Source organism: Alphaproteobacteria bacterium, from assembly GCA_019746225.1.
GTDB lineage: Bacteria > Pseudomonadota > Alphaproteobacteria > Paracaedibacterales > VGCI01 > VGCI01.
The window spans coordinates 1-57,671 of the sequence record JAIESE010000043.1 but is presented as its reverse complement, the minus strand read 5'-3'; the positions used below and the strand labels follow the sequence as shown (position 1 = coordinate 57,671).

General features: G+C 45.1%; 47 protein-coding genes, 1 tRNA gene and 1 riboswitch. Of the genes, 18 read left to right on the top strand and 30 right to left on the bottom strand.

Annotated features, from left to right (window positions below):
• Nucleotides 1-198: 198 nt before the first annotated feature.
• Entirely contained in the window at nucleotides 199-744 is a 546-nt protein-coding gene (locus tag K2Y18_08130; protein MBX9805703.1) for a hypothetical protein, read from the top strand.
• Nucleotides 745-760: 16 nt separating this feature from the next.
• On the opposite strand, the gene K2Y18_08125 is transcribed toward K2Y18_08130, so the two are convergent.
• A complete protein-coding gene (locus tag K2Y18_08125; GenBank protein MBX9805702.1) occupies nucleotides 761-1,852 on the bottom strand; it encodes a SagB/ThcOx family dehydrogenase in 1,092 nt (363 codons plus the stop codon).
• Between the two features lie 113 nt (nucleotides 1,853-1,965).
• Nucleotides 1,966-2,075, top strand: a riboswitch (TPP riboswitch).
• On the opposite strand from K2Y18_08125, the gene K2Y18_08120 reads away from it, so the two are divergent.
• Entirely contained in the window at nucleotides 2,064-3,350 is a 1,287-nt protein-coding gene (locus K2Y18_08120; GenBank protein MBX9805701.1) for an MFS transporter, read from the top strand. It overlaps the preceding riboswitch by 12 nt.
• A 22-nt stretch (nucleotides 3,351-3,372) precedes the next feature.
• Here K2Y18_08120 and mutY read toward each other — a convergent pair whose 3' ends face one another.
• The 6 genes from mutY to K2Y18_08090 all read right to left on the bottom strand — a co-directional run bounded on the left by mutY (nucleotide 3,373) and on the right by K2Y18_08090 (nucleotide 8,693).
• Complete coding sequence (gene mutY, locus K2Y18_08115) at nucleotides 3,373-4,434, bottom strand: A/G-specific adenine glycosylase (GenBank protein MBX9805700.1); 1,062 nt, start codon at nucleotides 4,432-4,434, stop codon at nucleotides 3,373-3,375.
• Between the two features lie 107 nt (nucleotides 4,435-4,541).
• Complete coding sequence (locus tag K2Y18_08110) at nucleotides 4,542-5,186, bottom strand: heme-binding protein (GenBank protein ID MBX9805699.1); 645 nt, start codon at nucleotides 5,184-5,186, stop codon at nucleotides 4,542-4,544.
• Nucleotides 5,187-5,312: 126 nt separating this feature from the next.
• Nucleotides 5,313-6,011, bottom strand: coding sequence for a M48 family metallopeptidase (locus K2Y18_08105; GenBank protein MBX9805698.1), 699 nt, complete (start codon nucleotides 6,009-6,011; stop codon nucleotides 5,313-5,315).
• A gap of 2 nt (nucleotides 6,012-6,013) precedes the next feature.
• A complete protein-coding gene (locus K2Y18_08100) occupies nucleotides 6,014-6,475 on the bottom strand; it encodes a helix-turn-helix domain-containing protein (protein MBX9805697.1) in 462 nt (153 codons plus the stop codon).
• Nucleotides 6,476-6,491: 16 nt separating this feature from the next.
• Complete coding sequence (gene lnt, locus K2Y18_08095) at nucleotides 6,492-8,024, bottom strand: apolipoprotein N-acyltransferase (protein MBX9805696.1); 1,533 nt, start codon at nucleotides 8,022-8,024, stop codon at nucleotides 6,492-6,494.
• 81 nt (nucleotides 8,025-8,105) lie between these two features.
• The gene (locus tag K2Y18_08090) at nucleotides 8,106-8,693 is read right to left on the bottom strand and encodes a malonic semialdehyde reductase (protein ID MBX9805695.1); all 588 of its coding nucleotides are present in this window, start codon (nucleotides 8,691-8,693) and stop codon (nucleotides 8,106-8,108) included.
• 187 nt (nucleotides 8,694-8,880) lie between these two features.
• On the opposite strand from K2Y18_08090, the gene K2Y18_08085 reads away from it, so the two are divergent.
• Nucleotides 8,881-10,815, top strand: a complete 1,935-nt coding sequence (locus tag K2Y18_08085) for a hypothetical protein (protein ID MBX9805694.1) — start codon at nucleotides 8,881-8,883, stop codon at nucleotides 10,813-10,815.
• 18 nt (nucleotides 10,816-10,833) lie between these two features.
• Complete coding sequence (locus tag K2Y18_08080) at nucleotides 10,834-11,460, top strand: outer membrane lipoprotein carrier protein LolA (protein MBX9805693.1); 627 nt, start codon at nucleotides 10,834-10,836, stop codon at nucleotides 11,458-11,460.
• Between the two features lie 12 nt (nucleotides 11,461-11,472).
• Here K2Y18_08080 and nusB read toward each other — a convergent pair whose 3' ends face one another.
• Nucleotides 11,473-11,943, bottom strand: a complete 471-nt coding sequence (gene nusB / locus K2Y18_08075) for a transcription antitermination factor NusB (protein ID MBX9805692.1) — start codon at nucleotides 11,941-11,943, stop codon at nucleotides 11,473-11,475.
• 296 nt (nucleotides 11,944-12,239) lie between these two features.
• Between nusB and K2Y18_08070 the strand changes: the two genes are divergently transcribed.
• A complete protein-coding gene (locus K2Y18_08070) occupies nucleotides 12,240-14,282 on the top strand; it encodes a hypothetical protein (protein MBX9805691.1) in 2,043 nt (680 codons plus the stop codon).
• A 49-nt stretch (nucleotides 14,283-14,331) separates the two neighbouring features.
• On the opposite strand, the gene K2Y18_08065 is transcribed toward K2Y18_08070, so the two are convergent.
• From K2Y18_08065 to K2Y18_08045, 5 genes are all read right to left on the bottom strand, one after another.
• Complete coding sequence (locus K2Y18_08065; GenBank protein ID MBX9805690.1) at nucleotides 14,332-15,513, bottom strand: multidrug effflux MFS transporter; 1,182 nt, start codon at nucleotides 15,511-15,513, stop codon at nucleotides 14,332-14,334.
• Nucleotides 15,514-15,694: 181 nt separating this feature from the next.
• Nucleotides 15,695-16,438, bottom strand: a complete 744-nt coding sequence (locus tag K2Y18_08060; GenBank protein MBX9805689.1) for a class I SAM-dependent methyltransferase — start codon at nucleotides 16,436-16,438, stop codon at nucleotides 15,695-15,697.
• 9 nt (nucleotides 16,439-16,447) lie between these two features.
• Nucleotides 16,448-17,383 carry a LysR family transcriptional regulator gene (locus K2Y18_08055; protein ID MBX9805688.1) on the bottom strand — a complete coding sequence of 312 codons (936 nt, stop codon included), beginning with the start codon at nucleotides 17,381-17,383 and terminating at the stop codon, nucleotides 16,448-16,450.
• Nucleotides 17,384-17,581: 198 nt separating this feature from the next.
• Entirely contained in the window at nucleotides 17,582-18,919 is a 1,338-nt protein-coding gene (locus K2Y18_08050; protein ID MBX9805687.1) for an MFS transporter, read from the bottom strand.
• Nucleotides 18,920-19,021: 102 nt separating this feature from the next.
• The gene (locus tag K2Y18_08045; GenBank protein ID MBX9805686.1) at nucleotides 19,022-20,314 is read right to left on the bottom strand and encodes a terminase family protein; all 1,293 of its coding nucleotides are present in this window, start codon (nucleotides 20,312-20,314) and stop codon (nucleotides 19,022-19,024) included.
• A 384-nt stretch (nucleotides 20,315-20,698) separates the two neighbouring features.
• On the opposite strand from K2Y18_08045, the gene K2Y18_08040 reads away from it, so the two are divergent.
• Nucleotides 20,699-22,225, top strand: a complete 1,527-nt coding sequence (locus K2Y18_08040; GenBank protein MBX9805685.1) for a class I SAM-dependent methyltransferase — start codon at nucleotides 20,699-20,701, stop codon at nucleotides 22,223-22,225.
• A 144-nt stretch (nucleotides 22,226-22,369) separates the two neighbouring features.
• Here K2Y18_08040 and K2Y18_08035 read toward each other — a convergent pair whose 3' ends face one another.
• Nucleotides 22,370-23,425, bottom strand: a complete 1,056-nt coding sequence (locus K2Y18_08035; protein ID MBX9805684.1) for a hypothetical protein — start codon at nucleotides 23,423-23,425, stop codon at nucleotides 22,370-22,372.
• A gap of 259 nt (nucleotides 23,426-23,684) precedes the next feature.
• Here K2Y18_08035 and mutS point away from each other — a divergent pair, with 259 nt between their 5' ends.
• The 3 genes from mutS (at nucleotide 23,685) to K2Y18_08020 (ending at nucleotide 29,177) form a co-directional block, all read left to right on the top strand.
• Nucleotides 23,685-26,351, top strand: coding sequence for a DNA mismatch repair protein MutS (gene mutS, locus K2Y18_08030; protein MBX9805683.1), 2,667 nt, complete (start codon nucleotides 23,685-23,687; stop codon nucleotides 26,349-26,351).
• A gap of 65 nt (nucleotides 26,352-26,416) precedes the next feature.
• On the top strand, nucleotides 26,417-27,109 hold the full coding sequence (locus K2Y18_08025; GenBank protein MBX9805682.1) for a hypothetical protein: 693 nt from the start codon (nucleotides 26,417-26,419) through the stop codon (nucleotides 27,107-27,109).
• Nucleotides 27,110-27,146: 37 nt separating this feature from the next.
• Nucleotides 27,147-29,177: a hypothetical protein gene (locus K2Y18_08020; protein MBX9805681.1), complete on the top strand. Its 2,031-nt coding sequence runs from the start codon at nucleotides 27,147-27,149 to the stop codon at nucleotides 29,175-29,177.
• Nucleotides 29,178-29,526: 349 nt separating this feature from the next.
• Here K2Y18_08020 and K2Y18_08015 read toward each other — a convergent pair whose 3' ends face one another.
• From K2Y18_08015 to ruvA, 3 genes are all read right to left on the bottom strand, one after another.
• Nucleotides 29,527-30,093 (bottom strand): hypothetical protein, encoded by a 567-nt coding sequence (locus tag K2Y18_08015; GenBank protein ID MBX9805680.1) that lies wholly within the window; start codon nucleotides 30,091-30,093, stop codon nucleotides 29,527-29,529.
• A 457-nt stretch (nucleotides 30,094-30,550) separates the two neighbouring features.
• Entirely contained in the window at nucleotides 30,551-31,564 is a 1,014-nt protein-coding gene (ruvB, locus tag K2Y18_08010) for a Holliday junction branch migration DNA helicase RuvB (protein MBX9805679.1), read from the bottom strand.
• Entirely contained in the window at nucleotides 31,557-32,195 is a 639-nt protein-coding gene (ruvA, locus tag K2Y18_08005; protein MBX9805678.1) for a Holliday junction branch migration protein RuvA, read from the bottom strand. Before ruvA ends, ruvB begins: the two co-directional genes overlap by 8 nt.
• A gap of 145 nt (nucleotides 32,196-32,340) precedes the next feature.
• Here ruvA and vgrG point away from each other — a divergent pair, with 145 nt between their 5' ends.
• A complete protein-coding gene (gene vgrG / locus K2Y18_08000; GenBank protein ID MBX9805677.1) occupies nucleotides 32,341-34,386 on the top strand; it encodes a type VI secretion system tip protein VgrG in 2,046 nt (681 codons plus the stop codon).
• Between the two features lie 608 nt (nucleotides 34,387-34,994).
• Nucleotides 34,995-35,390: a DUF4280 domain-containing protein gene (locus tag K2Y18_07995; protein ID MBX9805676.1), complete on the top strand. Its 396-nt coding sequence runs from the start codon at nucleotides 34,995-34,997 to the stop codon at nucleotides 35,388-35,390.
• A 68-nt stretch (nucleotides 35,391-35,458) separates the two neighbouring features.
• On the opposite strand, the gene K2Y18_07990 is transcribed toward K2Y18_07995, so the two are convergent.
• Complete coding sequence (locus tag K2Y18_07990; GenBank protein MBX9805675.1) at nucleotides 35,459-36,181, bottom strand: Bax inhibitor-1/YccA family protein; 723 nt, start codon at nucleotides 36,179-36,181, stop codon at nucleotides 35,459-35,461.
• 267 nt (nucleotides 36,182-36,448) lie between these two features.
• Here K2Y18_07990 and K2Y18_07985 point away from each other — a divergent pair, with 267 nt between their 5' ends.
• Complete coding sequence (locus tag K2Y18_07985; GenBank protein ID MBX9805674.1) at nucleotides 36,449-37,279, top strand: hypothetical protein; 831 nt, start codon at nucleotides 36,449-36,451, stop codon at nucleotides 37,277-37,279.
• A gap of 30 nt (nucleotides 37,280-37,309) precedes the next feature.
• Here the strand turns inward: K2Y18_07985 and K2Y18_07980 are convergent, their stop codons facing one another.
• Nucleotides 37,310-38,707 (bottom strand): hypothetical protein, encoded by a 1,398-nt coding sequence (locus tag K2Y18_07980; GenBank protein MBX9805673.1) that lies wholly within the window; start codon nucleotides 38,705-38,707, stop codon nucleotides 37,310-37,312.
• A 257-nt stretch (nucleotides 38,708-38,964) separates the two neighbouring features.
• Here K2Y18_07980 and K2Y18_07975 point away from each other — a divergent pair, with 257 nt between their 5' ends.
• From K2Y18_07975 to uvrA, 3 genes are all read left to right on the top strand, one after another.
• On the top strand, nucleotides 38,965-39,756 hold the full coding sequence (locus tag K2Y18_07975; protein ID MBX9805672.1) for a hypothetical protein: 792 nt from the start codon (nucleotides 38,965-38,967) through the stop codon (nucleotides 39,754-39,756).
• A gap of 433 nt (nucleotides 39,757-40,189) precedes the next feature.
• Nucleotides 40,190-41,173, top strand: a complete 984-nt coding sequence (locus K2Y18_07970; protein MBX9805671.1) for a threonylcarbamoyl-AMP synthase — start codon at nucleotides 40,190-40,192, stop codon at nucleotides 41,171-41,173.
• On the top strand, nucleotides 41,170-44,022 hold the full coding sequence (uvrA, locus tag K2Y18_07965) for an excinuclease ABC subunit UvrA (protein MBX9805670.1): 2,853 nt from the start codon (nucleotides 41,170-41,172) through the stop codon (nucleotides 44,020-44,022). The genes K2Y18_07970 and uvrA overlap by 4 nt, the downstream gene beginning before the upstream one ends.
• Nucleotides 44,023-44,044: 22 nt before the next feature.
• Here uvrA and K2Y18_07960 read toward each other — a convergent pair whose 3' ends face one another.
• From K2Y18_07960 to K2Y18_07950, 3 genes are all read right to left on the bottom strand, one after another.
• Nucleotides 44,045-45,427, bottom strand: coding sequence for a phosphomannomutase/phosphoglucomutase (locus tag K2Y18_07960; protein MBX9805669.1), 1,383 nt, complete (start codon nucleotides 45,425-45,427; stop codon nucleotides 44,045-44,047).
• 25 nt (nucleotides 45,428-45,452) lie between these two features.
• The gene (locus tag K2Y18_07955; GenBank protein MBX9805668.1) at nucleotides 45,453-46,832 is read right to left on the bottom strand and encodes a UDP-glucose/GDP-mannose dehydrogenase family protein; all 1,380 of its coding nucleotides are present in this window, start codon (nucleotides 46,830-46,832) and stop codon (nucleotides 45,453-45,455) included.
• A 118-nt stretch (nucleotides 46,833-46,950) separates the two neighbouring features.
• Entirely contained in the window at nucleotides 46,951-47,991 is a 1,041-nt protein-coding gene (locus K2Y18_07950) for a hypothetical protein (GenBank protein MBX9805667.1), read from the bottom strand.
• Nucleotides 47,992-48,379: 388 nt separating this feature from the next.
• Between K2Y18_07950 and K2Y18_07945 the strand changes: the two genes are divergently transcribed.
• Both K2Y18_07945 and K2Y18_07940 read left to right on the top strand, forming a co-directional pair.
• Nucleotides 48,380-48,643, top strand: a complete 264-nt coding sequence (locus tag K2Y18_07945) for a helix-turn-helix domain-containing protein (protein MBX9805666.1) — start codon at nucleotides 48,380-48,382, stop codon at nucleotides 48,641-48,643.
• Between the two features lie 40 nt (nucleotides 48,644-48,683).
• Nucleotides 48,684-50,003, top strand: a complete 1,320-nt coding sequence (locus K2Y18_07940; protein MBX9805665.1) for an MFS transporter — start codon at nucleotides 48,684-48,686, stop codon at nucleotides 50,001-50,003.
• 19 nt (nucleotides 50,004-50,022) lie between these two features.
• Here the strand turns inward: K2Y18_07940 and galU are convergent, their stop codons facing one another.
• From galU to K2Y18_07900, 8 genes are all read right to left on the bottom strand, one after another.
• Nucleotides 50,023-50,898 carry a UTP--glucose-1-phosphate uridylyltransferase GalU gene (gene galU, locus K2Y18_07935; GenBank protein MBX9805664.1) on the bottom strand — a complete coding sequence of 292 codons (876 nt, stop codon included), beginning with the start codon at nucleotides 50,896-50,898 and terminating at the stop codon, nucleotides 50,023-50,025.
• A 283-nt stretch (nucleotides 50,899-51,181) separates the two neighbouring features.
• A complete protein-coding gene (locus K2Y18_07930) occupies nucleotides 51,182-51,637 on the bottom strand; it encodes an OmpA family protein (protein ID MBX9805663.1) in 456 nt (151 codons plus the stop codon).
• Between the two features lie 153 nt (nucleotides 51,638-51,790).
• The gene (tolB, locus tag K2Y18_07925) at nucleotides 51,791-53,107 is read right to left on the bottom strand and encodes a Tol-Pal system beta propeller repeat protein TolB (protein MBX9805662.1); all 1,317 of its coding nucleotides are present in this window, start codon (nucleotides 53,105-53,107) and stop codon (nucleotides 51,791-51,793) included.
• Nucleotides 53,108-53,154: 47 nt separating this feature from the next.
• Nucleotides 53,155-54,048 (bottom strand): TonB C-terminal domain-containing protein, encoded by an 894-nt coding sequence (locus K2Y18_07920; protein MBX9805661.1) that lies wholly within the window; start codon nucleotides 54,046-54,048, stop codon nucleotides 53,155-53,157.
• Nucleotides 54,049-54,053: 5 nt separating this feature from the next.
• Complete coding sequence (gene tolR, locus K2Y18_07915; GenBank protein MBX9805660.1) at nucleotides 54,054-54,779, bottom strand: protein TolR; 726 nt, start codon at nucleotides 54,777-54,779, stop codon at nucleotides 54,054-54,056.
• 3 nt (nucleotides 54,780-54,782) lie between these two features.
• Nucleotides 54,783-55,529 carry a protein TolQ gene (gene tolQ / locus K2Y18_07910; GenBank protein ID MBX9805659.1) on the bottom strand — a complete coding sequence of 249 codons (747 nt, stop codon included), beginning with the start codon at nucleotides 55,527-55,529 and terminating at the stop codon, nucleotides 54,783-54,785.
• A gap of 117 nt (nucleotides 55,530-55,646) precedes the next feature.
• On the bottom strand, nucleotides 55,647-56,507 hold the full coding sequence (gene miaA, locus K2Y18_07905; GenBank protein ID MBX9805658.1) for a tRNA (adenosine(37)-N6)-dimethylallyltransferase MiaA: 861 nt from the start codon (nucleotides 56,505-56,507) through the stop codon (nucleotides 55,647-55,649).
• Nucleotides 56,508-56,813: 306 nt separating this feature from the next.
• Nucleotides 56,814-57,299 carry a hypothetical protein gene (locus K2Y18_07900; protein MBX9805657.1) on the bottom strand — a complete coding sequence of 162 codons (486 nt, stop codon included), beginning with the start codon at nucleotides 57,297-57,299 and terminating at the stop codon, nucleotides 56,814-56,816.
• 284 nt (nucleotides 57,300-57,583) lie between these two features.
• On the opposite strand from K2Y18_07900, the gene K2Y18_07895 reads away from it, so the two are divergent.
• Nucleotides 57,584-57,668, top strand: a tRNA-Leu gene (locus K2Y18_07895).
• The last annotated feature ends 3 nt before the right edge of the window (nucleotides 57,669-57,671 follow it).

The following is a 57,671-nucleotide window of genomic DNA, read 5'->3' as shown; positions in this document are numbered from 1 at the left end:
TCTATTGGGTAACTGACGTAAAATTTAACATCACTTCATAAGAAATATTGTGATGTTCCTTTTTTTATTCTCCTTTCGATGAACTATTTTGAAAAATAGAAAATGCAGTATCTAATTAAATTTCTAAATAATTTCACTAAATATTAAATATCAACAATTTAATATAAAAGGACTGAAATCTAAAGAAAAGAAAGTTAAATGGAAGATAAATCCATTTTTAATATTATTTTATTGTTTTGTATCGCCGTGGTTGTGCAATGTAATATGGTATTGCCGGCAGGAGCCCTTGATGCTTTTGGTGGGGACTTTCTCGGTGGTCTCGGGGAAAGCGGTGAGGAAACCGAAGAAGAGGAAAGTCCCGAAAAGACTAAGGAAGAAAAAAAGGCTGAAAAGAAAGAAAAGAAGAAAGCTGAAAAAGAAGAAAAAAAGAAGGCTAAGAAGGAAGAAAAGAAAAAGGAAAAGAAGGAAGCTAAGGCTAAGAAGACTGAAGAAAAAAAGGCAAAGAAGAAGGAAAAGAAAGAGAAAGCTAAAGCTGAAAAAAAGACAGAGGATGGCAAAAGCGACAAACAAAAGAGCAATGAACATAAAGAAAAGAAGAAGGAAAAAAAGGAAAAAGCGAAGGCAAAGAAAAAGGAAAAGGAAGAAAAAAAAGCCCGTAAGAGTTCAGAAAAGAAAAAATCTGCGAAAGCGCGTACAAAGAAGAAGAGGGAGAAAAGAAATAGACGTAAAGGGAAGGGCGGTTAAAGGGGCGTGATCAGCTTCAGCTCCCCTTAGTATCTTTAAAATGCTGAATCACCCCTTCATAAACCGCAGACTTTTTCCCATAACCACCCCCTAAGAAATGTAATGGAGCCTGATGAACACCCTCCAATTTTAACAGACTGGAGACGTCCAAATCATGGATATTTGCGGTCATCCAGGTCAGGATTCCAAGGGATGTCGCCACCAATTGGAAAGTCTGAGATAGGTGGCCTGCGTCCATTAAGACCACTCTGTAGGCGCGAGAATGCTCATACTTCCACCAAGCTTTGTTTAAGTAGGCGACGAGAAAGACGCCAAAGGCTATCCCATTTCCAAAGGGTTGGCCCATGCACAAAGCGGCCACTTGATCATCCGAGACCGCTGCATTTACGCGCACAAGTCCGTGGCGTTCCACATCATAATGATACATCCCTGGCTCAATGCCAGGCACATTGAGAATGGTTACATACGCCTCATTCGGGTGGAGGCCACCGCCAGAAGCGCTGGTTTTTCGCAACCCCATTTCCTGAAGACCTGCATCGGTTAAATCCTGCCAGGGGCCATGGAATAGACCAAATGTTACAAAAAGGAGCGTGCTCAAATTCTCCACAGACACAGGCTTCCCATCAAAGGTTCGAACCGTTAGGCGTTGCTTCAAAATTTCACTGAAAAGCAATTGATTTAAGCTTTCCAAATTTGGGGCCGGTAAGGGGACTAAAGCGCCTTCTCGTCTAATGAATAATTCTTGTGGTTTTCGATCCACAGCTTCTTCGCATCCCTGGACATAATCGGCTACCCAGTCTTGAACAGAAGTGTGGGTATCTGCCACGATATTGCGCGTTCCCAGGTGATATATATAAGACAATTTATCCCACTTCCAGAGGGGTTCTAGAGGGGCTTCATTTAGTAATATACCTTCTTTAAAAAGATGTTGGTCAATGTCGATAAGAGGTTGTGAGTTATCCTTGATATCTCCGCGAGAGTGAGCGACGAGTCGCTCAAAATAAGGGGGGGTTAAAGAAAATTGCTGACGATTCTTATAGTCCCACAGAATGATATCCTTATCCTTTAACATAAAAAAGATGTCGGGATTTAGGTGGAGCTTTGGCATGGTGATTCTTTCATTATTCTTATTTTAAGGGAATATACTTGGTTTAGAGACAAATGTCAGCATCTTCTGATGCTCCCCCCCTTGACACCATTCAGCGTCCTCGATAGGATCCCCTCATTAGCCAGGGGTGCTGAGTCTAAGCTCAGCTGAGAAAGCGGTGGTCGCTTAACCCTATAACCTGATCTGGTTCGTACCAGCGGAGGGAGTGCACATGACCAATATTGCAACAAACATCAAAACATCACCGCTCGAAAATTTTGAGCAACCCGTTCTTGAAAAAGCTTCACCTGTTAAAGTGCCTATATTTTTCATATCCGTTCTCGGGACCGTTCTCGAATATTTTGAATATGCCATTTATGGATTTTTGGCGCCCATCCTAGCCATTCACTTCTTTCCAAGCGACGATCCAACGACCTCCCTCATCAAGGCATTCGGAGTTTTTGCGGTTGGGTCCTTATCAAAACCCTTTGGGGCCCTTATTTTTGGATATTTAGGAGATACCCAAGGGCGCCGCATTTCCTTGCGGTACAGCATGATCGGCATTTCGTTCCCCACATTCATCGTAGGCATCTTGCCGGGCTATGAAGCTTGGGGGTGGGGCGCCGCCATCGCCCTTGTGGTGTGCCGCATGCTTCAGGGGATTTTTATCGCGGGCGAGTCAGATGGGGTGCACATCTATGTCTTTGAGCATTTTGCTAAGAAAAATCCATGTCTCATTACGTGCCTTGTGGGGTGCGGGGCTTACCTCGGGATTGCGCTCGCCTCCCTTGTTGCGGCACACGTTCCGGCTGTTGGTGAAAGCTGGCGCTTCGTCTTTTTGGGGTGCAGCATTTTTGGTTTCATCGTCTTTATCTTGCGGCGATATCTCATTGAAACACCACCCTTTCTTGCATACTTGCAACAGCATCTCACCCCTGCGCCATTGAAAGAGGTGGCCAAAACCCACTGGGCGCCTATATTGCGAACCATTATGATTTGTGGAGCCGGTGGGGGGGCGTATCACTTCTACCTCGTCTTTCAAGGGACGTATCTGTCGAAGATTTTAGGGATGGCCCCTGCCGCGGACGCATCTCTCTACAGCTTTTACTTAACAAGCCTATACGTTCTTTTCTTGCCCGTGGCCGGTTGGGCTGCGGATGTTTGGGGGCTGGCGCGCATCGGCAAGATCGGGGGGTTCTTCACGATGAGTCTCGTTGCGTTGAATGCGGTTCTAATCAGCGACGGGATTGTTTCTTTTCCTCTCATGATCTTAACGACCCTCTCCATGGTATTCTTCTTCGCGCCGGGTTATCTCTTTTTAATTCAGCAATATGAAGTGGGGGTAAGATTCCGGTGTATGAGCCTCGGCCATACGATCGGCTCAATGTTATTTTCAGGCACAACGCCCGTGGTGTGCTTGTTCCTGTGGCAATTCACGTCTTTATCTTACGCGCCCTTCTTGTATTTTCTATTTCTGGTGGTGATGGGCCTGGCGGCGTTCATTTGGGGAGATGAGTAAGGAGAGGTGCCTTATTGGCATCTTATCCCTCTCCAGCGACAGCGCGGATCACTTTCTTCATGACCGTTGGTAATGCGTGGGATTTGAGGTCATCAAGAGAACACCAAAAGCCTGTCTCTGGGGTGTCGCTTTTTCCTTTGGCGATGGTGAGTTCCAAATGAAAATGAGTGAAGGTGTGGCGGACAATTTCTGGCAGATATTCTAACGAGCCAAACTCTTTGGGGTTGCTGATCAGAGATTTATTAGCATTTAAAGGAGAGTGCTGCCAAATTGTTGTTGGTACCCCAACCAGTCCTGCCAAAAGGCCCTTATCAGGGCGTTTTTCTAAGAGAATTTCACCGTGCTGATTTTCAATCCAATAGGCAATCCCATAGCGGCGCGGCTTAATGGCTTTCACGGCAGGACGCGGGAGTTGGTCGGTAATCCCCAAATGATGGCTGAGGCACTTTGTCTGTAAGGGACAGACCTCGCAGGAAGGATTGCGCGGGCGACAGACGGTTGCTCCTAAATCCATGAGACTTTGGGCAAAATCCCCGCTTCGGTGTGACGGGATCATCTCTTTCGCAAGAGCCTCCACCTCAATTTTTAAGGCCGGCAAAGGGGTTTCAAGGGCAAAAAGTCGAGAAAAGACGCGCACCACATTGCCATCAACCGGAACGATGGGGTGATCATAGGCGATCGCGGTAATGGCCGCCGCGGTATAGGGGCCGATTCCTGGAAGCTTTAGAAGTTGTTCGACGTTTCGGGGAAGGACGCCCTGAAAGTTGCGGACCAGGGTTTGTGCACAAGTATGTAAGTTACGGGCGCGGCTATAGTATCCAAGACCTTGCCAATTGTGAAACACCTCATCCAGGGTTGCCTCAGCCAGCGCCTCAACGACCGGCCAGCGGGTGATAAATCGGATGAAATAATCCTTCACAGTTGCAACGGTTGTTTGCTGCAACATGATTTCACTGAGCCAAACATGATAAGGATTAGGGGAATGCCCCGGCACCGCCCGCCAAGGCAAGGTCCGTTGGTGGGTGTCATACCAGGCGAGAAGCTTGCCCTCTAGTTCTTGGATTGTTATAGCTTTTGTCAATATTTCGCCTTGTGCAAATCGAATAAAAATAATCTCATTTGGTGCGCAATAGCCAGGATTCTTTGGTATATCCCAATAGGGATATCACAAGTCTAAATTATCCGGCAACATTACTTATTAAGTTCGATCATAATCTCGTTGCGACGTAAAAAAGGAAGTGTCCAAGGGGGATTATAGAAGGCGAAGATTGGTTCGCCTTTGGCTTTAAGGTCTTTGGAAACTAGGAATTTTTGAAGTTCGTCAAGGTAGTTTTGCAAGTTTTCTGCTCCTGCCAAGCCTGAAAATCGGATAACCGCATACTGTTTAGCGGGAACGGACAAGAGTGCCACGCGATTATCATGCGGTTTTGGGAGTGTTTCCAACTTATAGTGAGCAGGCATAACGAATTTCACCTTCCATTGACCCTCCTCGGATTTTTGTTGAGTTACCGGCGCTGCCATGGAAATTTTCTCTCCCTTTTGCTGAATGACAGGGGCGGTCATGCCTATTTTTTGGTGTGCCTCATTGTTGCCAAAAATATAATCAGCGAGCATTCTAAATCCTGCGGAAATCGCTTGTTTTCGGTCTCCTTCAACCAGAACTTGGGCAACGATAACGGGGTCATATTCCCGTATCTCAATATTGCTTTGAGACTCAAGAACAGTAAATTTTGGTTCATCTACCTGACTCATGATTGTTCCACTCAAGGCTAAAAGAATAATGCAAAGACTTATGAGGGCATATAAAATGTACATTTTTTTGGATTTTAATCTCATGACAGCGATCTGCATTATTCAGTTCATTTATAAAGCGATAATTTCACAATTACTTGAGCGGCGCAACAGGTCGAATTACAGGAGTGCCTTGAGGAATTAGGTCGAACCGTATTTAGTATATTTAAATTAAGCTCCATATTTGAACAAGCTTTTCCCATTTTGACGAAGCCATTGGCGCAAAGTCCTATAATCAGGGCAAAATTCTTCCACAATTTTCCAAAATTCAGGGCTGTGATTCATATGTTCCAGATGCGCGACTTCATGGGCACACACGTAATCTGCCACTTGTTCAGGGGCAAAAATCAACCGCCAGGAATAGGAAATATTGCCGTTGTGGCTGCAGCTTCCCCAACGGCTTCGGGTGTCTCGAAGGGTGATGCGATTGAGGGATTTGTCCAGTCGGCTGGCGTAGTTGCTTGATCTTTCTGTAAGGAAGGTTTTCGCAACCTGATGGAGAGATTTTTGAACATGGGTACCGAATTTTTCAGGCGGGGCGTGGATGAGAAGGTGATCCTCCCCCCACCAAGCACGAAAGGATTGGGAGGGTTTGTGGCGCAGTTCAATGGATTTGCCGAAGATGGGAAGGACCATGCCGTCAATATAAGCGAGCTTTGAAAAGCTCTTGGCCATCTGTTTTTCAATCCAGGGTTTTGACTTTTCGATAAACCCAAGCACTTGTCTTTTTGAGTGGTGCAAGGGAATGGTGAGGATTATTTCGCCCCCTGTCTCGGGGCGAAAACGAAGCGTTAACCGCTTAGCTTTGGGGTTTTCCCTTACGACCAAAGGCACACTTTTACCTTCAATCAAAAGGGAAGTTGGCAGCACGCTCAACGAGGCCCCTTGGATTTGCCTGCTCGATCTTTATCCGTGCTCTTTCTTTGAGAATCTTCGGCCAGCGCTTGGACCAGCTTTAAGACTTTCTTTCTCTCTTTGGGATCAAGGATTTGGTGATAAGCTCGCATCAATTCGAGGGCTTCTCGTTTCATGACGGGATCAGCTTGATAGGTAGCACCGCCCTCTTCGGCAAGTCCTTGTTCTCCATAGTTCTCAAAGAAAAAGGAGATAGGTGTATGGAGGACTTTGCTCATTTCATACAGTCGGCTTGCACCAATGCGGTTTGCACCGCGTTCATATTTTTGTACCTGTTGAAAGGAAAGGCCAATTGCCGCACCCAACTGATCCTGACTCAATCCAAGAGCAGATCGCCGAAGTCTTACCCGACTTCCAACGTGGATGTCCACATCATGAGGTTTTCCTTTTTTAGAAGGTGAAATTTCTTGATTTAACATATCCAATTTCTTTCTTTTATATTTTTAGTTTTTTTGTTTTTTCATGAGGACGATAGGTAGCTACTAAACTAAGCAATACGAACACTATTCCAAGGAATAGAAGGTCTCCATACCGTTGATATAACGTAACAGATTCTAAACGTTTTGGCAAAGAAAAGTCGATAAAACCAATTTCATCTAATTCAAGTCTATATAATATTCGACCCCAAGCATCCACAACAGCGGAAATGCCATTATTGGCAGCGCGAACCAGAGGAATCCCCTCTTCGATGGCCCGAACACGAACGATCTGTAGATGTTGATATGGCCCTGACGTGTGACCATACCACGCATCGTTGGTCATATTGAGCATCCAGTAAGGGCGATTCTTTCCATCGATAACCTCATGAGGAAAAATAGCCTCGTAACAAATGAGCGGGCTGACACTTGGCAGACCGGGAAGAGATATGGTTTGTACCCCTGGTCCAGGCGTGTAGTCTTGATCTCCATAGGTGAGCTTCTTGATGGTGAGGATCGACCGCAAGGGCATATATTCTCCGAATGGCACCAGGTGAGACTTGTCATACACCCCAACCCGTTTTCCTTCATTATCAAGGGCCATCATACTGGTTCGTAAATGGCCATCAATCTCGCGCGGTGCCCCGAAAAGGAGGAGTCCGCCTTGAGGTCCAGCTTCCCCCAAGATTTTTAGAAGAGGAGGGTAATTTTCAACCATTGTGGTGACGCTGGCTTCCGGCCAAATGACTGCTTCTAAAGGCTTTTCTGCAGGAAGATGGGACAAGGCGATGTATCGATCCAAGTTTTGTTGAAAATTTTCTGCCAACCACTTGGTGTTTTGGGGAATGCTGGCTTGGACGATTCTCAAATTGAGTGTTCCATGTTCTTGTTGTGAAAAGGGAAGTGCCTGGGTGAGCCGATAATCCCCCCACAGCCATAAAGCCCCAAAACTCAAGACCATGCCTGAAATCCAGCCTTTGTGGCGGCTCGCAAAGACACATGCAGCTAAAGTCGTGAGGGTGGAAAGTCCATAGATTCCGATGATTGACGTGATTTGAAGCACAGATGTGCCCCAGGTGTAGCCCAGTAAATTCCAAGGCAGCCCCGTGAGTATATGGCCCCGCAAGTACTCAAAAATCGACCAGATGGCCGCAAAGGCAAAAACACGGGTCAACGGGCCTTTTGAGACTCGAAAGGTAAGCAGGGAAACAAATGCGGGGAAGAAAGCTAAGCATAAGGGGAGACCAACTGCGGCAAAAGGTACCGCAAGCATCATTCCAACAGTTCGTGGCCCGTTACCAAGCCAATAAAGCCCTCCTAAAAAATAGCCAAACCCAAAAACCCATCCTAACCAGAATGCGGTCTTTGCGGTCTTAGTGTTCTCAAGAAGAATTAGAAATCCAGAAAAAGCAACGGGAAGCAAGATCCAGACCTGAATGGGCGGCATCGCTAGGGCCGCCAAACCACCAAGAACCCAGCTTAACCAGAAAGGGCTGAAGCCTGATAAGGATAAAGTCCAAGTAGAAAGCCGTGCACAGGTTGCTTGAATCATTTTCGCTGCAATCCTTGAAGGAACCGAAAGGCAGGAAGCGCTTTTTCGCATACCCACCTTACCCTATTTTATTTTTCCACCTTATCGGATTTTACAAACCTCGTCAAACGTAAGACGCGGAGAACGAGGATATAGCTTAGTTGAATCCCCATGCCCGAGATTACATAAAAAGTTAGATCGTAAGGAAGTGTTGTGGAAAAATGCTTCATCAACAAGAGCATTATCAAACCCGGACATCGGCCCGCAGTCTAACCCACAAGCGCGCGCCGCAAGCATAAAATATGCTCCCTGCAAGGAGCTGTTTCGAAAAGCAGAAGTCTCAATGAAGGGCGCATTCCCTACAAACCAACTTCTGGCATCGGTGTGAGGAAAAAGCTTTGGAAGCTTCTCATAAAACTCAAGATCATACGCGATGATGGCCGTGACAGGCGCCGTCATCGTTTTCTCCACATTCTCTTGTATAAGACATGGTTTCAGTTTAGCTTTTGCTTTTTCAGATTTCACAAACACAATGCGCATGGGACAGCTGTTTGCACTGGTGGGTCCCAGCTTTGCAAGGTCATACACCTCCTGTAATAAGTCGTCCTCAACGGGTTTATCCAACCATTTGTAGTGGGTACGTCCTTTTATAAAAATGAGCTCAAGTAAATTCTCAGATTTCACGGTCATTGTCCCTTCCGCTAGTGTTCATAATATAAGGATAAGTCAAAATCAGGGGCCAGGCTAGGGGGGTAGAATGCAAGGGATTACAATACCCTAAACAAATTGTTCTTGCTCTGGACTGCCCGTAAAAGCTATAAATTCAACAGGAAAACGACAATATTTTCAAAGCATAATGTGCAAGAGGAAGTGAATCTTGACCCTAAAAATCGAAACTTTTGATAATCACTCTGGCGGGAATGCTCTTTATAAAGCATTGGCGCATCCTATCACTTATCAAAAAATGCGGGATCTATTAGACAACTTGCGTCACCAGAAAGTGGCCCTTTATGATCCGCTTGGATTGTTGGAGGCCTTTCAAGAATTCTACGCTTCTGCTTTGAGTCATCTCACGATTTCGAATATTTATGCCCAAGATTTTGGCCATATTGGGAAGACCTACGCTTCTTTGAAAGGTCTTACCTCAGAGCCCCTGACAGCCTTGCCAAAGTGTGCTGCAAACGCACTTCTCATTCTTGCTTTTGATGCGGATCGGTTGCTTCCCGCCATTCGTCAGTACATTCCAGAGGGGGTGACCATAAATTCTCTTGATGATGTGCGTTTAGAATCTCTGGGGGGGACTGTTATTGGCCCTGCCAGTGGAGGGTCATCTGGGGCTTACCTCACGCCCCTCAATTTTGCCACAAACTTTGCATTTTTTAGAGAACAGGAGGGGTTCCATACGCGCCTGACGACGGCAAATTACTGGCACCGTTACGGGGGAAAAGATTTATCCCTTTCCTGCATTTTGTTTGGGGAAGATGGCAAAATTTTGGCCCAGTGGGTAGAACCCCTGAAGCCTTCGGACCACACAATTGTATTTGATAGCCAAACAATTAAAAGTCGGTTTAAGTTAGCTCCTTTTGTCGGCCAGTTGTTCTTTCATGTGATAGGGGCCAAAGGCCACGATGTGGTTAAGTATGCTCTTGATACCTACAATGATGATTATAGTCATATTTCCTGTACCCATGATGCGAATTCCTGGCCGTCGGATTCTTTTGCGGGTCTACCTGCCCCACAAGAGAATGAGGTTGTGTATTTATGGATACAGAACAGCCATCCCGTTCCGATTCCGGCCAATACGATTGGGTTGAATGTCATGGGGACTAAAGAGATGCGCTGGCTTGACAAAGAAATTGGGCCATTTGCCAGTTACAAGCTGAATGTTGCGGATCTTTTGCCAAATGCAAAGTGGCCCCAACAAATCGAGATGCAAACCGGAAAATATCTTGTGCGCCCCCGCTATGAAGTGGTTTGCAAAACAACCAAGAATCAAAGGATTGCCCACGTCAACGTGCAACGGAATGATCTAAAACAAACCATCTCTGTGGCTTCATTGAAGCCTTTGTTTGGTAAAAACTATATTCTCCCGGCACCCATCCTCCCGCAATCCACGTTCCAGTCCATGGCTTTGCCAACACCTATGGGAACCACGCAAACGCACCTTCCCGTTAAAATGTTCGTGTATGATGCCTCAGGCAAGGCAATCGCGGAACAATCCCTTGGGGTTTTGCCACGGGACCATGCAACGGTTGTGGATTGCCGCCAATGGACGTTGCCCAGTGGGTACGGCCATATGGAGCTGGCTTATGATGATGCCCATGATATTCCCGTTGATGGATGGCTCCATGGCCTGTTCCGCTATGAGCGGGGGGATCATAAGGCTGAAACCAGTTTTGGGGCGCACATGTTCAACACGGCCCTTGTTTATAAGAATGAGCCGCAGAGCTATGCAGGTCCCCCTCCGGGTTTGCGGACGCGTCTTTTCCTGAGAGTGGTGGATGATTTTAGCGATGGTTCCTTGGATTCCATGTGCTTTCTGATTTATCCAAGCTCAACAACGTGGCATCCCTATTCTGAGACGGAGTTTATCCTCCATGATCATGAGGGCAAGGAAATAGCCAAACACCTCGTCAAAATCCCCTGCAGTGGGTCTTATCTCTTTTCCTATCATGAAACTTTTCCGGAAGCGACGAGAGCGAAAGCGAAAGGGGGTTACATCATCATCCGTGACACAACGTGTCGGCTCTTTGGGTATCATGGCACTTTTGGCAAAGAGGCCTTTAGCTTTGATCACATGTTTGGCTTTTAAGAATTGAAAGAGGATATTATGAAAACACTGATAAAAAAGATACTTTTGATCTCGATGGTAGCAGCTGCTTCTACAACGTCTCAGCCGATTCTGGCAGCGTTGCAGGAGGATGCGGCGGGTCAACAAAAGGCTCAAATTCGAAAAATCCAAGACTATTTGAATGGCATCCGCACCCTTCGCGCCAACATAACCCAAGAGAACCCCAATGGGACGACGGCGACTGGCAGGATGTATTTGAAGCGCTTGGGCAAGCAAAGCTTTGGAAAACTTCGCCTTGAGTATGATGCTCCCATGAACACGAAGATTATCGCCAATGGGGAGATATTGCGACACATTGATGGGGAAACCAAAGATGTCAGCGAATATTCCATCGACAGTACGCCTGCCAGCTTTCTTCTGCGCCATAAAATTGACTTTTCCAATGATTTGGAAGTTAAGAAAATGGAAACCAAAGGGGACAAAATTTACCTGACGGTGGTACGCCCCGGGGATGACGGGGTCACCCTGACCCTGATATTCGTAACAACTCCAATCTTGCGCCTCCAAGAGTGGACGGTTGTGGATGCGCAAGCCAACCAAACCCACGTTGTCTTGAAACAAGTGGAAATTGGAACGGCTATCGACGAGAAGCTGTTTACGTTTTAAGCCGGGCTTTGCCTATTCCTGCAAGTCTTCAGTGCGCAAAAGCTTGGCCAGAGCATCAAGGGAGGCGTTGACAAAGGCAACTTCAGGGCCGGAACAAAAGGCCTTCGTAATTTCAATATATTCATTAATCACCACGGGCGTGGGCACAGCGGTATCGCGGCTAAGCTCAAAGACCGCGGCTCTCAAAATGGCCCGAACGACCGATTCCATGCGCTCGATGCGCCAATCTTCCGATAAGGTGGCAGAAATCATGGGGTCTAAGTCCGCCAAACGCTCTATAACCCCTAAAACGATCTCTTGAAACAAGGTCTTGTCAGGGGTGATAAACCGAGTGCCGTCTACAATTTCGTTAAAACGGTGGTTCATAAACTCCAGTACAACTTTTTGGGGGGTGGTTGGCTCTTGCTCCAACTGATAAAGGGCCTGCACAGCGGCCAGTCGCGCTGCAGGGCGTCCTTTTACAATAATATTCTTCTTTACCACCTGTTTACTCCTTAGATCGTACCATTATGAAGAGTATGTCTCCTCAAGGTGAGGGTACCCCAAAGAGAAAGATAGGATCAAGCCTATTGCAAAAACCATGAGACTTATATGAAAATTGTATTAAAAGATATGCAAGAGATTTCCAAAGTGTTAACAAGAATTGTATTGCTGAAATGCAAATATAGTATATTGACAGTAAAATGCATTTATAGTATAGTAGATATTACAATCAAGAAATACAAGAAGAAAGTTGGTTGGCGTCCGAGTTATAGTTATTACTGTACGAGGAGATCACCATGAGCAGACTAACAACGATCTTATCTTTGTATTTCGCCATTTTTACATGGTTTCCTGTTGCGTCTATCCTAGCGATGGAAAAAAATGCATGGGACCCCATGGAATATTCGGGAAGCGAAGATGATAGTCCGCGCCACGCTAACCATGTCATGCATCTTATAGAGCATGCCACTCAGCCAATTCCTATACTCAGTGAGACACCCAGACCTCAAGCACCTAGGCCCCTTACAGGTGAGGAAGCTGCACTTCAAGCAGCAATCAAGGCTTCTCTCGAAGAGGCACAGTTGGAAGAATCTCGAAGGCAGCTACAATTCCGTCAAGAAGAGTTAACCAGAATACATCGTGAACGTGAAGAAAAGCGAAGAGCAGAGAGAGACCGTGCAAGAGCTCAAGGAATTGCCGTAAACCATAAAATGGGCCCATTTCACGATGAATTAGGGGTCATTCAACCAAAATTAGAATTTCTACAATTTAGATTCAATACAATTAAAGTAATAATAAAATTAAAAGAAGAGTATTTTAGCCTTCTTGCGAAAAAACAATTAATACTTGAAGGAGATTACAAAGGACAAAAGGACGAGAACCTCGTTCGTATTGAACAATCAAGAAAATTCGTAGAAGAGCAACTAGAGGATATGAAAGGTGATCACAATCTCTTTGCTGAATACGTTCCTAAACCCCTAGAAGACTTAAAAAGAGAGTATAAGATTTTAGAAAATGAGTTAAGTGATCTTACGAGACAAAAAACTGAACTTGCCAAGCAGTTACAACAGTTAGAAGATGAAGGAGACAAACTGGATGATACTTTCCGTGCTTTGCGAACCCCCGATGGTTCTCCAAGGGATAACACAGAAGATGCAGAATTAAAGGCGGTCATAAAGTTATCTTATGAAGAAGCACAACGTGCTGAAAAGGCCAAACATCCTTCAGAAAAGATTCCACGAAACGCCACTCCTTTGAGCCCTAAATTTGCCCTCAAGCACCCTCCGGAAGCTACACACACTTCAGAAAAGACCCCCCAAAGCTCGAGCCAATTGAGTCCAAGGTCCCCTCCTATATACTCTCCTCCCCTTCTGAGAAAAAGGAGTGAAGAAAAAAAAAGCCCTGAGGGGGGAGGCCTAAGAGCCCTTGCAGGTGATCAAAATGGGAGAGTAGGAAATCCTCGGGAAGCAAGAGTAGCGGAAGTCAGAGAACAATTAAAATACTTTCAAGAGCGTGAGGACATTTTAAGAAGCAAGGTAAGAAAAGCAAATCAAGAACAAATAGGTGTCAGCAGTAGGGTCCCTCCTAACATGAATTTGTCTGCGGAGAATGTTATAAGAGTAAAAGAAATTGTGGAAAGATCAAAGAAAGAAGGGTTAGAGAAATTGGCCGCTCATTTGGCCGAATTACAAGGAGAATTAAATTCAATTTCTGATCAAAGAGACAGAATGGACTCAAGTTTTAGGCAAAGACTTGAATGGATCGCAAATGAAGTTGTAGCTCTGGAACAACGCGAGATGCTTATCAAGACTCAGGAAAGTGAGGCTCTTGAATCCTATAAGAGCATAATTTATGAGCATACAGAGAAGTCTCAAAGTAAGCGGGAGAGATTTGTAATTTTTTTGAATGAAATACGAAGTAAGTTAGATGCAATTTTTGAACGTAAAAAGGAACTGAGTAGAGAGGAATACGAGGTTTTGGAAATTCGAGAAATTATCTTAGGTGCCCAAGAACAGGAGGCTTATGACAGGTCTATAAGCTCAAATGGGAGGCCTCTGGAGGACGCTCAAAAAGTAAATGAAAAGTGGGATCGTTCAGCTGCAATTCGAAGAGAGCTGGATGGGATTTTTAATCGAAAGCTGCGTCTGATTCCCCTCATGAATGGGCATTCGCCTGATGATTCACTCTACGCACGTATCTTTTTGGAAAGTCAAACGGCTCCAGTGCCAGAGAGAAACAATGCCCCCCCTTACAGTCCAATGTCTGATAATCCTGTTACGCCACCCACGGCTAGAAAAATTTCCTATACCCCGCCCAACACACCTCCTGATAAGCAATAGATTTACTTGAAGCGAGGGGTTTTGTGTCACCCCTCGCGTCAAGATTTTTTTATGCTTTAACTGTCAGCACTACTTTATTAATAAGTAACATAAACAAAGCGATGCCCGCGAAGTATAGTGGCATCATGATCAGGGTTCCATTGTGCAAATATCCCATTCCCAACGTGAAGAGGGAGACGAGCGTATAATAGAAAAACCCAAACAATGAAGAGGCCGTGCCGATGCTTCTTTTATAGTCAACGAGGGACAATGATAAAGCGTTAGAGGTAACTAAGGCGATCCCCCCCATCATAAGCATCATGGCCACAAGACTTCCCCCAATTAAGAAATCCTTTGTGAGAGGGCCTAAAACGACCCCTAAAAACACAAGGCTCCCCAGGAATGTGGTGCCCAACCCATAATTCAGTATGGTTGTTGAGTTATGATGGTCATGCAATTTTCGGCCCAATAACCCCCCACATAAGGTTGCTGAAGCAAGGCCAATAAACGTCAATCCATATTGACTTGGGGTAAGGTTCAGTAGCTCAATCATAAAGAAGGGTCCTTCAGCATAGTAACTGAAGGCGACCCCGTTGGCTGATGCTACCAAAAAACCATATCCGATGACTTTGGGGTCACTCATCATCCTGAGGAGCGTGTCTTTCAACGGAATATGTTCACGCGTTTCCTTATGATGAGTTTCTGCTAAAGACCATATCGTTAACCCAAGGACAATAGCTCCAAACCCAATCAGAAACAAGAAAATAGCCGTCCAACCAAAATTTTGGTCGATGACGCCGCCGATGATAGGGCCGATGGCGGGGAATATGGCCAAGGCGCCGCCGACAGAGGCGTAAACTTTTCCCAAGGCAGGTCCGTGAAAGGCATCTCGGCAAATGGCTTGCCCAAGAACGCTGCCCACACTTCCCCCAAATGCTTGAATAAAGCGACTGAGCATCAGAAGCGTAATTGAGTCTGATAGATAGCAGCCAAGACACCCCACAAGGTAGATGGCAAGGCCTCCAACAAGACAGGGTTTGCGGCCCCATTTGTCGGAAAGATTACCCCAAATGAGGGTTCCAAGCGCGAATCCGAACAGGTAGATGGTGAGTGTGTATTCCACCCAAGAATCACTGACAGAAAGAGCATGCGCAATGTCAGGCAGAGAAGGGGTGTAAACGGTTTCCGAAAGAAGGGGTAACCCTACTATCAGAATAATAAGCCAGAGAGCTGGCGGTAGGTGGTGTTTCATAAAAATATCCTCGTCAATTTAATATCAAAAAATTAGTCATAAAATAGCGCCTCCTCAAATGAGGAGGTCCAAAAACTAAACCTTTGATTTAAACGACGACAATTGTTTTCATGAAAGTAATCCCTAATTTATGTAATGGTCTTAGAAAACATGTGGGTGTTGAGGAGGAATTTGTCAAGGTTTAAGGCTTAATCGCGATGGCCCCTAAATGCTCCCGACCATCAAGCTTCATTCCTTGGGGGTGTCCTTCTTGAGCTGGAACATAGCTCATTTTCTCTATTTTAAAACCCACCTCAACCAAAAGTTGGGTGAGGAGTTCGTCATCAATAAGATGATAGAAAGAAGGGAGGTTCTGGCAGCGCTCAGGAGCATAGAAAGGGACGTCTTCTACAAACCCAGGCCATTCCCGACCTTCTTGTTTGTTTTTTAGATATTGCGGTAAGAATTTTTTAAAGGTCCCATAGTAGGGCGTGGTTCCTAAATAGAAAAATTTTCCACCTGGCTTTAGCCATTTGTAAATCACAGATATGGATTGTTTCATCAGATTGGGATGAAGAAAATGTAAAACACGAGAGGCTAAAATGGCAGAAAAGTGATTTTCTGGAAAATCTAAATCCGATGGGAATTTACCCGGTATCAATTCGAGGTTCTTTAATAAAGAAGGTGGAATTTTTGACTTTAAAATGTCGAGATGGCGCTCGTCTATGTCATTAGCAACCACAAAGGCCCCCTTTTCAAGGGCTGAAATCGTGGTGATTCCGTACGCCGCTCCTATATCGAGTACAGGACCAGACGTCTTGGCAGCATAGTCCACAAAGGAGGTCATATAAGCTTCCGGCTCAGTAAACATGAAGCCCATTTGATTTAAGGTTGCGACAAGGTTATCTTTTACCTCAGGCTGCTTTGTTAATCGTTGATGCTCCATCTCTTTTCCTTACTCTAATGCTTTTGCGTAGTCCTTACTGAAAGCTTCTAGCAAATATTCTTCTAAAACTTTTATTCTTTTTGAATTTTGATGAGCTTTTGAATAGATGAAATAGTTGTTCACGGTTGGCCCTTCAATGTCAGGTAATATTTGTATTAACTTTAAATCCAAAAGACCTGGATGTTCTGCCGAAATTGCCGTAATCCCAATTCCTTCTTGTGCAAGAAGGAGACGCCCATAGGGTGTATTAGCTTGAATGTAAGGGATGCGCACTTCTCCTTGAGAAGTTCCAAGGGTCAAATGCCAATTCATGGCTTGAAAGCTTAACGCTTCCTTGTGATCACCAAAAGCAATGAGTCTATGATGGTCCAAATCTTCTGGTTTTGTGGGCGTTCCAAACTGATCTAAATAGTCTTTGCTGGCATACAATTGGACATGATTCGTCAGCAAGTGACGCTGTATTAAGTCATCACGCTCAGGTAATTTAGGGCGAATCACGACATCAGCTTCGAGGAGAACGACGCTTGGAACTGTGTCAGCTGCAACTAGAGTTAGGTTAATGTTTGGATATTTCTTAATAAAACCAGGAATATAGGGTAACGCATAGAATTGCAAAAGCCCGCCCGATACAATGAGGCGAAGAGATCCTTGAGGCTCTGCAGTTTCAGATTCGACCTCGTCGATTGCATGTTTGAGTTCTGAGAAAATATTTTTTGCGGCTTTAAATAAGATTTCCCCTTCTTTTGTAAGGAATATGCCATTTCTATGGCGTATGAAAACAGGGAACCCAAGCTCGCCTTCCAAATTCTGAATGGTTCGACTTAAGGTCGATTGAGCAAGATTGAGATAGGGGCTGGCTTGAGTGAATCCGCCAGCTTTCGCAACAAAATAAAAAGTTCTTAGTTTATCCCAATCAATATTGTTGATAATGCTTTCTATGCTCACTAAATTTAAACTCCTTATAAATAGGTTGAGAATTAAATCTATAATTTTCTTTGTATGCTTTTTCTATAGAAGAAATATACCTACATTCGATGAGAAAGCAATATATTTGATGGTAAAGTTAATAGGATATCCCTTTTACTGGGTTGCATCTAATAAACTCGCTTAAATAAATCTCTTATTTAGAACAAAACCAATTTCTTACGTTCGTGCGATCGTGTGCTTTTTGTCTTTGTATTCATTATACGAATTTAAAGAATCGTGCGTTGCGGTGTTTGTAGATTCTGAAGCAAGGAGATCGTTTGAGAGTAGAAGGGGTCTGGCTGATTTCAGAGCAATAAGGGCAAGCGAAGATCCAAAGAGCGCATAATAAACACAGACGAAGGGATTGTTTGTCCAGTGTATCAAAAAGCTTAGAATCATAGGTGTCGTGCCACCAAACACGGCTATTCCAAAAGAGTACCCGAATGCCACGCCACTATAGCGGCATCTTGTTGGAAAGAGGCTTGCCATATAATAATTCAAGGGGGCAATAAACCAAGCTGTTAAGATGACAAGAAGAGATACACCGCACAGAACTCCAACAAGAGATGTTGACCATGTCAATAAATAGATCCCTGGATAAACTCCAACGATGGTTGCTAACGTTGCAGACATCATTGTTTTTTGAGCTCCAATCCTATCCGCAAATTTGCCGATGATGGGAATAATACAGATATAAAGAGCCATCCCAAAACTCACGACGCCAAGGGATTGTGTCATAGGCCAGTGCTTCACTGTTGCCAGAAAAATATTAACGTAAGACAAACTCAAGTTGAACATTACCCCTGAAAAGGCGCCAACGCCAATCGTGCAAAGAATGGAACGCGGATGATTTCGGATCGCTTCGAAAAGGGGCGCACGTTCATGATTGGGAACGATGGGATTATTTTCAGTGATTTTCAAACGAATATAAAGGCCATAAATTGCGATAAGAGCACCTGCAAAGAAAGCTCCACGCCAGGCCCAAGGGGGCATAAAAGGCGATAGAACTAGACCTGCAACCATCGACCCTAATAATCCCCCCACAACGGTTGAAGAGGAGATCAACGAGCCTGCAAAAATACGTCGGGTCCCTTTGACATTTTCAACAGCAAAAATCCCAGCGCCATTCATTTCACCCCCGACGCATAATCCTTGCAGAAGTCGACACACCGTTAAGAGGATCGGCGAGAAGATTCCAATGGATTCATAAGTGGGTAAACATCCGATTAAAACTGTCGGGATTGCCATTAAGATAATGGATATTGTCAGAGCCTGTTTCCTGCCATAAGCATCCCCAATATATCCAAACAGGATTGCTCCTAAGGGCCGCATAAAATACCCGATTGCAAAGATACCAAGGCTGGCAATAATGGAGGTTAGTTTATCTCCCGGTGGAAAGAAAAGGGGGCCAATGTGGGGTGCGAGATAAACGAAAAGAATAAAATCATAATATTCTAAGATGTTTCCGGCAGAGGCGGAACCAACGATTTGTGAGAAGCTCATTTTTTTGGCCATTACTATCTCCTCATGGCTATCCCAATCCATTAGCAACCTATGGTTTATTGCCCTGCCTTGTCAAGGGGGACTAACTAAGGGATTGATTCAGTTGCACCTATGTTATGTCGTCGTCCATAACTTGAGGGTCGGATTCGTCTCGCTCTCGAGAAGGAGGTCAGTTAGCGCCCACACGAGCGCATCAAGACGATCGGGAGACTTATGGGTGATACCTTGCACGTAGGTACACAGCTGCGTTTCCAATAAATCAAAGGGGCGTGCGTGAAAGACGCGGTGCTGTTCATACAAAGCCGCGATAGGTTCTGCGCGAGTGAACTTACCGCGCGTTGCACGAACGGCCTTATAAGGAATCGTTGGATCAAGACCTCTCAAAATACGCTCCACCAGGTCGCCCCCTTTATTGACTTCAGCGACCACGCGATCGGCTTTCATGCGCCAATAGACTTCACACACGCGCTGTCCCCAATCTCCAGGGCTCAAGCGACCGCTTAAATCTTCCAGTACATAAGCATGCTTATCTTCACTTAAGCCTGCGATCACGATGCCGGTTTCATCGCTATCTTCGTGATGGGTGGTTGCGGGATCAATGGCCACAATAATGCGGATGAGTTTGGGGGTGCCGGCTTCATCGTAAGGAGGCTCTTGATAACAAATCAAATCCCGTCGCCATAAAGCGCCTTGCTGCTCCGTTAACAATTGGGCATAGAGCTCTTGAGCCCCAAGGCGGGTGCCCTCAAATTGTTTCACGATTTGCTTCAGGAAGGTGGGCGCAAGATTGTCTCGATTCTCAAATGTAGTTCCTTTGGTAACGACAACGTCCTCGCTTTTTAACAGCTTCTCAATTAAAGGAATGGGGCGTGGTGTGGTCGTGACAATGCAGCGAGGATCTGTACCGAGGCGTAAACCCAGCATCAATTGATTCCATGCTTCTTCCGGATGGCGAAACTTGGCCAGCTCATCAATCCAGGCCGCATCAAATTGAGGCCCTCGCAAGCACTCAAAGTGATCCGCACCATAGAGGGTCGCGAGGGTTCCATTCGGCCAAATCAATTGGTGGCGCCCCTGTTCGAACCAGGGCCGCTCACTTAAAGGGTGAATTTCTAGAAGACCGCTGATGCCATCCACCATGACGTCACGGGCATCCCCAATGGTTTTGCTCAAGAGAGCGATGCGCCGGCATCGGCCATCATGAACCCACTGGCGCAAGGTTTCAGCACCTGTGCGCGTTTTTCCAAAGCCTCGTCCTGCCAATATCAACCAGGTACGCCAATCTCCTGGTGGCGGGAGTTGGCTAGGGCGGGCCTGGCGAATCCAAGAATATCGCTTTTTTTTATTCTGAAGGTCCCTATCAACTACTTTGGCTTCTCTGTAATATTCTTCAAACGTGTCCTGCATGATGGCGCCTCCTTCACGATGTTTTGTGCGCTGTATCATGAAGGAAAAACCCACAAAAGTTCAAAGGATAATAATGCCTGGGCAAAGATGTTTGGACAATATAAAGAGTCTATAATATTACTCTGGACAGTAAAAATTTAAACTAAAAAGAATAGGATGGAGGGCCGCCCCCTATTTTCTAAATAATTTAAGTTCAAGCTTTCTAAAATCATAAGATTGTCAGTTAAAACATTTTACTTAACCTAAAAATTATTGTATAAAATAAAATGCTAAGTTATTTCCTTTCTTTTATAAGGAATATAAGGCGATCTCAAAATAATTAAGATTTGACCAAACATTGTATGGGTGATCCTTTTCAAATATAGATATATAGCTGGACGACTGATGAATTTAAAAATACTATCTTTTGCATTTATTTCAACATTAGCAATTGCTGCTAATGGAATGGATCATGAAACAATCTCTGATCAACAAGATCCATCGAAACTTCGCAAACGATCAATCAAGTGTAATGAAGGACAACTCACCGAGTTGGGGCTAAAGGGTAATATCTATGGACGGACGAGAACTTCCGTAGGAAGTTTAGAGAAACTAAGGGCAGCTCATGAAGCACTGATTCGGATAGGGCAAAAATGTCTTAATGATGACACAAATCCATTTGTAGGTGAAAAGCGCCAAAGAGCAGCAGCTGAAATAGAGTCGAGTAGGGAAAATATATTAGCTATCAATAGATGGATAGAAAAAGCAACCAATAGTTGTGAAGCACTTGTGAGCCCGCCGACGCCACGTATGGTTAATAACACTACCTCTAACTCTGCACCACCTGTGCCCACGGGTACGTCTCACCTTTCCGCAGTTTTTCCTAAAGTTGCTGCCGGAGCCCCTGTTCCATCAAAATTGGAAGACAAAATGCCTGAGCTTCAAGAGACCCTCTTGAAAGACTTGCTTACGAACACCAAGCGCATTCTCAATACGCATGGCGATCAAGCTTTGAGCTTAGTAGATGATGTTTCGAAATGGACCGCTCATTTAAATCCTACTCAACTAGGTTTGCTTATTCAGAAATTCATTTTGGTATATTCCATTCCTATCAATAAAGGAACACCCCTGGGCTATGACTTTGGTTTCTCTTATTGCAATACAGGCGTTCTCAACACAGCATTGCCTTATATTTACCAACTCAGAGCTAAACCATGTACAGTGTGGGATGTAGCCTGTGGCCACGGAAATGTTTCTTTGTGTTCCCTTGTAGCTGGGGCATCTGAAGTATACGCATTAGATACAAATCGTTATCTTCTAGACCACGTAAGGCAAGAATTCATGCAGACAAAAGAATTCTTTCCAGAAGGTGCAAGGCCAAAACTCAGGCCTACTGTATTTGATGCTCTTTCGTTAGCAGCATATGCTCATCTGAATAGTCCAGATGTCATATTTTGTCTCAACTTTTTGCATTATCTGTGTCCACGAGAACAAAAATTAGTTGTAAAAACTCTCTATGAAAAATTGAAACCGGGTGGAAAATGCTATCTATCTGGAGATAGTTTTTACACGAGCAAAAACTTTACAAAGCCACTCTTAGATCGTATAAGGGAAGAACATCCAACCCCAGGGTATTGCTGGTTTTACACAGAGACAGTTGATGGTATCACTCAACCGTATACGCTCCCAGAGTATCCTTGGAAGGGATACGAAACAAACCCCGGCGAAATAGGGCAATGGTCTAAGTATCCTGGAAAAATATTGTCTATTCGTAACTTACTTCATCCCAAACCTTTCAAAAAGATGTTAGGAGAACTCGGTATAGAACACGTTGAAATATTTTATGATGGTATTGGTGGTCTAATACCAGAAAGTAAATTTAATGGTTCTGATAGCTCTTATAAATTGGTGGCTGTGCTCAGTAAGAAATAAATTGTTGGAAATTTATCAAGGTATGTCTTGTATATTGCTCTGGCAGGTAAATATCTTATCTTAGGCTGCCTATCGGACACTGATTGTTAGAAGGCATGACTTCACGCTCTCAGGACATTTTATTCCCGGAGCAATAGTCTAAGGTTAGTCTTTCTCGCCCTCTTTCGGCGTTAAGGCGCCGCGAGCTGTTAGGCAGATTTCGGAATTTTCATATTTCATCTTTGTCACATTAAAATGGGGGATATCTCCTCTCCCCAAAGCAGCTTTGCTCGTTGAATTTCTGAGGAATACAAACTCTTCATAAGTGATCGGGTTTTTGTTGAGGACTAAGCTCTCTAATGAGAGCATGGCTAATACATCTACAAGGGATGGAAAAGGGGAGACGGTTTCATAGTATTTTCTCAGAAACATAATTTTATTTCCAGAAAGGTCGATGATTTGTAAATCGGGGAATTGGTTGCGATATTTGGAAATGAGGATCATTAAGTTGACAAACCCCCCATAAGCAATGTCGTTGTTTTTAAGAGATAGGACTCTTAATACGGCCTGGCTCTGGGTCCGCAGTTCGCGACCTAAGGAGAGAAGTGATCTGGGATGATCCTCTTCTGTTAAAACAGTATCTGTAATGCGGCGTTCATTCCAGTCTAAAGTATCAGAGAAACGGTCAGGTCGGTCTAGATATTTCAACTTTTTGATTGTGAAATTTGGATATACCGTGGGGTCAGCTTGCCCTACCAATTCATCAACAAGGTATCGCATAACTTGATCTTTGCTAAGATTGGAGGATATGTCTAATACCTTTAATGACCTCAAGTTTAGGATCGTTAATAAGGTGGTAACCAACCCGTCGTTTTTACTCAAGCGCTTCGTAACCCTTATTTTATTCTCGGAGAGATTGATTTCTTCAAGTTGGGATAATTGAGCCTTACGTTCAACCAGATTGCGAAGTATACCAAGGGCTTCCGGATATTTGATACCTCTGTTTTGAAAATTTAGGGATCTTAAGGATGATAAGTCGTTGAAGATTGCCAAGTCTTGAATAGGGTCAGTTGAGATAGAACTAAGGTCTAGTTCTGATGAAATTCTTAAAACTATTTCTTTGCTTGAATCCGCATCTGCTCCGTTATCATCATCGCCGACCTCCATGCCTTGAGATGCCACAATCATGAGCATTGAGGCCGTTAAAATTCGTTTAATCATCACCCATCTCCAGGTTTGCGCTGCTATTTAAGTTCAGTATATATTTGCATTGTACAGTCAAAAAAACTAACATCTTATTAATATTAAATATAATCAATTAGTAAAATACAAATAAGTATAAGTATTAAATTTATATATACTTGCCTCTTTGAGGGTGGATTTCTTGGTTAAGGGTTTGTATTGAAGACTTGCCCTCGAGAGCCCTTTCGGTTTAAACATGAGAGCAAGAAATACTATAAAAAGTAGAATGATTGCCCTGATGGTCAACCCCCAACCCCTCTTAAATTTCGGTGAGCCGCAAATCCTTGGAAAATCTCAAGCACCTGCTGGTATGTCTCCAGTAATGGCGCAGTATTGGGAGGCAAAACAGGAGTATCCTACATGTCTCTTGTTTTTTCGGATGGGTGATTTTTATGAGATGTTTTTTGAAGATGCGGTTGCAGCTGCTAAGGCATTGGACATTGCACTCACTAAGCGCGGCAAGCAAGAGGGCGAAGAAATTCCCATGTGTGGAGTGCCGGCGCACACCTACGAAACCTATTTAGCGCGCCTCATTCAAAAGGGATTTAAGGTGGCGGTTTGTGAGCAAATGGAAGATCCCGCAACTGCTAAGAAGCGGGGCTCAAAAGGCCCGTTGCGCCGGGATGTGGTGCGCGTCGTAACGGCCGGAACCATCACGGAAGAAGGGTTGCTGGACGCCCGCCAAAATAATTTTCTGGTTGCCCTGTCTCCTGTTACGAAGGAGAAAATTGGGGTGAGCGCGATCGATTTATCGACCGGTGTATTCCTCATTGAAGAGACGATGCCAGGTGGACTAGCGTCTCTCCTCGCGCGCCTCAACCCCGCAGAAATTGTGGTACCAGATCGTCTATTAGAAGAGCCTTCCCTTTATGAAACCTTTGGGGGCTGGAAGAAGAAATTAAGCCCTTTACCCCAAGCCCGCTTTGATGAAGAGAACAGTCGTCGCCGTCTTGAGCAGGTGTATCAAGTGCAAACGCTCGAAGCTTTTGGGGCATTTACTTCAGCAGAGATTCGTGCCGCTGGAGCCCTCATTGATTACATTCACATTACGCAAAAATCGGCCCTGAAGATGGTGGAACGTCCCCGCAAAATTTCATCGGATTCGATTCTCGTGATTGACCCTGCGACCAGGCGCAGCTTGGAATTGGAAGTTACTTTGAATGGTTTGCGCCACGGCACGCTCTTGAGCACCATCGATGAAACCCTCACCTCTGCCGGGAGTCGACTCTTGAGTTTGCGCTTAAGTGCGCCGCTCACTACTCCTGCGGTCATTGCACAACGTCTGGATATGGTGACGTTTTTTGTGGAAAAACCCGATATCAAAGGGGAGGTGCGCACTGCTTTAAAAGCGTGCCCAGACGTGGAGCGTGCTTTATCGCGCATTAATTTGGGACGCGGCAGCCCACGAGATTTGGCGGCCATTCGGGATGGCCTCGCCCAAGCTCAAATTCTCTCGGACCTCCTTTCAGCTCTTGATCTGCCCGAACCATTGTCGCGCGATTGTGCGCGTCTTGGAGGTCATAGTACTCTTTCCACGCGTCTCACCCGTGCCTTGGCGGACAGCTTGCCGCCTTATGCGCGCGATGGTGGATTTATCGCAAGCGGTTACCACGACGGGCTCGATGAGTTTCGACAATTGCGGGACGATAGCTTTGGGTTGACACAAGAATTGCAAAGCGACTACATCGCCAAAACCGGCATCAATACGTTGAAGATTCGCCATAATAATGTGATTGGATATCACATAGATATTGGCCCCTCCCACGCCTCAAAAATGAGCGAAGAGTTTATCCACCGTCAGACGTTGGGATCGTCCATTCGCTATACGACGGTTGCCTTATCTGATTTGGAGAGACGCATCGAGGCCGCAGCGCACCAAGCATTGGAGGTGGAGCTTCAGCTGTTTTCGGATCTGATTGGTGAAGTGCAAGGTCGCGCGCCAGAGATTTTGCAAACCTCTCGCGCACTGGCTAGCATAGATGTGGCTGCCGCCAATGCTGAATTAGCTGTTCGTGAAAACTATGTGCGTCCCCTTGTAGATGACAGCCTGATGTTTGATGTGCAAGGAGGCCGCCATCCGGTTGTGGAGGCAGCATTGCGGCAGAGCAGCGATACGCCTTTTGTGGCGAACAATTGCCTCATGGATGACACCACAAAATTGATTCTCATGACCGGCCCGAACATGGCGGGAAAGAGCACATATTTGCGTCAGAACGCGGTGATTATTTTGCTCGCTCAAATGGGGTCATACGTGCCGGCAATCTCCGCCCACATCGGCGTGGTGGATCGCATCTTCAGTCGTGTGGGCGCGGCCGATGATCTGGCCGCGGGTCGTTCCACCTTTATGGTTGAGATGGTCGAAACAGCCGCGATTCTTCATCAAGCAACGATACGTTCCTTCGTGATTTTGGATGAGATTGGACGGGGGACCGCAACCTTTGACGGCTTGTCCATTGCGTGGGCAGTGGTTGAATCTTTGTGCAATGTTAATAAAAGTCGGGCATTATTTGCGACCCATTATCACGAACTCACGCAACTGACCACGACTTTGCCCATGATGAGTTGTGCCACCATGCGCATTAAGGAATGGAATGGGGATGTGATTTTCTTGCATGAAGTGATTCCTGGATGTGCTGATAAATCCTACGGTATTCATGTGGCGGCTCTTGCAGGGTTGCCCGCAACGGCAGTTGCCCGGGCGCGTCAAGTTTTAGAAACATTGGAAGCGGATGGGAAAGATGCGCCCTCTATTCCTGAGGCAATTCCAGAACCCTTTCCGGTGTCGACGACGGTTCTTTCCCCGCCCTCGCCTGTTGAAGGGGCTTTACGTGACCTCGCCCTTGACGATCTTTCTCCCCGCCAGGCCCTCGAGGAGCTCTACCGCCTCAAAGGCATGGTGGGGTGAGAGATGTTCTATTTCAAAAGATTATGTGAGTTAGTAAATAAAAATAATTTGTTAGGCCAAAAGTTATGAATGACGAACAATTAAAAGAAACTCTCAATATTGTTTGGATGAATATGTTTAGGGTTGTGGACTATCTTGCACTTTTTGAAACTGTTGGTGAAAATTCCGAAAAATTGAATAAAATAAATGGTCATTTCTGGGGGACTATTCAGCGGTCTGCTTTGGACTTAGCTGTTCTGAATATGTGTAAGTTGTTCGATGAAACAAATAAAAGATATGAGAAAGACACCATTCCAAGTTTAATAGAATACCTAGAATCAAAGTTATCCAAAGATCACTGTTCATTTTTAGATAACCAATTACTTTGCAAGTTAGGTGTTTGCGATGAGGTTATCAAGACACTATATAAAGTTAAAGATAAGCCCGAAGAGTGTGTAAATTTTATAAATACCATAACAAAAAGCATTAAAGACGCCTGCCCAAATTCAAAGCACATTGACCTTAAAAAATTGTTTCAGTATAGAGACAAAGTTCTAGCTCACCAAGAACGGTTAGAACAAGCTCAAAGGACAATGTTAAAGAGCTTACCCTCACTAGAAAGAATGCTACAATTAGCAACTTGGGCAAAGAATATTTTACTATTGATCAACAAACTATTTTTTCCAACAGAACCACTTCCAGAATTTTTGCCTTATTTAGGAAAAGCAACCAACGATGTCATAACAAGTGCATTGAAAAACAACGAATGCCTAGGTTAAAACCTTCAAAAGAGTTGAATTTAGAAGTGACTTATGAATGGCTGTTTTCACCTCTCCCCTTGTGGGAGAGGTCACCGATGAGCCTGCGAAGAGGTGGGTGAGGGGTGTATTTCAATGGATAGGTTGTATTTTTTCAAGCGTAAATTTTGTAAGAAAACCCCTCACCCGCCACGTCGCTTTGCTCCGTGTCGACCTCTCCCACAAGGGGAGAGGTAAAAATGCAGAGCAGTCCGATGACACTCAATCATTCATATGGAGCCGCTACCATCCCCATTGCTATTTGGGGAAAATGAGCATAAAGATAAACCATCTTCTCGAGGCTAGAGGTGCTCATATGATGCACATGAAACGTAAAATCTTCACGACCTTCCTCGTTCTTTTCTTGAGTCTTTTCTCCAACCATATCCTCGCCAAAGAAGCCGAACAGTCGTCTCTTTTTTTTAGTCTTCCAGGTGATTTGAGGTTGTTGATTGCCAAGACCTACTTGAAAGGGGATGATTTTTTACGCCTATCTGAAACCTGTACAGACAATCGCCGCATGTGTGTTGACGTTGTTTTACAAGAGATCAATGCGGATCGAACCCACTTTCCAAAATTTAAAGGGTCTTTTCGGGTGTTGGAATACGCGTCCTTTACGGACGTCATTCAGGCCTTTGAGGATGGCGATCCGCACGTTGTAAGTGCTCTCCTTCAAAGGTTTCCAGATATGTCGCCCCAATGTCTTCATAGAGCTTTTGGGGTTTTGTTTCATAAACAAAATATAATCCCTGAAGCCAGAGCGTATGCGCGCTATCGCCTTGCGTGTTTGCGCCTCGATCATAGGGTGAATGACGACCGTTTAAAGCCCCTCAATGCCTATGAAATCCTTGAAAAAGTTTGTGATGCGGATTCAGCTTTGTCGGATGAAGTTAAGGGTCATGCAACCTATCTTATGGCAAAGGCGCGTGCCGAGTATGTTTTCCGTGTTCGCTATCGGGTGTGGGAGCCGGAATTAACTTATGCAGAAGCTTTTACTATTCTCACTCAGTGTCTCCCTTTTCTTGGTCCCCTTGAATTGCTGGAAACAAATTTCTTGCGCGGATGTTTGCGAAAAGAGAATCGGGTCGATGATTTCTGTTTGAGCCACCAAGATGCCGTTAAAAGAATGTCGCACGCTTGGATGCATTTCAAACGTATCGTAAAAGATGATTCCGTCGTGGCAAAGGAAAGGGCACGCGTCCTCAGATTTATGTATAATTTTTTACACCGAACAAAAGGGCATTTTGAGTTTATCTCAAGTGATATTCCGGGGATGCGATACGCTTGGTCAGAAACCCTTGATGACATGACGAGTCTTTTAGACCCATGCATTCATTTACCGGTCCAAGTGCGAAGGGATTTGCGTGAGAAGAAGGTGATGTTGCTCTTGAACTATCCTAATCTTCTGGATGACTTTCTCCCTCCTACAAAGGATTTATTAGGCGAATTCCTAAACCGTGATGAAAAAGTCCCGATTGGGCTCAATCTTGAACATGATGCTGAAATTGTGATGGTAAAGAGGCTAAAAGAGATGGCGTCTAGCATAATGACGCAAAATAGAGAAGCGCTGACGGTGATCAGATCATTTCTGACGGACTACAAACCCACAGATCATGCCAATCGAGACATTCAAACATCTGCAAAAGGGGAGATTTTAGAGATATTAGCTGATCATCTCATCACGCCCAAGCTGTTGCGCGCTAATGCTTGTACAGCGCGTCGCATTCTTTTCGTTAATGAGAATCGGGTTACCACAGAGTCTTTAGAAGCTTTCTTGAAAGAGCCAGAGGTCTTAAGTTTTATGAAAGTTAAAAAACGTCCTTTGAGAAAGAGAGCGCGCAGTCAGTTGAGCTCCTCTATCAATGGGTTGATCCGAACCGCCTCGCTCGGGACTTTTGGTTGTAATTCTCAAAAAGAAGAGGAACGAGAGGCCTTTACCGAATATATGGAGCGTCAGGATTCAGGGGTGGCTTTCTCATGCCCGAGTCTAGAGAGAGTAGCCACCATGAGCCTCGGCACGCTCCCTATGGATACGGATGAGGATGGGTAGTTTGGGGTGAGGATTTAAGTCCATATGCGTAGCTTTACCCTTCACCCGACCTTTTCGCTTCGCTTAAGGTCGACCTCTCCCACATGGGGAGAGGTAATAAGCAGCCGAATTTAAAAGCTTACCTAATGTGCAATATATCACGTGCCTTTTCACCTCCCCCCTTGTGAGAGGTCGACACGGAGCTATGCTTCGTGGCGGGTGAAGCGTGGTACAAACTGATTACAATAACGTAATACTTTAGTTTTTGGTCGTATTTCCTCAAAACAGGTGGCAGAAAAAGCAGTGACTAACTTAGAGTCTCCTTACACTTTCTAGCGGAACCGACTCCCTCTTTGCAAATATTTCAGTACTAATGTGCGTAATTGAACATGTTGTATAGGGGTGGACTTACCCAGCGCATCAGAGCATACCACTCCTCGAAAGTGAGTTGTTCATATAACACTCGACGTTCCTCTTCATCCTCAATGACTTGGTATTTTGCTATGACTCCATCTGCAAGACTGTCAGATATTGCTCTATCCTCTACACTGTGAGGATCCTTGAGGGCATTATATACTCTTTTATCCAAAGCTAATTGGTCTAAATCCATTTGGAATCTCCAAACTTCCGTCCTTGTTTCCTCTATTTTTCTTTCTGTTTCAGGTACTCTTTCTTCTTCGCCTATGGCCCTTAACTCTGCTACTTTTGCCATTAAAAATGTTTCTTCTATCTGTTTCGACCTTAGGTTAATACGTAATTCAGCTTTCAAAGCCCTCTGAATGTCAACAATCTCGTTCTGTCCATCAGTAATTAGGTCCCATAGTTCTTGGCGGCGCATAGAATAGTTAGGGTCATCCTGCATTCCTGGGTCTTCAGCTGCAAATCCATTTATAGCAAGTGAGAAGCAAAGTACAGCAAAATATATAACTTTTTTCATAACAGAAATCCTTCAAAATAATTGTTGATTCTTCATATATGTAGGAATATTAAATTTTATTTCTACGGGATAATTTCTAATTTACATACAAAATCTTCAAAAAAGATTGTATATTTCAAAAAAACACACTGTATATTATTCTTTTTATATTTTGCAATACCGTAAAAATACGCTAGTTTTAAATTTTCAGATAGTCGGAGTCAATATAAGCAAAAGAACTATTCATCAGTTGACTGATTCGTTGCGCTCGCCAAGAAGGCAGAGTGTCGTGTCCAAAAGACTTCTTTTAATAGCTATCTCATGGATCCATATGACAAGTTCTTTTCCCTCGGGTCTTACAGAGAATGATACAACATTATAAACATTTACATAATTTTGAGATGGCGTTGACAGTGTTGAAGCGTTTCAAGCTAGAAATTTAGCGACATGTGTATGGTCTGACTACAGTTGCCTGTATTTACTCTCCCAGTCGTTTCAATTCCATATGCTCAAAAGCTAAATCCGTCAGGATGCGCCCGCGAGAGGTGCGTTGGATAAGACCTTGTTGGATGAGATAGGGTTCGATCACTTCTTCTAAGGTTTCTGATTGCTCAGCCATAGCAGCGGCAAGCGTTTCAACTCCCACGGGGCCGCCTTTGTAAAAATCGATCATCAGCTGGAGATAGCGTTGATCTTGCGCTTCGAGGCCGAGGCGATCCACATCAAGACGATTGAGCGCGAGGTTCGCCACCTCTTGGGTGACGATGGACTGACCGCCAACAGCAGCAAAGTCACGAATGCGGCGCAAGAGGCGGCCGGCTATACGCGGTGTTCCCCGGGAGCGTCGGGCTATTTCCGTGGCGCCATCATCACTGAGCTCAAACCCCAAAAGATCCGCGCCGCGCTTGACGATGCGTTTGAGGTCCTCGACTTCATAAAACATCAGGCGCAACGGGATGCCGAAGCGTTCTCGTAAGGGTTGGGTCAGCAGGCCACTTCGCGTTGTGGCGCCCACCAGGGTAAAGGGGGGGAGTTCAATCTGGATGGAGCGCGCGGCGGGGCCTTCTCCGATCATAATATCCAACTTAAAATCCTCCATAGCGGGGTAGAGAATTTCCTCAATGGCCGGACTGAGGCGGTGGATCTCATCAATAAATAACACGTCGCGCGGTTGGAGGTTTGTTAAAAGAGCCGCCAAATCACCAGCGCGGGCAATGATAGGACCGGACGTAGTTCTAAATCCAACGCCCAGTTCCCGCGCGATAATTTGGGCCAAAGTCGTTTTACCCAAGCCCGGTGGGCCGAACAGGAGCACGTGATCCATGGCATCGCCACGGGTACGCGCCGCCTCAATAAAGACTTTCAAGTTGGCCCGAACTGGCGCTTGGCCCGTAAAATCCTTTAAGGTTAACGGACGAAGGGAGACTTCCCCAATATCCTCTTCCAAGAGCTCAGGCGTGCTGATCCGATTATTTGGGGCTGGCTCAACCATGGTTTGCTCCACTGGTTAAGGATTGGGATAAGAGATTGAGACCCTGGCGAATGAGGGCTTCAGTGGAGGCGCCGGGACCGAGGGTTTGTGAAGATTTGGCGATGGCCTCAAGCGCCTCTGGCCGGCGATAGCCTAAGTTTGTGAGAGCGGATATGGCCTCGCTCATGCCACCGGCAATCGAGGTGATGCCAGATACTTCGGAAGGCCCATTCGCACTTCCCAGCTCAAACCCACCAACTTTGCTCTTTAATTCAGAAACGATGCGCCCCGCCAGTTTGGGCCCCACCCCGTCCGCGCGGGTGATCATGGTTTGATCTTGCGATAAAATCGCTTGATGAAGCTCATCGGCAGATAAGGCGGTGAGAAGCGCCAGACCCACCTTGGCGCCAACCCCTTGAATCCCTAAGAGGAGCCGGAACCAGGTCCGCTCACTCTCTTGGGCAAACCCAAAGAGCTGGGTTTGCTCATTGCGCACCAATGTTTCGATCATGAGAGAGAATTTCTCACCCACATGCGGGAGTTGAGATAAGGTTCGCCCGGAGGCAAAAACTTGGTAGCCGACGCCGTTTACATCAATAATAAGCCAGTCAGGGCCCGTGGAATCCAGCAAACCGGTTAATTTTGCAATCATGTATGCCGCGCCTTTTTCAGAAGTGTTTTCGTTACGATATCACGAGACTTTGTTGGACCCAATCATTTTCCCTCTCAACATTCACAAAAAGTCATGTCAGAATGATCAAGCACTAAAAATAGATTTGTCCGATGAGGCCTACGCCATGCTAACAACGCAAGAAAACATTGATTTTACGATTGAGACACCGCTCGGCAAAGATGCGTTGATTCTGGATCGGTTTGATGGTGTGGAGCAAATCTCGGAACCCTTTTGCTTTTCCCTTGAAATGAATTCGGCGTCTCCCGACCTTGATTTGACAGCGCTTGTGGGAAAAGAAGTGCAAATTACCTATGAATATGGGGGTGAGAAACGCCATTTTTGTGGAGTCGTTGGCACCGCCGAACAAGGGTGGACTGTGCGCAAAGGCGCCAATAATTTCACTTATTATTATGCCAAGGTCTACCCGAAATTTTGGATGCTGAAATTTACCCGTGATTATAAAATTTTTCAAAACAAGTCTGCCATGGACATTATCAAGGAAGTGTTGAGTGACAATGGCGTCACGGAGATTGAGGATAAAACAAGTTCGTGTGGAAAGCGCGTTCGGGAATATTGTGTGCAATATGGCGAAAGTTGCTTTGATTTTATTTCTCGATTGTTTGAAGAGGAAGGCATTTTTTACTTCTTCAAACACTCAAGTTCGAACCATACGATGGTCATTTGTGACGATTCTTTGGGCGCTAAAGATGTATCACCCGATAAAATTGAATTTTTGAAGTCGTATGGCGCAAATCCGCCATTCAATATGGCTTATACACTTCGTATGCAAGAACAAGTTGTGCCCAAGAAGTTTGCCGCTGCTGACTTTAATTTTGAAACGCCAGATACACACCTTTTCAACAAAGTCACCGGTGAAGGTGAAGGGGGACAGATCTATGATTACCCTGGCATTTTCATGAAAACAAATGAAGGGGATCTAATTACCAATCATCGTATCCAGTTTCTGGAATGGGCAAAGACTACGCTGTCGGGAAAATCTACAACGCCAACTTTTTGCTCGATGTTTGCTTTTACTCTGGCTGACCATCCGCGTTCCGATTGGAATGATAAATATGTTCTCTATCGTGTTCATCATCGCATCCAGCAAAATGCGGCAGAAGGAGAAGACCTTTATGAAAATGAGTTTGTGGCTTTTCCTGCAGACGTTCCCTTTCGGGCGCCGAGGGTTACCAAAAAGCCACTCATATACAGTACGCAGACAGCCATTGTTACAACGAAATCGGGGGAAGAAATTTGGTGCGATGAATATGGTCGCATCAAGGTGCATTTTCACTGGGATCAATATGGTACCAAGGATGAGAAAAGTTCTTGTTGGATTCGAGTTGCCCAGTTATGGGCCGGAAACAATTGGGGGGGCATGTTCACACCGCGCATCGGCATGGAAGTTGTCGTCACCTTTTTGGATGGAGACCCGGATCGCCCCTTGATAACAGGATGTGTTTATAATGGGAAAAATGCTAACCCCTATGCTAAGAGCGAGCCTACCAAAAGCACGATTAAGTCGGATACGACCAAAGGTGGTGGTGGATTCAATGAGTTCCGCTATGAGGATAAAAAGGGGTCTGAACAAATCTATCTTCATGCTCAAAAGGATTGGGACAGTGAAGTTGAGCATTCTCGTACCCTTTTGATTAAGACCGGAGATGATACGACCACTATTAAAAAGGGTAAGCGCCTGGTGACATTGAACGGAGGCGACAAAGGGGATGATACTTTGATTCTCGAGAATGGGGACCAGACGATCAAGATTACTGGCGAGCGCAGTATTACAGTTACTAAAGACAATACGTTGAAAGTGACGGGTAATTTGTTGATTGATGTTACGGGAAATATCACGATTAAATCTGCTGCCAATGTCACTATTAAGTCAGGTGCAAATATGACGCTGGATGCTGGGGCCAACATGATTTTAAAATCAGGCGCCAATATGTCTTTATTGGCAGCGGCAAGTTTAAGCTTAAAAGGTGCAATGCTGGCTGTTGCAGGAAAAGCAGGTGCTTCTATGGATGGGGGTTCAGGGCCAGCGATGATGAAGGGTTTGACGGCTACAGTAAAAGGCGACACGGTGGCCGTGATGCAAGGAACAATGGCGACTGTAAAAGGGGACGCCATGGCGGTTGTGACGGCCCCCGTTGTTGCCATTGGATAAGATATATAAGGTCGATCAAATCCTTATGAAACAATGCCTCTTAAGAAATAAGAACTAAAAAAGGAGCAAATAACATGGCCTATCAAGTTGTTCACGGTGCCATGACTTCTTGTACTTTTGGGACATGTGCTGCCCGGTTAAAGATATTGCCTTTCAAGCTTCCAACCCTTTCTCTTGAGGCTATGGTACCGTTTCCACAGTTTGGAATTCATGCAAATTTTGACGCTGCGGGGAATTTGTTATCTCAAGTAAATTTTGAGGCAGGACTGATGCATGGAGAATCTCTGGTTTATGGGGCTGGTGGGGTGATTGCTCAAAAATTTCACTATGTACAAGGGGTCCTCCAGGGAGGTGCAGAGATTTATGCGAATGGTAACTTGATGAGCCGTTTTAGTTTTCATAAAGGAAAACTTGAGGGGGCCTTTCAATGTTTTTCGGAAGGGGTGATGACCGCTTCTATGTCCTTTGCAGGGGGTGTTCGGGCAGGAGCGAGTCGTTTTTATAATGCGCATGGACAGCTTATTATGGAAGCAAATTTTACTGAAGGTTTAGAAAGCGGGATGCGAACCATGTATGATGCTGCCACTGGGGCTGTGTTGAATGCCCAAATGTATGTTAATGGCCGTATAGAAGGGGCTATGCCAGTAGTGATTTTGCCGACCCCTGAAGTAAATTTTGAGTTTAACATGGAGATTGGAGGGGCATTTGCTTTCTCAAAGCCAGCGGCGCAAATTCGGGCTCATATTCCTTTAGTGAATATCGGTCCTTTTTGTTTGTGCTCAAGTCCTATCAATCCCGCTGTTGCTGCAGCAACTGCAGCAGCAGGCGGTGTGTTGACCCCTGTTCCTTGTGTTCCAAAAACGGACTCTCCTTGGATACCAGGAAGTCCAAAAGTCACAACAGCCCATAATGCGGCTTTGAATGATTCGTCTATACTAATTTGTGCGAATGGGGGAGTGATCAGTGTTGATGATCCAGGCCAAAAAGTTGTGAGCATTCCTTAACATAAGACAGAAAAAAAGCCGTATAGGATTACCCATACGGCTTTTGTTATAAGGACAAGTTGAATCGCCTAGCGACGATCCCCAAAGAGTTGGAGCATAGCTAAGAAGAGGTTGAGGAAGTCGAGGTACAATCTCAACGCGCCCATCAACGCTTTCTTTCCCATGACTTCTTCGCCGTCACCTTCATAATACATCAACTTGATGGCTTGCGTGTCATATGCGGTAAGGCCTGTGAATACGATGACCGCAATCACAGAAATCATGAATTCCATCGCGCTGCTTTGCAAGAACATGTTTACGATGCTGGCAATAATAATGCCGATGAGTCCCATAAACATGAAGGACCCCATGCCGGAAAGGTCTTTTCGTGTTGTATATCCCCAAAGGCTCATGGTGCCAAACATGGACGAACTGATGAAGAAAACGCGCGCAATGCTTGTTCCTGTATACATCAAGAAAATGGAAGCCAGCGACATGCCCACAAGAGCGGAATATAGCCAGAACAACCCTTGAGCTGTGGCGTATTTCAGCGAGTTAATGCGAAAGCTCAAGAAAAACACCAACCCGAGTGGGGCAAAAATGACAAACCACTTTAAAGGGGTGCCAAAAATAAGTTGCATCATTTCAGGTGAATTTGCTGTTGCAAAAGAAACACCGCCGGTTAGGAGAAGCCCGAAAGCCATATACATATAGACTCGGCTCAAATATGACCGTAAGCCTTGGTCAATACCCGCTAAAGCTTCAGCTCCTTGGCGGTTGCGCGAAATTACTTTATCGTCAATATTACTCATGGTTTTTTCTCCTTTATTAAACGAAATCTAAGCTATTGTAAGCGATGCAGGGAAAATTTGCAATCCAGAGAATTTGGGGAAGAAGCAGCTGGGGCAAAAAAGACACAATATGTCTAAAATTTGAACAATCGTGAAATGGACATATTGACACACCCCTTAACGATGGTTAAATAACAGTACCTTCGTAAAAGAAGACGTCGCGTTTAAAGATGCTTACGGGGTTTTGAATTATTTTAATGGGCACGCTTATTAGTGGAAGTTAGATATATGATAAAATCGTCTGGGGTATTCATTGCCGTTGTGCTTTTGTTGGCTTCTTCAAGCGCAACTGAGCGGGAAGTAATATGGGATAGCTACAGCCATGATAGCCCAAAATCGCCGAAGGGGATTCTTAACAAAAGGACCAACGACGTACTGGATGAAACCCCTCCATCCACGCCACCTGAAAAATCTGGTGGAACTTTTATTGAAAGTAGATTTAAGTCCAGAAAGCAGTTAGCTCTTGGTGAAGAGGAAGGGGCAACTCCTTCTAAAGCCGAGCTTAATGGTCACTTGGACACTCTTTGCAAAACAATTTTCAGGGAAAGGAAGAGTGCTGCGGGAAATGGTGTTAAAGCAGGTAAATTTTATCAGCAAGCAATGAGTGAGAACGGTCTTACCGATAGTTCTGTCATCAACAAAATTATACACATCATTAGCCTCCAATGTTCTCTGTGGGATTGTAATAATAGTCTTTTCTCCCAAAGAATGGAAACCTTAAGGGCCATCACTCGGAATTTAGATTCTTGTATTGAAGGTAGGGCTAAAGGACATCTCATTAATGTGTTTGTTCTCATTGAGAATTCTCTTTTTCGGAAAGGGTGTTCTGAGAGCCTCGATCGTGACTCCTTAAAGACATTTTGTGATGCAATATCCTCAAGCCTTAGAAATGCAGCTGATGAAGAAGGTTTCTTACCTGATTGTTTGGTTCATTCAGGACACCTTATTATGGAGATTTGCGACGGTTTGAAAAGTGCGCTGAGTTCTGATGAAGTCCTGGCGACTCAACAGTTGAAAGCGGTATTGGAACAGGCCGTAGGGTCGGCTATCAGAAAATAGGACGGGCCATAACCCGTCCTCAAACCATTTTTATTCTTTATCGATATCCATTGGAGTAGGTTGATCTTCTGGAGCTATTGGTTGAAAGGTTTGCGGGCTATGTTCTCTCAGAAGTCGGGAAACGAGTTCCTTCTTTTCCTCTAGGTTGCCTAAGAGCACCAAGCAATCAGCACAGACAGCTGCACAAGGTCTGCAAGGGCCAAAGTCCCCATGATCATGCTCCACAGAGAGGAGTTCTAGAGTATGGAAAGAATTCATATTGTTCATAAAGAATTCATCAAACTGATTCAAGTAGCCTGAGGCTTTTTTGAGACCTTCATATTTTTCCCGGTTGTCATCCAGCCTAAGACTTTCAATGATGAAGGTTTGTAAGTTACCCAAAAAGGTGGTGCTTATTGAATTGAAAATTTCTTTATTACTAATCGATGGTAATCGAAAAGAGCAGTAAATGGCATTTTTTAAATAATAGATGTAAACTGGTCTCAGTTCCTTCTCTAATCCAATAGGATTTTCTGGACTCTTCGACTCATCAATGGCTGCTAGAATACTACGTTGCACTTTCCCATAAGCCTCTGCCATTGCTAATAGTTTTTGTTCATACCATAGGAGTTGATTCGAGATATTAGCATATCTTTCAGCTAAGTTCGTCCTATTCGGATTTTCTTGATATTGCGCATTTATCTTATTAGCCGAGTCAACAAGTTCCTGATATAAGGGAAGATACTCATTAAACTTTTCCAGTGTCGCTTCAGCATCTGCGTGACCTTGTGTGTATTGTGCTATCCAGTATCCCAAAGGAGTGCTTTCTGGCTTCTTCAAGAATTCTCTGTATTCAAATTGCACATTTCTGCGATTTTCTGTTGATTCTTGCATGACTTTTAAAAACCGTTCGCGTCTGTCTTCTATATTTAGCCGATTAGGAATGCGTTGTTCTCCTAAGATACCTTTCGCGTTCCCTAACCTACTTTTCGGAAAAGGAATTGCTTTTGCCATAGGGGCATCAAGGTCCAAAGAAACTTCCTTCCGACTTTCTTCTGTTAGGGGGGTGGAATATTGAACCCACCCTTCACCATCCTCTTCGAGGTTATTTTTGAATTCCGTAACACGCTTTTGAGGCTCTAATGATACGGATTTCCTTCTGGCTAGCTTTTTGGTTTCCGGTTCTTCTGCAATTTTATCTTGTTCTGCTTCATTTAAGAATTCTCCACCTTCAGGTATTACAAAATCTTGAGCCTGATCGGCGAATTTTTCCAATTCTAATGGGTCGTGAACCTGTTTCTCTCGGTCACGCTTCTTTTTAAGTAAAGAAGAACTGCCACTTTCGTAATCAAGCGATTCATGACAGAGGAGGTTGCCCGCTGAATATGAAGCGGTTGACAATCCGATGAAAAAGCCAATAGTAGTAATTGGTAAAATTTTATTAAACATTGCGAAACCTTTTGTGTAAAATTGTAATAAATTAAAGTGTATTTTATTTTTATTTATTATAACTTATGTAAAGTTTCTTTTTACCATTTGCAAGGACTAATTTTGAATTAAATCATTACTACTTAAGGGATGATGGACAGTGTTGTGCTGAAGAATGCTAGCACCACAGGAAAAGGAGGCAACGAGCTTAGTAATAAAGCATTAATGAATATTTGCTATGATACTTGAAACTGGTTCTAATATTTTAGGAATGCTCCATGAAGAAATATATAGCTCTATTTGCGATGATGTTTTGTATAGGCTTTAATCCCTCTCAAGCTGCGGGAAGTCTAGCAGCCCTTGGAGCAGCAGCTGCCATTGGAAAAGACCTGGCACCCGTTATAAAGGAGTTAGCTGAGGAAACGATCGTCGATGGGTTAAGAAGCCTTAAAGACTTGGTTAAAGGGGAGAAATGCTTTATTGGGTGTACGGGCCCAATATCCCATACTTGTTATACCAGGCTTTTGAATTCTGTTTGTTTAAGGAATTGCCAAAGAGTTAAAGATATAGGTAAATACACACTCCTTCTAAGGTTCGGGATTAAAACTGAAAAGAATGTAGACGTAGAAACGTTTAGTTTAAGAAGATGTATATTCAATGCAATGAAATGGAATAAAAAGCATCATCGGAAAATACCTATAAATCCAGAAGAACCCAATACCATCGCTGTTTATTCTCTTGATACGTATAAAGTCCTGGTTCAGGATCTAGCCAGGATAGAAGCTGCTCGAAGGCTGATTGATTCTGAAGGAGAAGAATTATATGAGAAGGGGATCCTTAAAAAGTCTCTGGACCCTAAAATAAAGGCAGCAAATGAAGCTGCGGTGGCACAATTAATAAAGGATGCCAAGGAGTTAAAAGTAAAGCTTAAAGTGAGACTTAATAAAAACATAAAGAAAGGTGTATATGGTCCACAGTTTATTATGAAGCCAGAGGCAACATCTGATGAACTTCCTCAAGATGAAGATAAAATTGGTCCCGACGCGGATCCTGCAGAAGGTTCAAAATAAATATCAAAGGATTGGTCTGTCTTAAAAGCAGGAAATAGATCATAACGGTTGGTGAGGGGTATGAGGGATCCCATTTCGTGTAAACAAATCAAGTCATTGCGAGGAGCGAATGCGACGTGGCAATCCATGTATTTTCAAATATTTTCAAATCCTTGCACTTATTATGATGTTGAAGCTATCAAATACATGGATTGCCACGTCGTTTCAGCACTTCGTGCTTAAACCCCTCGCAATAACTTGATATATTTACATTATTCGTCCCTCACCCGCCGTTTCGCTATGCTCTGTGCGACCCCTCGGTGAAAGCAGCCCTTAAATGATGAGCAACTTGATACACGATCTTTTCCCCCATTCATAATCTCTCCCCTAGAATTTTGAAGTAAAATGCCTTACATAGGGATATGCAAAGAGATGTTAAGGATTTAACGCGAAAATGATTACTGCCCCGACCCCTCAAGGTATTGCTGAAGCTTGTCGCCTATTAAAGGAGGGCCAGGTTGTTGGCATGCCAACGGAAACCGTTTATGGTCTTGCCGGGGATGCCTTCCAGGATAAAGCAATTGCACGCATATATGAGCTTAAAAATCGCCCAACCTTTAACCCTTTGATTATTCATGTAGCGTCGATGGAGGATGCTTCAAAACTCGTTGAGATGACTATAGAGGCCCGCTCTCTCATGGAAATGTTTTGGCCCGGCCCTTTGACGCTTGTTCTCAATCGCGCTAAGAAATGCCCGGTTTCTCTTCTGGCGGGTGGGGGGCTTGATACCCTTGCAATTCGGTGTCCCTCCCATCCCATTGCGGGACGTTTGATTCGCGAATATGGTCGCCCGTTGGCCGCACCGAGTGCGAATCGATCCACAGGGATTAGCCCAACCTCAGCAGATGATGTGGCAGAATCTCTTGGAGATCTGGTGCCTTTGATCATAAATGGAGGACCTTGTGAAGTGGGTCTGGAGTCGACGATCCTTGATTTGTCACGAGAAACACCTGTTTTGTTGCGTCCGGGGAGTATTCTGATTGAGGCTTTAGAGGCCATTGTAGGCCCAATTCGCCTTGCCAAAGATGTAGGCATTGCAGTGAAAGCCCCGGGGATGATGCATCGCCATTATGCACCCCACCGCCCTTTGCGCCTCAATGCACTCGATTGCCAGCCCGATGAAGCCCTTCTTGGGTTTGGGGATGCTGGATCGTTGCCAGTCACACTGAACTTAAGTCCATCGGGAGATTTAACGGAAGCGGCTGCCAATTTATTTAAGATGATGCGTCAATTGGATAAGAAAGCGTACAAAGGTATTGCCGTGATGCCCATTCCGATGACCGGTCTTGGCATGGCCATTAACGATCGCCTCCAAAGAGCCTCAGCCCTTGAAGAAGAATTAGATAGGCCCACTAACCCCCCGAGAACAAAGTCATGACCACGACAAAAATCAGCATTCGAGGTGCGCGCGAGCACAACTTAAAAGATATTCATGTGGATATTCCTCGGGATCGGCTCGTGGTCATTACGGGACTAAGTGGTTCTGGTAAGTCCTCTTTGGCATTTGATACATTGTATGCCGAAGGGCAGCGTCGCTATGTGGAGAGCTTATCTGCCTATGCACGGCAGTTTCTGCAGCTGATGCAAAAGCCAGATGTGGACTCGATTGACGGTTTGAGTCCCGCGATCTCCATTGAACAAAAAACGACCTCTAAGAATCCGCGCTCTACGGTTGGTACGGTCACAGAGCTGTATGATTATTTACGCCTTCTGTTTGCGCGTATTGGAGTGCCTCACTCACCGGCAACAGGCTTGCCGATTGAAGCACAAACGGTCAGTCAAATGGTGGATCGCATCTTGAGTATGCCAGCGGGCACAAAGTTATTGCTTCTGTCCCCCATCGTTCGAGGTCGCAAAGGCGAGTATAAAAAAGAAATTCAAGATTTGCGAAAAAAAGGATTTCAACGGGTTAAGGTTGATGGGACGGTTTATGAAATTGACCAAGTGCCTGCTCTCAACAAGAAAATCAACCACGATATTGAAGTGGTGGTGGACCGCCTGGTTGTGCAGGCGGATATGGGGCAGCGCCTCGCCGATTCTCTTGAAACAGCGTTGGGTTTGAGTGATGGGTTGGTCTTTGCTGAAAAAGTGGATGGGGGCGAGCGCACGACGTTTTCAGCAAAATTTGCCTGCCCGGTTTCTGGATTTACACTTAATGAAATTGAGCCACGTCTCTTCTCTTTTAACAGTCCTCATGGCGCGTGCCCAACTTGTGATGGGTTGGGGGTCGAGATTGATTTTGTGGCCTCTTTGGTTGTGCCTAATGTTCATTTGAGTTTGCGACAAGGTGCCATTCTCCCCTGGGCAACTTCTGAGGGATCGGGGCGCAAACGTCACCATATTAATGAATGGTATGCGCAAGTTTTGGAGTCTCTCGCCAAGCATTTTAAGTTCTCCATGGAAACACCGTTTGGGGAACTTCCCGAAGACATTCAAGAGGTGATTCTCAAAGGATCGAAGGGACACCCCATCCCGCTTATTTTTGATGATGGCAATCGTCGTTACACGACCCATAAGCCATTTGAAGGTGTGTTGCCAAATCTCCAGCGCCGCTGGCGAGAAACGGAAAGTGACTGGATCCGTCAAGATTTGACACGTTATCAGATGATGAATCCGTGCTCCGTGTGCCAGGGGCAGCGCCTGAAGCCGGAGGCTCTGTGTGTAAAAATCGCCCGCCAGTCAATCAGCGAGGTGTGTGCTTTGTCGATTGGGGAAGCGAGCACGTGGTTTCAGAATCTTGAACTCAACCAGAAGCAACAAGAAATTGCCCATCGTATCTTAAAAGAGATTCACAATCGCCTGACGTTTTTGGTCAATGTGGGGCTGGATTATTTGACGCTTTCAAGGGCTTCGGGAACGCTATCCGGAGGCGAGAGTCAGCGCATTCGTCTCGCCTCACAAATTGGTTCTGGCTTGACGGGTGTGTTGTATGTGCTCGATGAGCCTTCCATTGGTCTTCATCAACGGGACAATGATCGCCTGCTCTCTACCTTGAAACATTTGCGAGATATCGGAAATACGGTTGTGGTGGTGGAGCATGATGAGGATGCGATTCGCACCGCTGATCAAATCATTGACATGGGCCCCGGTGCTGGGCGACATGGAGGCGAAATTGTTGCTCAAGGTACATTAGAAGACATTCTGAAAAATAAGAAAAGTTTGACGGGGCAATATTTGTCTGGTGCCCGGAAAATTGATGTGCCACCGAAGAGACGGCCCGGATCAGGGCATGCGCTTACCCTAACGAAGGCAACCGCGAATAACTTGAAGAATGTAACCGTGGATTTTCCCTTAGGCACACTGACGTCCGTGACGGGCGTCTCGGGGGGAGGTAAATCCTCGCTGGTCGTCGAAACCCTATACAAAGCCTTAGCGCGTCATTTCTTTGATGCACGGGATCCCGCAGGTCCGCACGATGAGCTGCGTGGGGTCGAGCATATCGACAAGGTCATCGACATTGACCAATCGCCTATTGGGCGCACGCCCCGCTCCAACCCCGCCACCTATATTGGGTGTTTTACGCCTATTCGGGAATGGTTTGCAGGGTTGCCCGAAAGTAAAGCGCGCGGCTATGCCCCGGGGCGCTTTTCCTTTAATGTGCGCGGCGGTCGGTGTGAGGCGTGTCAAGGCGATGGCGTCATAAAGATAGAAATGCACTTTTTGCCCGATGTGTATGTGCAATGTGATCAATGCCACGGCAAGCGGTATAACCGGGAGACCTTAGATGTGAAGTTCAAAGGAAAATCGATTGCGGATATTTTGGATATGACCGTCGATGAGGCAGTCGACTTCTTTGATGCCCACTCCGGCGTGCGAGAAAAGCTCAAAACCCTTCAGCAGGTGGGCCTTGGCTACATCCATGTGGGGCAGCAGGCAACCACCCTCTCAGGAGGCGAAGCGCAGCGTGTGAAGTTGGCCAAAGAGCTTTCTCGAAGGGCAACCGGGCGGACGGTTTATATTTTGGATGAACCCACAACAGGCCTCCATTTTGAAGATGTACGGAAATTGCTGGAAGTCTTGCATGCGCTGGTGGACCAAGGCAACACGGTCATTGTGATTGAACACAACCTCGAGGTCATCAAAACCGGCGACTGGATCATCGATCTCGGTCCGGAAGGTGGCTTTAAAGGCGGACAGATCGTGGCGACTGGCACCCCTGAAGAAGTGGCGAAGATAAAGAAAAGTTATACAGGACAGTATCTGAAGCCATATCTTTCCATTTCCTAATTTGGGAGCTTTCGGTTCTCTTTTACACCTTCAACCCATGCGGCTCTAAATAGCCTGCGAGATCCATTTGAAGTGCCTCAAGGCCGGTTTGGGTGGCGGATTCGCAGCGGGCAACGAGAGTAGCTTGAGTATTGGAAGCACGAAGGAGCCACCAACCGTGCTCGCGCGAGACGCGAACGCCATCGATTGTTGAAACGGTTGCCTTTTCGGAAGCGAGTTTCTGGGAGATGGTGTCCACAACGTTGAATTTTTTGTCATCTGCACAATCGATGCGAATTTCTGGGGTGTTATAGAAATGCGGTAGGGACTCAATCATTTGATTTAAGGATTGGGGGGACTGCTGAAGGATGTTGATCAGGCGAACGGCGCTGTAGAGCGCATCATCATAGCCGTAATATTTGTCCGCATAAAAGATGTGGCCGCTCATCTCGCCCGCTAGGAGTGCGCCTGTTTCAGCCATTTTTGACTTAATCAGGGAATGGCCCGTGCGCGCCATCAGGATATTTCCGCCGAGCTTTGTGATTTCATCAAACAAGGCTTGTGTGGACTTCACATCCGCAATAATGGTGGCGCCGGGGTTTTGCCTCACTACATCCCGGGCAAGAAGCAGCAACAGCTGGTCCCCCCAAATAATGCGACCCGTTCCGTCCACAACGCCGATGCGGTCCCCATCCCCATCAAAGGCGATGCCGACATCGGCTTTATGTGCCTTCACACTCTCGATCAGTTGGACTAGGTTTTCGGCTACCGTGGGGTCCGGATGGTGGGCTGGAAACGTTCCATCAATTTTCTCGTTCAGAAGAATATGCTCTCCGGCGATGCCCTTGGTGAGCTCTTTCAAGATGTCACCGGTAGCGCCATTGCCTGCATCCCATACAATTTTTAAAGGGTGGTCAATGCTTACAACGGGAGGCTCGTAATCTTGGAGGAGGCGCTCAACATATTGGTCGGCTACATTTTGAGTAAGGAGCGTTCCTGAGGGCCCGACGTTGATCATTTCATCGATCTTTGCAATATCTTGAATATCTTTTCCAAAAAAGGGGCGATTTTGCAACGCCATTTTAAAACCATTGTCAGGTGCAGGATTGTGGGAGCCAGTGACCATGATGGCCGCATCAAATCCAAGCTTCTTCAAGCCAAAATAGGTCATCGGTGTGGGACCCATTCCGAGATCCGTGACATCCATTCCCTTTTCCAGCAATCCCTCAATAAGGGCAGAAGTTAAGGTGGGGGAGGTGAGACGACCATCTCTTCCCACACATACATTCTTTTTCAAGCTCTGAGATAAGGTAATGCCGAACTTTCTTCCAAGAGCTAAGGCATCCGCTTCGAACAAGGTTTTGTTCACTTCTCCGCGAATGTCGTATTCTCGCATAATGGCAGGATTGAATGTGTGAAGGGTCATGAGGTCTCTCTTTGAAGCTTGGCCTTCATGCAACGGACGTTGCCCTTTGGGATGCAAGTTCAGCGCCATAAATGGTCGGGCGACCAATCGAGACATAGTCAAAACCAGCCGCGATCATCTCTTCGGGGCGATAAATATTGCGCAAATCAATGAGGAGGGGGTAACTCAAAAATCCGGCCATTTTGCCGAAATCGAGAGCTCGGAATTCATTCCATTCGGTGAGAATCAAGACAGCATCGGCCCCTTTCATCGCCTCATAGGCGCTCTTTGCCCAACTAATGTTGCTCAAATGCTTTTCCGCTTCTTCCCGACCTACTGGATCATAAGCTTGAATTTTAAGGCCTGCTTCCTGCAAAGCCGGGATAATGGTGAGACTTGGGGCATCGCGCATGTCATCGGTATTTGGTTTAAAAGTGACCCCTAATACCGCAATGGTCTTTCCCTTGGTGGGACCATCGAGAGCTTGAACCACTTTATTTGCCATAGCTTTTTTACGGTCGTCGTTGGATTTAACAACGGACTCTATAATCGAGGTTGGGGCGCCCTTATCTCGTGCTGTTTTGGTAAGAGCAAGCGTGTCTTTGGGAAAGCATGAACCGCCATACCCAGGTCCCACATGAAGGAATTTGCGGCCAATGCGTCCATCCAAACCGATGGCTTTTGCCAAATCTTGAATGTTCGCATCCACTTGCTCACAAACATCTGCCATTTCATTGATAAAGGCGATCTTCATGGCCAGGAAGCCGTTGGCGGCATATTTAATGAGCTCTGCTGTTTCGATGCCGGTAAAAACTAGGGGTGTTTCAATTAAATAAAGGGGGCGATACAGCTGTTGGAGAACGGCCCGTGCGCGATCATGGCCGGCGGGATCACTCTGGGTCCCGATCACAACGCGATCCGGGCGCATAAAGTCGTTGATGGCAGAGCCTTCCCGTAAAAATTCTGGGTTGGAGGCCACATCAAACTCGGCTTTTGACTGGAGGGTCTGGAGGGTTTGTGAAATGATTTCAGACACTTTTCGACACGTTCCAACGGGAACGGTGGATTTGGTAACAACGACCGTGTATCCCTCGAGGGCTTGGCCGATCTCTTCGGCGGCGGCATAGACATAAGAAAGGTCAGCATGTCCATCGCCCCGGCGACTTGGTGTGCCTACAGCTATAAAGACGGCATCTGCTTTAGATACAGCTTCTTTTAAATCCGTTGTGAAGGAAAGGCGTCCAACTTTTTGGGTTTGTTGGACGAGAGATTCTAACCCTGGTTCATAGATCGGGATGATGCCTTTGCATAAATTCTCAATCTTGCTGACGTCTTTGTCGACGCACGTAACATGGTATCCAAATTCCGCAAAACACGCGCCCGTAACCAGGCCCACATACCCAGATCCCACAATTGCAATTTGCATCTTAAAATCCTTTTGTTGTTTGCAAACCCATATAACACCTCACCCCATATAACACCCCAAGGGTGAATTCTGTCAACGTTAAGTCACAGTCTATGGTTCCCTCGATGACTCAATATACTTATTCTAAAGGGGACACGAGCGCTTTATAAAGAGCAAAGAGGTTTTCCTCCTTTTTCCGAGCAGATTCTCGATAACCCTTTAAAACTTCTTCTTTTGGCCCCTTGTTTGATTTACGCGCTTCAACGTATAAGTACTTTGTTTCGATTCCGTCGTTGCTCACTTCATCAATTTCCAGCGGGCGTGAAGGATAGGTGTCTGTAACCTCCTTGCACACTTTCACCTCAAAGCCACAAGCTTCTAAAATGGCCTGGGTCCATTGACATTCATGAACCGTTGGGGATATTGGGGCGAAATCATGAGCAAATGAGAGAGCGTCTGGATAATCCTTTTTGCTGGCTAATGCGTGACTCAAAGGATAATCAAGAGTTTCTCTTAAGAAAGTTTTCATCTGCCCAAGGGTTCTGGTTTCGTCATAGTTGAAGCCAGGAAATAGATCGCCGCGTTTAAATTCTGATACTAAGGTCTCTGTTAATGAGTCGGTTTCCAATGCCTCGGGGCATTGTAACGTTAAGCATAAGTCCCCCTCGGGCTTCAAAAAGGCCTGACAGGCGAGAAGGACTTCCATTAAATCAGAAGGGCACAGACAATGGAGGGAATAGAAAGAGATAATTGAGCTGAAATATTCTTTTTTATTGGCCGGGTTACGGCGTATATAGTCAACAACATTGGGATTTAGACCTAACACACATTTATGATTAAAGGGGTGATTTGAAAAACTTTCAAATATTTTTCTCAACGTAGCACGGCAGGACTCCTTAAATTCAACAGCAACATACTCTACTTTTTTCTCATTTTCTGAAGCCGTTAACAAGGTTTCTTCAATAAAAAAACCGCGGGCGGCTCCAATTTCTAAAATACGAGGTTTTTTAGGAATAAGAACTTGTCCAAGAAGTTGCTGAGGTGTATTTGCATACATAAAATATTCTTTCGAATATTCATGAAATTCAACTGTTTGAGTGCCATTTTCCTCAGCTGCTAGAGTCGTTAAAGACAAAAAACAAACTTGTAGAACGGAAAGGATGAGATTTCTCAAAATCATGATACGGCGCTCTTCTAAAACTAAAAATAAGATTGATGAATAAAGAAAATAAGATAAAGAATTCTTGAGATTTAGTCAAGGTAACTTTTAATTTGTAGTAAGTCTAACGAGAAGTTGATTATTCATGTGGATTGTGTTGTCGGTAAAGAACAATGGGTTGTTGCGTCTTTATGACGCAACAGAGAAAAATGGCATAGAAATTTATATTTTTAGTAAAAATCAATATACAACCGGAGGTTTTGTGGATTTAAAAGGGTGGTGTTCACCTATGAAATATATATTCCATTTAACGCATTAACTTGGCAGTATGTGACACATCAATCAAATTGAACAGAAAAGATACTCACAAAAGAAAATTTACTGTTCAAAATATAAAAGTTTTAATAGAATGACAAAAAAAAGTATATCTTTAAAACCAGGTGAGAGGGTTCACTCAATTAGAAAAAAATTAGGCCTCTCTCGGGCAGAATTTGAGCAACTCACGGGTATAAGCGCAAGCACCCTTCGGTATTTTGAGAACGGTGAAAGAGAGTTGTTGCCTTCTAAGGCGCGCGTATTATCGACGATATTGATATATCGTTTTTGTTTAAAAGAAGAAGAGGCTAGTGAGTCTTTCCTATTACATGGTGTTGATTCTCATAACTTTGTTTAAAGAGAGCACCATAATACAACAATAAATATAAGGACGAATCATGGGTATATTTTCATCTCTTGGCCGTGAACAGAAGCAATCTGCTGTTCTCCTCCAAGCTGGAACATTCTTAGAGTACTTTGATTTGATGCTTTATATTCATATGGCAGTGATCCTTAATGAACTTTTCTTTCCAAAATCAGATCCCCAGACAGCTGCACTCTTGTCGGCTTTTGTATTATGTACCACCTTTGTTTTCCGACCCATTGGTGCTTTGATCTTCGGGTGGATTGGTGACCACATTGGTCGTAAATCTACCATTATTATTACGACAATCATGATGGCTGTTTCCTGCCTTGTCATGGCCAACCTTCCAACATATGCTCAAATTGGCGTTGCTTCTGCCTGGATTATGATCATCTGTCGTATTGCTCAAGGGATGTCCTCAATGGGGGAAATTATGGGGGCGGAGGTATATTTGACAGAGACTATAAATATCCCTGCTCGGTACCCAATTGTTTCGACCTTAGCCATTGCTGCGGATATGGGTGGATTTGTCGCCCTCGGGATTGTGACGCTTGTCCTTACCTATGACTTGAATTGGCGCATTGCTTTCTGGGTTGGGGCATCCATTGCAATTTTCGGTGCTTTTGCAAGAACGCGACTGCGAGAAACGCCTGTGTTTCTGGAGGCGAAAAGACAGTGGTTAATAAAAGGGGTTCAAGAGATGAACCTAGAATATGACCCAGTCGCTGGTAAAAAGTTCAATGAAACCTGGAAAGAACCCATACAAGCCAGAACCCTGACGTCATACTTTTTAATATTTTGTGGATGGCCTTTGTGTTTTTACCTTGGATTTTTGTATTTCAATCCGATGCTCACCGAAACTTATGGGTATTCTCATGATGACATCATTAGGCATAATTTCTATTTATCGATTGTGCCTGTCGTATCCAGCATAACCTTGACATACCTGAGCTGCTTTTTTCATCCCATAAGAATTCTGAAAGTCGTCGGAACCTTAATGCTCCTTCTGATGATCGTGTTGCCATATTTGATTATGAATGCCCATAGCCCCGTCCACATATTTTTGATCCAGTTGCTGATCCTTCTTGTCCCTTTAAGTGCCGCTCCAGCTGATGCTGTCTTTATTAGTCATTTTCCGATCTATCGTCGGGTTACTTTCTCAAGCTTTTTGTATGCAGTCTCCAGAGCGTTAATGTTTATTGTGACTTCGTTTGGGTTGATCTTTTTAGGTCGTCAATTTGGTCATTTTGGCATATGGGCAATCTCGTTGCCCATCACAGTTGCTTACCTCTATGGTCTCAAGCATTTTGAAGGATTGGAGCGCAAACGTCACTTATACCCACATTTCACTTAATTGGGTTTGCTGCTTGGACTTAATTACAATGCTTTCGTATAGAAGTGAGTAAGGAGTCCTTTAAATCAGAGCGAGCGTAGGCAAAGGCAAGGTTTGCTTCAAGCCATCCTTCTTTCAATCCACAATCAAAGCGGGTCCCCTCAAAACGGAGCCCGTGAAAAGGCATGCGTTCGATAAGAGTTGGAAATGCATCTGTGAGTTGAATCTCGCCCCCGGCTCCCTTTTGAACGTTTTCTAATATCGTAAATATCTCAGGTTGAAGAATATAGCGTCCGACAATGGCTGTGTTGGAGGGGGCAGATCCAATGTCCGGTTTTTCAATAACACCTCGGGCCTGAACGTGGGTACTATCTTCCTTCACGACATCTAATATACCATAGCGATTCACTTGCTCGGGCGGTACATCCATGACCGCAACCACATTGCCATTAAGGTGACCATACGCCTCAATCATTTGGGATAGACATGGCTTTTTTGATAAAATAAGATCGTCAGCCAATATCAAAGCGAAAGGGTGATCACCAACCAGATGGCGCGCGCACCAAACAGCATGGCCAAGGCCCAAAGGTACTTGCTGACGAATAAAGACAGCCTGACCTGGATCGAGTTGATATTCTCTCAAAATGGCCAGTTCAGCCAACTTGCCTCGGCTTTCCAACATCTGTTCTAAAGAATAGTTGACATCAAAATGGTCTTCGATCGCTGACTTTCCGTGGGAAGTTACAAAGATAAAATTTTCAATCCCTGAGTCACGTGCTTCTTCAACGGCGTATTGAATCAGTGGCTTATCAACGACCACCAGCATTTCTTTGGGTGAAGCTTTTGTTGCGGGTAAGAAGCGGGTGCCAAGACCGGCGACGGGGAATACGGCTGTGCGAATGGGTGATTGTTTCATTTCTTCTTCCTGTTAGTGTCCTTGCGGTATTTGGTGGATATAGGAGGAGATCAATGGCGGCCCCCAAATCCTCTATCCTCAATTCAAAGGCGCTGTTTAATTTACAATAGTCGATTTTGAGATGATTTTCTAGCTTGGAGGCATGGTATACCATTTATGTTGAGTTCATCGCGATGAGAAAAAGATGAGGACACAACAAATAAAAAACCCCGCCAGGTCATTCCCTATAAAGGGTTTGCTTGGCGGGGTTTTTTGAAGTTCGCAAAACGAACGTTAGTTACAACTATTCAATTGTTGTAACGGCAACGCGGTTTTGTGCGTAAGCTTCCTCGGTATCACCAGCTACTTGCGGGTTGTCCTTACCATAGGAAATTGTTGACAAGCGCTTATGATCTACGCCCAAGTGAACCAATGTTTTCTTCGCGGCGTGCGCACGGCGATCACCCAAAGCTTGGTTGTATTGACGTGTTCCACGATTGTCACAATGTCCAGCAACAACTGCTTTTGTTGCAGGGTATGTTTTTAGCCATCCAGATTGAGCTTCCAATGTTCTTTTGGATTCTTCTGTGATGTGTGACTTGTTGAAGGCAAAGTAAACGCGGTCTTTGATGTTTCTCTTGAAGTCGCCTGGAGTACCAGGAGCACAAGATTCATCAACGTTTACACATTGGTCAGGAGCACATTCGCAACCTACTGCAAATGCACCTAGTACTAGAGCACTTAAAATTTTACTACGCATTATCTATCATCCCTATAATTGTTGATCACATTAAACATTAAACCATATAAAAGTTAACAAATTATTGATGCAAATGAAAAGAGAAAATGAGGTTAGGTCAGCGGATTTTTCCTGGGTGTAGAGAAAATGCCACAGATTCAACCTATTTTCATCCTATTCAGACAATAATCTAGACCATGCTCCGTCCGAGGAGTCTCTGGGGGTTTTGACGGAGCGCAAATTTCGTCCCGTTAAATCAATACTGTAGAGACGACTGTTTCCGCGCTTCCCACCACTTTCTTTGGTAAATAAAAGAACACGTCCATTGGGTGCCCATGTGGGCGCTTCCACGAGATGTCCATCAGCAATAAGGCGTTCATTCGTTCCGTCAACATTCATAACGCCAATGTAGAAGCGTCCCCCAACATGCTTTGTAAAGGCGATGAGATCTCCACGGGGAGACCAGGCTGGTTGAGAGTATTTACCATCTCCAAAACTAATGCACCGAACATTGCCCCCATTGCTGTCCATCACGTAAATTTTTTCTTGAGTTGTCTCAGGAGAAGATCGGTCAGAAGTAAAGGCAATTTGAGTTCCATCCGGGGAGTAGCAAGGAGAGGTGTCAATAACACGATGCTCCGTAAGGCGTTTCACAGCACCGTTACTCAGATTCATTGTGTAAATCGCTGATGTTCCATCTTTAGCAAGACTCATGATGATGTTTTTTCCATCTGGGGAATATCTTGGGGCAAATGTCATCCCTTTAAAATGACCAATGAGACGTTTCTTACGGTTGAAAATATTGATCGCATACACATGAGCCGTTTTATTGACAATGGCAAAATAGGCAATTTCTTTAGAGGCAGGGTGAAACTGAGGGGTTAAAACCATATGAACCCCATCGGTCAAATAGATATTATTATGTCCGTCATAATCCATAATAGCCAGGCGATTCACACGCATTTTGGTTTTGGGACCACTGCTGTCAATGTAGGCAACTTTTGTATCAAAATAGCCAGCTTCACCTGTCACACGATTATAGACAGCATCCGCAATCATATGAGCAACTTTACGCCATTGACCTTCAGCGGCGGATAAAGACATGCCTAACATTTGGGTGCCGTTATAAACGTCGAACAAACGAAATTCAACAGTAACTTTACCGCCGGAAGTTGTGACACGCCCCACCAAAAGGCATTGGGCATTGACTACCCTCCAGTCCGCAAAACGGGGTCCGTTAAAGGCGGATTGCGTATCTTGAAGGAACGCAGCTTTGCTCACCAGGCGAAAAAGGCCAGAGTGTTCCAGATCCGTGCCAACAAGGGCAGAAATTTCTCGACTCTTTTCGTCGTTGGAACCTACAAAATCGGGTATCGCAATTGGGGTTGGGGCAATTTGCCCTTGTGTAACATCAATTTCTAGGGTTGCATGGATTGGGCAAGATAAACCAAACCAGCTTATAAAGACCAAAGATAGTATGAATCTAGCCATGATTAGTGTTCCTCTCATCTTTTATTAAAACACGTTTTTCCCGTGAATTAAAACATTTCTCTTGGGTCAAAGTTAAACGTAAATTCTTTAAACATTTCATATTTGTCTTGCGGTATTGGTAAAGGGCTGCAGTTCGGATCTAACACGGCCCGCCGCGCACTTTCAGCAGCAGTGCGATAAGACAGATCCTTTGCCATACGACCTTTATCCACAATTTCTGCTCTTTGTACCGTTCCATCTCGGGCCACATTAATTTTAATCGGCACCCGTATGTCGCGTGCATCACGCAAGCCAGCAGGGATGATCCAACATCGTGACATGTGTCGGCTCAAAGCATCTTTTTCAGATGCGGTAAGTACCGGGCCTATGGTGGCTGCAGGCGCCCCCTTGCCACGTGAAGGTGCGCCGTCATCTGCGGATTCAATCTCATTCAACAAATCATCAAAACTCTTTGAAGGCTTTTTTTTCTTATCCTTATTATCATCCGGTTTCGTTTTGTCTTTCTTCTTTTTGTCTAAGGTAAGTTCAGCCTTTTGTTTGGGCTTTTCTTCCTTTGGCTTTTCTTTTTCCTTGTCCTTTGGCTTTTTCTTTGCTTTTGGATCGGGAATGGGTTCGGCTTCCTCGGGCTTTGGCTCTGGCTTAGGTTCTGGTTTAGGCTCTGGCTTTATCGGTTCCGGCTCAGGCTGAGGAGTGGGTTCTGGCTGGGGTGGCGTGGGTGGCGTTGGTGCAGGTGTTGGCTTGGGGGGTTCGGGCTGTTCTGCCTCTTTTATAACTTCTGGGGCGAGTTGAGGTGCTGCGCTTTGTTCCGCTACTTGAACAAATTCAATCATCATGGGTGTTTCTGTGGGTCTTGTCGTGTGAAAAGGGTTATAGAATCCAACCAGTATCAAAATGAGTACTGTAAAGTGCAAGAGCCCAGAATAGATAAGCGGACGCTTCATCGGGGTTATGGGCTCCGTATAACTTTGGGGTCATTTGCTGGAATCGGAGTCGGTCTAACAATCCGAACGGCTGGCACTTGAGGGGCAACAGGCGGAGCAGCTCGAGTTTGGGACATGAGGGGCGGTTGTTGTGCCTGCTGGGAAATATTCCCAGACGGCATCATAGCCTGGGGCGGTGGGGCGGAGGGTGTTAGAGGAGCACGTTGGGTAAGCCCGAGAGGCGTCCCACTTTGAGGGGCAGGGGTTGCAAGAGCAGGGGACTTAACTTTTAGATTTTTCCCTTTATCTGGGCCTGTGGGCATTTCTGCAATGAGAGAAACTTTGTTAAAGCCTGCAGCGGCGATGACCCCCATGATCTCCATGACACGCCCATAATTTATCTTTTGATCCCCGCGCACGTAAATTTTCGTATCTGGGTTGCTGCCTGATACAGCGATCAGCCTCTCAATTAAAGCATCCCCTTCCAGTTCCGCTTCTTGAAGATAAGATTTTCCATTGGCATCGACAGAGACAACCAAGGGTTCCACTTGATCATTCATCTTAGCTGCTTTTGTTTTTGGCAGATCAACGGGAACGCCAACGGTAAGCATGGGGGCAGTAACCATAAAGATAACAAGCAGCACCAACATCACATCGACAAAGGGCGTAACGTTGATGTCACAGAAAGCTTGCCCAGTAGAACGGCGCCGCGATCCATGCTTGTGAGAGGCTCGATTAATTGAAACAGCCATCGTTTATGCTTGCTCCTCAAATTGACGGGAAATAATCGCGCTAAACTCATTAGAAAATGCGTCGAGACGATTGGCATAGCGGTTTAAGTCACTGGATAGTTTGTTATAGGCGATAACAGCTGGAATCGCGGCAACCAAACCAACGGCTGTTGCAAAAAGGGCTTCAGCGATACCAGGGGCAACGGCAACAACGGTCAAGTTGGCGTTTTGCTGCGTCGCCAGAGCTTGAAAGCTGTTCATAATACCCAAAACAGTTCCAAACAACCCAATAAAGGGGGCGGTTGCACCTGTTGATGCCAAGAATCCCATATGTCGTTCGAGACGATCCATTTCTCGGCCAACGGTCAATTGCATGACGCGTTCAATGCGTTGTTGCAAAGTTCCCCTCGAATCATTGGAGCTCGCTAAACCTTTTGAGATCGAACGACGCCATTCCCGCATTGCTGCACAGAAAATGGCGCTTAATGGGTCTTGGGGGCGGTTGTTGATCCGATCATAAAGATCATCCAGAGCCCCCCCAGACCAAAAAGATTCCTCAAATTGTTCTGCGCTGGAGTGGAGGCGCCGAAGGCGGATGATCTTTTGAAAGATGATTGTCCAGCACCAAAAAGAAGCAGCGAGCAAGACAATAATAACCAATTTAATAATCGGTGCGGCGTCCCAGAACATCACCCAGAGGGAAAGGCCCTCAGGCAAGGCTGGTGTTGATGCGGCGAGGGCCGCAACTGTTGGAAGAGCTGCTTGATCCATAACTCAAATTTCTCCGAAATTAATTTTTATAAATAGTATAAGTGATTATTATCCAATATTGATGGAAAATTCAAGGGTATCCATCGAAAATTTGGAAAGAAAATACTTGGTGGGGATTTAAGTGACCACTTCTGCTCCCGGGACTTGGCGCGTGAACCACGTTGTTTGACGCTTGGCATACCGTCGTGTGGCTTGTTGGCCAAGGTTTATTGCCTGGTCGAGAGAGATATTGCCCCTTAAATGATTGGCTAATTCAGGCACGCCAACGGCTTTTAGAATTGGGGAATTGGAGTCGATATTTCTTTGAAGTAAATCCTCAACTTCGCTCACAGCACCGTTTTCAACCATCCAAACAAAACGATCATTAATTCGTTGATATAGGACTTCTCGAGGGGGAAGAATAACACAGTATTGGTATTCTAAATCCAGTATCTTTTGAGGTCGACCTTGGCAGTCTTGAAGGGAGGTTTGGGTGCTTCGCACAACCTCAAGGGCTCTGGTAAGGCGTTGGGTGTCGTTGGGGTGAAGTTTGCCCAAAATTTTAGGGTCCTCTTGAGCAACAAGAGCAAAAAAGTCATCTTCCGAAAAAGTGTTCGCCAAATGCCGCGCTTCTAAGCGAATGGACTCTAGTATGTCAGGGACTGGAGACAAGCCCCGCGTTAGGGCTCGCAAGTACAAACCCGTACCCCCAACCACGATCGGCGTTTTCCCTCGCGCCAGCACATCTTCAATGACTTTGCAGGCGGCTTCATACCACCAACCTACGGAGCCGATTTGGTCGCCTTCCAAAACCCCATAGAGATGATGCGCAATGCCCTCCAGGTCAGTGGGTCGTGCAGTGAGAATCTGTAAATGGCTGTACAATTGCATGCTATCTCCATTAATAATCTCACCATCCATACGCTTGGCGAGATTAAGGGCAAAGGCAGACTTGCCGCCAGCGGTAGGTCCGCCGATAATGTAAATGCCAGATGGCATGTGTTTGTTTCCTTAATGACTCTATTTAACAATGCTCATATTTAAAGTTTTCTCCCCCAAAATAATGACGTTGACCAGCAGGAGAGTAGGGCTATACATAGCATAGGGAGCGATTTAACACCAAGAAAAGAAGTCAGGGGAGGCAATTGAGGCTCCCCAAAAAAGAATTTCGATGATGGTAAACAGTCTGTTGCTTTGCTTGTTGTATTGTTTGGGCTTGCGCTTCAACGATTCAAAAAGGAGAGCCACGTTTAAAATTATATAACAGGGGTCTCATCCTATAAGAAAGGGTTAAAGGAAGAATTCTCACATATATGTAATCCCTTCAACAAAAAAAATTGGGAGGTTTTGTTGCTCTCTTAGTGCATTTGCCATAGCTAATATTTGTTGTTTGCTCTTTGGAAATCCATCAATTTCATAATAAACATCATTAACTGATTTACTAACACTTACATTCTGAGATTCCATCCAACCAATCACTCTTTCAAATATTACCCATCGTCTATACTCATCGTTAAGAAAAGAAGCTGCCGGGGGCGTTTTCTTTCGAATTCGTGCCCCCACATTCCTCTTTCGTTGAATATCCTTGGGGTTTAGGTGAGGCAAGGAAGGAATACGCTCCATTCGGCTATGGGTTCGCAAATTATGGCGGGCTAAGACCTTATTGATTGCACTAACAGATCGATTTAAGCTTGCTGCGATTTGTTTTAAAGGAGATCCCTTTAAATATGCATATTTTAAGTAGGATATGTTCTCTTCTGTCCATTTATTCCGTAAATTTTGGTCATTCATAATCAAAATCCTTTACAAATGTATATATTAAGTATGTCTAGTATGCACAATATAAATAGTCCAAGATATTCGTAATTTCAAGTTTTAAATTTGCCCATATTTGGAAAACTAAAAAAATCTGAAGTGAAAAAGATAAATTGACTTCGGGCAGTGAGTTTTAATTATTTTTCTAAGATTGCTCAAGAAAACCTTGCCTCTGGGCGCAAGGGATACTAAAGTATTGAACATACAATTTGGTTCGTGTACATAAAGGAGACCTGTTTGTTTTCCAAGGGGTCTCTTTTGCGGGCGTGGTGAAATTGGCAGACACGCCAGATTTAGGTTCTGGTGACGCAAGTCGTGGGGGTTCAAGTCCCTCCGCCCGCACCATAT

Excerpts from the sequence above, each read along its gene's own strand:
- K2Y18_08130 (MBX9805703.1), top strand. The coding sequence starts at position 199 with ATGGAAGATAAATCCATTTTTAATATTATTTTATTGTTTTGTATCGCC.
- K2Y18_08125 (MBX9805702.1), bottom strand. The coding sequence starts at position 1,852 with ATGCCAAAGCTCCACCTAAATCCCGACATCTTTTTTATGTTAAAGGAT.
- K2Y18_08120 (MBX9805701.1), top strand. The coding sequence starts at position 2,064 with ATGACCAATATTGCAACAAACATCAAAACATCACCGCTCGAAAATTTT.
- K2Y18_08110 (MBX9805699.1), bottom strand. The coding sequence starts at position 5,186 with ATGAGATTAAAATCCAAAAAAATGTACATTTTATATGCCCTCATAAGT.
- K2Y18_08100 (MBX9805697.1), bottom strand. The coding sequence starts at position 6,475 with ATGTTAAATCAAGAAATTTCACCTTCTAAAAAAGGAAAACCTCATGAT.
- lnt (MBX9805696.1), bottom strand. The coding sequence starts at position 8,024 with ATGATTCAAGCAACCTGTGCACGGCTTTCTACTTGGACTTTATCCTTA.
- K2Y18_08090 (MBX9805695.1), bottom strand. The coding sequence starts at position 8,693 with ATGACCGTGAAATCTGAGAATTTACTTGAGCTCATTTTTATAAAAGGA.
- K2Y18_08080 (MBX9805693.1), top strand. The coding sequence starts at position 10,834 with ATGAAAACACTGATAAAAAAGATACTTTTGATCTCGATGGTAGCAGCT.
- K2Y18_08070 (MBX9805691.1), top strand. The coding sequence starts at position 12,240 with ATGAGCAGACTAACAACGATCTTATCTTTGTATTTCGCCATTTTTACA.
- K2Y18_08065 (MBX9805690.1), bottom strand. The coding sequence starts at position 15,513 with ATGAAACACCACCTACCGCCAGCTCTCTGGCTTATTATTCTGATAGTA.
- K2Y18_08060 (MBX9805689.1), bottom strand. The coding sequence starts at position 16,438 with ATGGAGCATCAACGATTAACAAAGCAGCCTGAGGTAAAAGATAACCTT.
- K2Y18_08050 (MBX9805687.1), bottom strand. The coding sequence starts at position 18,919 with ATGGCCAAAAAAATGAGCTTCTCACAAATCGTTGGTTCCGCCTCTGCC.
- K2Y18_08045 (MBX9805686.1), bottom strand. The coding sequence starts at position 20,314 with ATGCAGGACACGTTTGAAGAATATTACAGAGAAGCCAAAGTAGTTGAT.
- K2Y18_08040 (MBX9805685.1), top strand. The coding sequence starts at position 20,699 with ATGAATTTAAAAATACTATCTTTTGCATTTATTTCAACATTAGCAATT.
- K2Y18_08035 (MBX9805684.1), bottom strand. The coding sequence starts at position 23,425 with ATGATTAAACGAATTTTAACGGCCTCAATGCTCATGATTGTGGCATCT.
- mutS (MBX9805683.1), top strand. The coding sequence starts at position 23,685 with ATGGTCAACCCCCAACCCCTCTTAAATTTCGGTGAGCCGCAAATCCTT.
- K2Y18_08025 (MBX9805682.1), top strand. The coding sequence starts at position 26,417 with ATGAATGACGAACAATTAAAAGAAACTCTCAATATTGTTTGGATGAAT.
- K2Y18_08020 (MBX9805681.1), top strand. The coding sequence starts at position 27,147 with ATGGCTGTTTTCACCTCTCCCCTTGTGGGAGAGGTCACCGATGAGCCT.
- K2Y18_08015 (MBX9805680.1), bottom strand. The coding sequence starts at position 30,093 with ATGAAAAAAGTTATATATTTTGCTGTACTTTGCTTCTCACTTGCTATA.
- ruvB (MBX9805679.1), bottom strand. The coding sequence starts at position 31,564 with ATGGTTGAGCCAGCCCCAAATAATCGGATCAGCACGCCTGAGCTCTTG.
- ruvA (MBX9805678.1), bottom strand. The coding sequence starts at position 32,195 with ATGATTGCAAAATTAACCGGTTTGCTGGATTCCACGGGCCCTGACTGG.
- vgrG (MBX9805677.1), top strand. The coding sequence starts at position 32,341 with ATGCTAACAACGCAAGAAAACATTGATTTTACGATTGAGACACCGCTC.
- K2Y18_07995 (MBX9805676.1), top strand. The coding sequence starts at position 34,995 with ATGTATGTTAATGGCCGTATAGAAGGGGCTATGCCAGTAGTGATTTTG.
- K2Y18_07990 (MBX9805675.1), bottom strand. The coding sequence starts at position 36,181 with ATGAGTAATATTGACGATAAAGTAATTTCGCGCAACCGCCAAGGAGCT.
- K2Y18_07985 (MBX9805674.1), top strand. The coding sequence starts at position 36,449 with ATGATAAAATCGTCTGGGGTATTCATTGCCGTTGTGCTTTTGTTGGCT.
- K2Y18_07980 (MBX9805673.1), bottom strand. The coding sequence starts at position 38,707 with ATGTTTAATAAAATTTTACCAATTACTACTATTGGCTTTTTCATCGGA.
- K2Y18_07975 (MBX9805672.1), top strand. The coding sequence starts at position 38,965 with ATGAAGAAATATATAGCTCTATTTGCGATGATGTTTTGTATAGGCTTT.
- K2Y18_07970 (MBX9805671.1), top strand. The coding sequence starts at position 40,190 with ATGATTACTGCCCCGACCCCTCAAGGTATTGCTGAAGCTTGTCGCCTA.
- uvrA (MBX9805670.1), top strand. The coding sequence starts at position 41,170 with ATGACCACGACAAAAATCAGCATTCGAGGTGCGCGCGAGCACAACTTA.
- K2Y18_07960 (MBX9805669.1), bottom strand. The coding sequence starts at position 45,427 with ATGACCCTTCACACATTCAATCCTGCCATTATGCGAGAATACGACATT.
- K2Y18_07955 (MBX9805668.1), bottom strand. The coding sequence starts at position 46,832 with ATGCAAATTGCAATTGTGGGATCTGGGTATGTGGGCCTGGTTACGGGC.
- K2Y18_07950 (MBX9805667.1), bottom strand. The coding sequence starts at position 47,991 with ATGATTTTGAGAAATCTCATCCTTTCCGTTCTACAAGTTTGTTTTTTG.
- K2Y18_07945 (MBX9805666.1), top strand. The coding sequence starts at position 48,380 with ATGACAAAAAAAAGTATATCTTTAAAACCAGGTGAGAGGGTTCACTCA.
- K2Y18_07940 (MBX9805665.1), top strand. The coding sequence starts at position 48,684 with ATGGGTATATTTTCATCTCTTGGCCGTGAACAGAAGCAATCTGCTGTT.
- galU (MBX9805664.1), bottom strand. The coding sequence starts at position 50,898 with ATGAAACAATCACCCATTCGCACAGCCGTATTCCCCGTCGCCGGTCTT.
- K2Y18_07930 (MBX9805663.1), bottom strand. The coding sequence starts at position 51,637 with ATGCGTAGTAAAATTTTAAGTGCTCTAGTACTAGGTGCATTTGCAGTA.
- tolB (MBX9805662.1), bottom strand. The coding sequence starts at position 53,107 with ATGGCTAGATTCATACTATCTTTGGTCTTTATAAGCTGGTTTGGTTTA.
- K2Y18_07920 (MBX9805661.1), bottom strand. The coding sequence starts at position 54,048 with ATGAAGCGTCCGCTTATCTATTCTGGGCTCTTGCACTTTACAGTACTC.
- tolR (MBX9805660.1), bottom strand. The coding sequence starts at position 54,779 with ATGGCTGTTTCAATTAATCGAGCCTCTCACAAGCATGGATCGCGGCGC.
- tolQ (MBX9805659.1), bottom strand. The coding sequence starts at position 55,529 with ATGGATCAAGCAGCTCTTCCAACAGTTGCGGCCCTCGCCGCATCAACA.
- miaA (MBX9805658.1), bottom strand. The coding sequence starts at position 56,507 with ATGCCATCTGGCATTTACATTATCGGCGGACCTACCGCTGGCGGCAAG.
- K2Y18_07900 (MBX9805657.1), bottom strand. The coding sequence starts at position 57,299 with ATGAATGACCAAAATTTACGGAATAAATGGACAGAAGAGAACATATCC.